This is a genomic window from Pseudomonas sp. TE31087, assembly GCF_057284075.1.
Map to the genome: position 1 here is coordinate 440001 of NZ_JBXVNN010000001.1, position 54750 is coordinate 494750.

59 protein-coding genes, 1 tRNA gene, 2 rRNA genes and 2 pseudogenes (1 of these 64 cut by a window edge) are annotated in these 54750 nt (G+C 64.1%); 37 read left to right on the forward strand and 27 right to left on the reverse strand.

Annotated features, from left to right (window positions below; genetic code table 11):
• Positions 1-4 precede the first annotated feature (4 nt).
• From ACZ899_RS01930 to rrf, 3 genes are all read left to right on the forward strand, one after another.
• Positions 5-80, forward strand: a tRNA-Ala gene (locus ACZ899_RS01930).
• A gap of 245 nt (positions 81-325) precedes the next feature.
• Positions 326-3219 (forward strand): 23S ribosomal RNA (locus ACZ899_RS01935).
• 136 nt (positions 3220-3355) lie between these two features.
• Positions 3356-3471 (forward strand): 5S ribosomal RNA (gene rrf, locus ACZ899_RS01940).
• A 314-nt stretch (positions 3472-3785) separates the two neighbouring features.
• Here the strand turns inward: rrf and ACZ899_RS01945 are convergent.
• Complete coding sequence (locus tag ACZ899_RS01945; RefSeq protein WP_234562945.1) at positions 3786-4649, reverse strand: universal stress protein; 864 nt, start codon at positions 4647-4649, stop codon at positions 3786-3788.
• Between the two features lie 156 nt (positions 4650-4805).
• Between ACZ899_RS01945 and ACZ899_RS01950 the strand changes: the two genes are divergently transcribed.
• Complete coding sequence (locus ACZ899_RS01950) at positions 4806-5423, forward strand: MiaE family protein (protein ID WP_050704889.1); 618 nt, start codon at positions 4806-4808, stop codon at positions 5421-5423.
• Between the two features lies 1 nt (position 5424).
• On the opposite strand, the gene ACZ899_RS01955 is transcribed toward ACZ899_RS01950, so the two are convergent.
• Positions 5425-5745: an ElaB/YgaM/YqjD family protein gene (locus tag ACZ899_RS01955; protein ID WP_050704890.1), complete on the reverse strand. Its 321-nt coding sequence runs from the start codon at positions 5743-5745 to the stop codon at positions 5425-5427.
• A gap of 132 nt (positions 5746-5877) precedes the next feature.
• Here ACZ899_RS01955 and ACZ899_RS01960 point away from each other — a divergent pair, with 132 nt between their 5' ends.
• Positions 5878-6141: a hypothetical protein gene (locus ACZ899_RS01960; RefSeq protein ID WP_050704891.1), complete on the forward strand. Its 264-nt coding sequence runs from the start codon at positions 5878-5880 to the stop codon at positions 6139-6141.
• A gap of 66 nt (positions 6142-6207) precedes the next feature.
• Positions 6208-7150 (forward strand): annotated as a pseudogene (locus ACZ899_RS01965) (carbon-nitrogen hydrolase family protein).
• A 25-nt stretch (positions 7151-7175) separates the two neighbouring features.
• Here ACZ899_RS01965 and ACZ899_RS01970 read toward each other — a convergent pair.
• Both ACZ899_RS01970 and ACZ899_RS01975 read right to left on the reverse strand, forming a co-directional pair.
• A complete protein-coding gene (locus ACZ899_RS01970) occupies positions 7176-7646 on the reverse strand; it encodes an LEA/WHy family protein (protein WP_203652624.1) in 471 nt (156 codons plus the stop codon).
• 123 nt (positions 7647-7769) lie between these two features.
• A complete protein-coding gene (locus ACZ899_RS01975; protein ID WP_234562943.1) occupies positions 7770-8660 on the reverse strand; it encodes a LysR family transcriptional regulator in 891 nt (296 codons plus the stop codon).
• Positions 8661-8762: 102 nt separating this feature from the next.
• On the opposite strand from ACZ899_RS01975, the gene ACZ899_RS01980 reads away from it, so the two are divergent.
• The 6 genes from ACZ899_RS01980 to ACZ899_RS02005 all read left to right on the forward strand — a co-directional run bounded on the left by ACZ899_RS01980 (position 8763) and on the right by ACZ899_RS02005 (position 14426).
• Positions 8763-9842: an extracellular solute-binding protein gene (locus ACZ899_RS01980; protein ID WP_232856989.1), complete on the forward strand. Its 1080-nt coding sequence runs from the start codon at positions 8763-8765 to the stop codon at positions 9840-9842.
• Between the two features lie 23 nt (positions 9843-9865).
• Positions 9866-10831 carry an agmatinase gene (speB, locus tag ACZ899_RS01985; protein ID WP_234562942.1) on the forward strand — a complete coding sequence of 322 codons (966 nt, stop codon included), beginning with the start codon at positions 9866-9868 and terminating at the stop codon, positions 10829-10831.
• 332 nt (positions 10832-11163) lie between these two features.
• Positions 11164-11484 carry a hypothetical protein gene (locus ACZ899_RS01990; protein WP_186735038.1) on the forward strand — a complete coding sequence of 107 codons (321 nt, stop codon included), beginning with the start codon at positions 11164-11166 and terminating at the stop codon, positions 11482-11484.
• Positions 11485-11505: 21 nt separating this feature from the next.
• Complete coding sequence (locus ACZ899_RS01995) at positions 11506-12654, forward strand: PQQ-dependent sugar dehydrogenase (protein WP_234562941.1); 1149 nt, start codon at positions 11506-11508, stop codon at positions 12652-12654.
• A 75-nt stretch (positions 12655-12729) separates the two neighbouring features.
• Positions 12730-13830, forward strand: coding sequence for a cell division protein ZapE (gene zapE / locus ACZ899_RS02000; RefSeq protein WP_234562940.1), 1101 nt, complete (start codon positions 12730-12732; stop codon positions 13828-13830).
• Positions 13831-13841: 11 nt separating this feature from the next.
• Complete coding sequence (locus ACZ899_RS02005) at positions 13842-14426, forward strand: DinB family protein (RefSeq protein ID WP_232856993.1); 585 nt, start codon at positions 13842-13844, stop codon at positions 14424-14426.
• 7 nt (positions 14427-14433) lie between these two features.
• Here the strand turns inward: ACZ899_RS02005 and ACZ899_RS02010 are convergent, their stop codons facing one another.
• A complete protein-coding gene (locus ACZ899_RS02010) occupies positions 14434-14802 on the reverse strand; it encodes a CesT family type III secretion system chaperone (protein ID WP_232856995.1) in 369 nt (122 codons plus the stop codon).
• A 308-nt stretch (positions 14803-15110) separates the two neighbouring features.
• Here ACZ899_RS02010 and ACZ899_RS02015 point away from each other — a divergent pair, with 308 nt between their 5' ends.
• Genes ACZ899_RS02015 through ACZ899_RS02075 form a run of 13 tightly spaced genes read left to right on the forward strand, consistent with a single transcriptional unit; the run spans position 15111 to position 22248 of the window.
• Complete coding sequence (locus ACZ899_RS02015) at positions 15111-15884, forward strand: helix-turn-helix transcriptional regulator (RefSeq protein WP_442800109.1); 774 nt, start codon at positions 15111-15113, stop codon at positions 15882-15884.
• 34 nt (positions 15885-15918) lie between these two features.
• Positions 15919-16341, forward strand: a complete 423-nt coding sequence (locus ACZ899_RS02020; protein WP_234562939.1) for a CesT family type III secretion system chaperone — start codon at positions 15919-15921, stop codon at positions 16339-16341.
• On the forward strand, positions 16329-17849 hold the full coding sequence (gene sctC / locus ACZ899_RS02025; RefSeq protein WP_326491864.1) for a type III secretion system outer membrane ring subunit SctC: 1521 nt from the start codon (positions 16329-16331) through the stop codon (positions 17847-17849). Before ACZ899_RS02020 ends, sctC begins: the two co-directional genes overlap by 13 nt.
• A gap of 1 nt (position 17850) precedes the next feature.
• On the forward strand, positions 17851-18753 hold the full coding sequence (locus tag ACZ899_RS02030; protein WP_326491863.1) for an FHA domain-containing protein: 903 nt from the start codon (positions 17851-17853) through the stop codon (positions 18751-18753).
• Positions 18743-18940, forward strand: a complete 198-nt coding sequence (locus tag ACZ899_RS02035) for an EscE/YscE/SsaE family type III secretion system needle protein co-chaperone (protein WP_232856998.1) — start codon at positions 18743-18745, stop codon at positions 18938-18940. The genes ACZ899_RS02030 and ACZ899_RS02035 overlap by 11 nt, the downstream gene beginning before the upstream one ends.
• A gap of 1 nt (position 18941) precedes the next feature.
• A complete protein-coding gene (locus tag ACZ899_RS02040) occupies positions 18942-19202 on the forward strand; it encodes an EscF/YscF/HrpA family type III secretion system needle major subunit (RefSeq protein WP_232856999.1) in 261 nt (86 codons plus the stop codon).
• Between the two features lie 2 nt (positions 19203-19204).
• The gene (locus ACZ899_RS02045; protein ID WP_232857000.1) at positions 19205-19555 is read left to right on the forward strand and encodes a YscG family type III secretion system chaperone; all 351 of its coding nucleotides are present in this window, start codon (positions 19205-19207) and stop codon (positions 19553-19555) included.
• Positions 19552-19773, forward strand: a complete 222-nt coding sequence (locus ACZ899_RS02050) for a hypothetical protein (protein ID WP_232857001.1) — start codon at positions 19552-19554, stop codon at positions 19771-19773. The genes ACZ899_RS02045 and ACZ899_RS02050 overlap by 4 nt, the downstream gene beginning before the upstream one ends.
• Positions 19770-20108, forward strand: coding sequence for a type III secretion system inner rod subunit SctI (gene sctI / locus ACZ899_RS02055; protein WP_203651978.1), 339 nt, complete (start codon positions 19770-19772; stop codon positions 20106-20108). Before ACZ899_RS02050 ends, sctI begins: the two co-directional genes overlap by 4 nt.
• Before the next feature lie 28 nt (positions 20109-20136).
• A complete protein-coding gene (gene sctJ, locus ACZ899_RS02060) occupies positions 20137-20850 on the forward strand; it encodes a type III secretion system inner membrane ring lipoprotein SctJ (protein WP_234562938.1) in 714 nt (237 codons plus the stop codon).
• Positions 20847-21461 (forward strand): SctK family type III secretion system sorting platform protein, encoded by a 615-nt coding sequence (locus ACZ899_RS02065; protein ID WP_234562937.1) that lies wholly within the window; start codon positions 20847-20849, stop codon positions 21459-21461. The genes sctJ and ACZ899_RS02065 overlap by 4 nt, the downstream gene beginning before the upstream one ends.
• Positions 21440-22075, forward strand: coding sequence for an HrpE/YscL family type III secretion apparatus protein (locus ACZ899_RS02070; RefSeq protein WP_232857004.1), 636 nt, complete (start codon positions 21440-21442; stop codon positions 22073-22075). Before ACZ899_RS02065 ends, ACZ899_RS02070 begins: the two co-directional genes overlap by 22 nt.
• Positions 22072-22248 carry a hypothetical protein gene (locus ACZ899_RS02075; RefSeq protein ID WP_234562936.1) on the forward strand — a complete coding sequence of 59 codons (177 nt, stop codon included), beginning with the start codon at positions 22072-22074 and terminating at the stop codon, positions 22246-22248. Before ACZ899_RS02070 ends, ACZ899_RS02075 begins: the two co-directional genes overlap by 4 nt.
• Before the next feature lie 469 nt (positions 22249-22717).
• Here the strand turns inward: ACZ899_RS02075 and sctU are convergent, their stop codons facing one another.
• From sctU to sctN, 8 genes are read right to left on the reverse strand one after another with little or no spacing between them, the layout of a single operon-like run.
• Positions 22718-23773: a type III secretion system export apparatus subunit SctU gene (sctU, locus tag ACZ899_RS02080; RefSeq protein WP_234562351.1), complete on the reverse strand. Its 1056-nt coding sequence runs from the start codon at positions 23771-23773 to the stop codon at positions 22718-22720.
• Positions 23770-24558 (reverse strand): type III secretion system export apparatus subunit SctT, encoded by a 789-nt coding sequence (sctT, locus tag ACZ899_RS02085; RefSeq protein ID WP_234562352.1) that lies wholly within the window; start codon positions 24556-24558, stop codon positions 23770-23772. Before sctT ends, sctU begins: the two co-directional genes overlap by 4 nt.
• A complete protein-coding gene (gene sctS, locus ACZ899_RS02090) occupies positions 24555-24821 on the reverse strand; it encodes a type III secretion system export apparatus subunit SctS (RefSeq protein WP_232857008.1) in 267 nt (88 codons plus the stop codon). The genes sctT and sctS overlap by 4 nt, the downstream gene beginning before the upstream one ends.
• Before the next feature lies 1 nt (position 24822).
• Positions 24823-25476, reverse strand: coding sequence for a type III secretion system export apparatus subunit SctR (gene sctR / locus ACZ899_RS02095; protein WP_234562353.1), 654 nt, complete (start codon positions 25474-25476; stop codon positions 24823-24825).
• Positions 25473-26396: a type III secretion system cytoplasmic ring protein SctQ gene (sctQ, locus tag ACZ899_RS02100; RefSeq protein ID WP_232857010.1), complete on the reverse strand. Its 924-nt coding sequence runs from the start codon at positions 26394-26396 to the stop codon at positions 25473-25475. Before sctQ ends, sctR begins: the two co-directional genes overlap by 4 nt.
• Positions 26393-27235 (reverse strand): type III secretion system needle length determinant, encoded by an 843-nt coding sequence (locus ACZ899_RS02105; RefSeq protein ID WP_234562354.1) that lies wholly within the window; start codon positions 27233-27235, stop codon positions 26393-26395. Before ACZ899_RS02105 ends, sctQ begins: the two co-directional genes overlap by 4 nt.
• Complete coding sequence (sctO, locus tag ACZ899_RS02110; protein WP_234562355.1) at positions 27229-27699, reverse strand: type III secretion system stalk subunit SctO; 471 nt, start codon at positions 27697-27699, stop codon at positions 27229-27231. The genes ACZ899_RS02105 and sctO overlap by 7 nt, the downstream gene beginning before the upstream one ends.
• Positions 27690-29018 (reverse strand): type III secretion system ATPase SctN, encoded by a 1329-nt coding sequence (gene sctN / locus ACZ899_RS02115; RefSeq protein WP_234562356.1) that lies wholly within the window; start codon positions 29016-29018, stop codon positions 27690-27692. The genes sctO and sctN overlap by 10 nt, the downstream gene beginning before the upstream one ends.
• Before the next feature lie 211 nt (positions 29019-29229).
• Here sctN and ACZ899_RS02120 point away from each other — a divergent pair, with 211 nt between their 5' ends.
• The 11 genes and pseudogenes from ACZ899_RS02120 to ACZ899_RS02170 all read left to right on the forward strand — a co-directional run bounded on the left by ACZ899_RS02120 (position 29230) and on the right by ACZ899_RS02170 (position 38431).
• Positions 29230-30072: an HrpJ domain-containing protein gene (locus ACZ899_RS02120; RefSeq protein WP_234562357.1), complete on the forward strand. Its 843-nt coding sequence runs from the start codon at positions 29230-29232 to the stop codon at positions 30070-30072.
• A complete protein-coding gene (locus ACZ899_RS02125) occupies positions 30053-30337 on the forward strand; it encodes a TyeA family type III secretion system gatekeeper subunit (RefSeq protein ID WP_203651998.1) in 285 nt (94 codons plus the stop codon). The genes ACZ899_RS02120 and ACZ899_RS02125 overlap by 20 nt, the downstream gene beginning before the upstream one ends.
• Positions 30338-30339: 2 nt before the next feature.
• On the forward strand, positions 30340-30711 hold the full coding sequence (locus tag ACZ899_RS02130; RefSeq protein ID WP_232857014.1) for a type III secretion system chaperone family protein: 372 nt from the start codon (positions 30340-30342) through the stop codon (positions 30709-30711).
• The gene (sctX, locus tag ACZ899_RS02135; RefSeq protein ID WP_203652001.1) at positions 30708-31073 is read left to right on the forward strand and encodes a type III secretion apparatus assembly protein SctX; all 366 of its coding nucleotides are present in this window, start codon (positions 30708-30710) and stop codon (positions 31071-31073) included. Before ACZ899_RS02130 ends, sctX begins: the two co-directional genes overlap by 4 nt.
• Before the next feature lie 4 nt (positions 31074-31077).
• Entirely contained in the window at positions 31078-31407 is a 330-nt protein-coding gene (gene sctY / locus ACZ899_RS02140) for a type III secretion apparatus assembly chaperone SctY (protein ID WP_234562358.1), read from the forward strand.
• Positions 31404-33504 (forward strand): annotated as a pseudogene (sctV, locus tag ACZ899_RS02145) (type III secretion system export apparatus subunit SctV). Before sctY ends, sctV begins: the two are co-directional and overlap by 4 nt.
• Before the next feature lie 146 nt (positions 33505-33650).
• On the forward strand, positions 33651-34610 hold the full coding sequence (locus tag ACZ899_RS02150; RefSeq protein WP_485627233.1) for a virulence-associated V antigen: 960 nt from the start codon (positions 33651-33653) through the stop codon (positions 34608-34610).
• An 8-nt stretch (positions 34611-34618) separates the two neighbouring features.
• Entirely contained in the window at positions 34619-35125 is a 507-nt protein-coding gene (locus ACZ899_RS02155; protein WP_203652014.1) for a SycD/LcrH family type III secretion system chaperone, read from the forward strand.
• On the forward strand, positions 35115-36275 hold the full coding sequence (gene sctE / locus ACZ899_RS02160) for a type III secretion system translocon subunit SseC family protein (protein ID WP_234562360.1): 1161 nt from the start codon (positions 35115-35117) through the stop codon (positions 36273-36275). The genes ACZ899_RS02155 and sctE overlap by 11 nt, the downstream gene beginning before the upstream one ends.
• A 14-nt stretch (positions 36276-36289) precedes the next feature.
• Complete coding sequence (locus tag ACZ899_RS02165; protein WP_234562361.1) at positions 36290-37111, forward strand: hypothetical protein; 822 nt, start codon at positions 36290-36292, stop codon at positions 37109-37111.
• Positions 37112-37222: 111 nt separating this feature from the next.
• Positions 37223-38431, forward strand: coding sequence for a hypothetical protein (locus tag ACZ899_RS02170; RefSeq protein ID WP_234562362.1), 1209 nt, complete (start codon positions 37223-37225; stop codon positions 38429-38431).
• 55 nt (positions 38432-38486) lie between these two features.
• Here ACZ899_RS02170 and ACZ899_RS02175 read toward each other — a convergent pair whose 3' ends face one another.
• The 5 genes from ACZ899_RS02175 to trhP all read right to left on the reverse strand — a co-directional run bounded on the left by ACZ899_RS02175 (position 38487) and on the right by trhP (position 43542).
• Positions 38487-38924 (reverse strand): YqaA family protein, encoded by a 438-nt coding sequence (locus ACZ899_RS02175; protein ID WP_234562363.1) that lies wholly within the window; start codon positions 38922-38924, stop codon positions 38487-38489.
• A complete protein-coding gene (locus tag ACZ899_RS02180) occupies positions 38924-39352 on the reverse strand; it encodes a DUF411 domain-containing protein (protein ID WP_203652022.1) in 429 nt (142 codons plus the stop codon). Before ACZ899_RS02180 ends, ACZ899_RS02175 begins: the two co-directional genes overlap by 1 nt.
• A gap of 74 nt (positions 39353-39426) precedes the next feature.
• On the reverse strand, positions 39427-40332 hold the full coding sequence (locus ACZ899_RS02185) for a copper resistance protein B (RefSeq protein ID WP_234562364.1): 906 nt from the start codon (positions 40330-40332) through the stop codon (positions 39427-39429).
• Complete coding sequence (locus tag ACZ899_RS02190) at positions 40325-42061, reverse strand: copper resistance system multicopper oxidase (RefSeq protein WP_234562365.1); 1737 nt, start codon at positions 42059-42061, stop codon at positions 40325-40327. Before ACZ899_RS02190 ends, ACZ899_RS02185 begins: the two co-directional genes overlap by 8 nt.
• Before the next feature lie 146 nt (positions 42062-42207).
• Complete coding sequence (gene trhP, locus ACZ899_RS02195; RefSeq protein ID WP_234562366.1) at positions 42208-43542, reverse strand: prephenate-dependent tRNA uridine(34) hydroxylase TrhP; 1335 nt, start codon at positions 43540-43542, stop codon at positions 42208-42210.
• Between the two features lie 124 nt (positions 43543-43666).
• Between trhP and ACZ899_RS02200 the strand changes: the two genes are divergently transcribed.
• Positions 43667-44731: an AI-2E family transporter gene (locus ACZ899_RS02200; protein ID WP_234562367.1), complete on the forward strand. Its 1065-nt coding sequence runs from the start codon at positions 43667-43669 to the stop codon at positions 44729-44731.
• Positions 44732-44830: 99 nt separating this feature from the next.
• Here ACZ899_RS02200 and ACZ899_RS02205 read toward each other — a convergent pair whose 3' ends face one another.
• The 9 genes from ACZ899_RS02205 to nuoG form a co-directional block, all read right to left on the reverse strand.
• Positions 44831-46882, reverse strand: a complete 2052-nt coding sequence (locus ACZ899_RS02205) for a TonB-dependent receptor family protein (protein WP_234562368.1) — start codon at positions 46880-46882, stop codon at positions 44831-44833.
• A gap of 440 nt (positions 46883-47322) precedes the next feature.
• Positions 47323-48792, reverse strand: a complete 1470-nt coding sequence (gene nuoN, locus ACZ899_RS02210) for an NADH-quinone oxidoreductase subunit NuoN (protein WP_102685131.1) — start codon at positions 48790-48792, stop codon at positions 47323-47325.
• Between the two features lie 7 nt (positions 48793-48799).
• A complete protein-coding gene (gene nuoM / locus ACZ899_RS02215) occupies positions 48800-50332 on the reverse strand; it encodes an NADH-quinone oxidoreductase subunit M (protein WP_110733457.1) in 1533 nt (510 codons plus the stop codon).
• Positions 50333-50372: 40 nt separating this feature from the next.
• The gene (gene nuoL / locus ACZ899_RS02220) at positions 50373-52226 is read right to left on the reverse strand and encodes an NADH-quinone oxidoreductase subunit L (protein WP_062573488.1); all 1854 of its coding nucleotides are present in this window, start codon (positions 52224-52226) and stop codon (positions 50373-50375) included.
• The gene (gene nuoK, locus ACZ899_RS02225; RefSeq protein WP_008096201.1) at positions 52223-52531 is read right to left on the reverse strand and encodes an NADH-quinone oxidoreductase subunit NuoK; all 309 of its coding nucleotides are present in this window, start codon (positions 52529-52531) and stop codon (positions 52223-52225) included. Before nuoK ends, nuoL begins: the two co-directional genes overlap by 4 nt.
• Before the next feature lie 3 nt (positions 52532-52534).
• Positions 52535-53035 carry an NADH-quinone oxidoreductase subunit J gene (gene nuoJ, locus ACZ899_RS02230; RefSeq protein WP_110733459.1) on the reverse strand — a complete coding sequence of 167 codons (501 nt, stop codon included), beginning with the start codon at positions 53033-53035 and terminating at the stop codon, positions 52535-52537.
• 10 nt (positions 53036-53045) lie between these two features.
• The gene (nuoI, locus tag ACZ899_RS02235; protein WP_003251442.1) at positions 53046-53594 is read right to left on the reverse strand and encodes an NADH-quinone oxidoreductase subunit NuoI; all 549 of its coding nucleotides are present in this window, start codon (positions 53592-53594) and stop codon (positions 53046-53048) included.
• A gap of 11 nt (positions 53595-53605) precedes the next feature.
• Entirely contained in the window at positions 53606-54613 is a 1008-nt protein-coding gene (nuoH, locus tag ACZ899_RS02240; RefSeq protein ID WP_050706494.1) for an NADH-quinone oxidoreductase subunit NuoH, read from the reverse strand.
• Positions 54610-54750, reverse strand: the 3' portion of a protein-coding gene (gene nuoG, locus ACZ899_RS02245; RefSeq protein WP_234562369.1) for an NADH-quinone oxidoreductase subunit NuoG. Its footprint extends 2574 nt past the window's final position; only the last 141 of its 2715 coding nucleotides appear in the window; its start codon lies beyond the right edge, outside the window; its stop codon occupies positions 54610-54612. Before nuoG ends, nuoH begins: the two co-directional genes overlap by 4 nt.

Sequence of the window (54750 nt, forward strand, 5' to 3'; positions counted from 1 at the left end):
AAATGGGGCCATAGCTCAGCTGGGAGAGCGCCTGCCTTGCACGCAGGAGGTCAGCGGTTCGATCCCGCTTGGCTCCACCACTCTTTCAGGTTTCGCAGCACTGCTCAGAACTTAGAAATGAACATTCCGGTGTGAATGTTGATTTCTGACTTTTGTCAGATCGTTCTTTAAAAATTCGGATATGTGATAGATAGACTGAACACCAGTTTCACTGCTGGTGGATCAGGCTAAGGTAAAATTTGTGAGTTCTGCTCAGCAATGAGCGAAATGCGAATTTTCGGCGAATGTCGTCTTCACAGTATAACCAGATTGCTTGGGGTTATATGGTCAAGTGAAGAAGCGCATACGGTGGATGCCTTGGCAGTCAGAGGCGATGAAAGACGTGGTAGCCTGCGATAAGCTTTGGGGAGTCGGCAAACAGACTGTGATCCAGAGATCTCTGAATGGGGGAACCCAGCCAGCATAAGCTGGTTATCTTGTACTGAATACATAGGTGCAAGAGGCGAACCAGGGGAACTGAAACATCTAAGTACCCTGAGGAAAAGAAATCAACCGAGATTCCCTTAGTAGTGGCGAGCGAACGGGGACCAGCCCTTAAGCTGGTTTGAGATTAGTGGAACGCTCTGGAAAGTGCGGCCATAGTGGGTGATAGCCCCGTACACGAAAATCTCTTGCCAGTGAAATCGAGTAGGACGGAGCACGAGAAACTTTGTCTGAACATGGGGGGACCATCCTCCAAGGCTAAATACTACTGACTGACCGATAGTGAACCAGTACCGTGAGGGAAAGGCGAAAAGAACCCCGGAGAGGGGAGTGAAATAGAACCTGAAACCGTATGCGTACAAGCAGTGGGAGCCTACTTTGTTAGGTGACTGCGTACCTTTTGTATAATGGGTCAGCGACTTATATTCAGTGGCGAGCTTAACCGAATAGGGGAGGCGTAGCGAAAGCGAGTCTTAATAGGGCGCTTTAGTCGCTGGGTATAGACCCGAAACCGGGCGATCTATCCATGGGCAGGTTGAAGGTTAGGTAACACTGACTGGAGGACCGAACCGACTACCGTTGAAAAGTTAGCGGATGACCTGTGGATCGGAGTGAAAGGCTAATCAAGCTCGGAGATAGCTGGTTCTCCTCGAAAGCTATTTAGGTAGCGCCTCATGTATCACTGTAGGGGGTAGAGCACTGTTTCGGCTAGGGGGTCATCCCGACTTACCAAACCGATGCAAACTCCGAATACCTACAAGTGCCGAGCATGGGAGACACACGGCGGGTGCTAACGTCCGTCGTGAAAAGGGAAACAACCCAGACCGTCAGCTAAGGTCCCAAAGTCATGGTTAAGTGGGAAACGATGTGGGAAGGCTTAGACAGCTAGGAGGTTGGCTTAGAAGCAGCCACCCTTTAAAGAAAGCGTAATAGCTCACTAGTCGAGTCGGCCTGCGCGGAAGATGTAACGGGGCTCAAACCATGCACCGAAGCTACGGGTATCACCTTTTGGTGATGCGGTAGAGGAGCGTTCTGTAAGCCTGTGAAGGTGAGTTGAGAAGCTTGCTGGAGGTATCAGAAGTGCGAATGCTGACATGAGTAACGACAATGCGAGTGAAAAACTCGCACGCCGAAAGACCAAGGTTTCCTGCGCAACGTTAATCGACGCAGGGTTAGTCGGTCCCTAAGGCGAGGCTGAAAAGCGTAGTCGATGGAAAACAGGTTAATATTCCTGTACTTCCAGTTATTGCGATGGAGGGACGGAGAAGGCTAGGCCAGCTTGGCGTTGGTTGTCCAAGTTTAAGGTGGTAGGCTGAGATCTTAGGCAAATCCGGGATCTCAAGGCCGAGAGCTGATGACGAGCGCTCTTTAGAGCGCGAAGTGGTTGATGCCATGCTTCCAAGAAAAGCTCCTAAGCTTCAGATAACTGGGAACCGTACCCCAAACCGACACAGGTGGTTAGGTAGAGAATACCAAGGCGCTTGAGAGAACTCGGGTGAAGGAACTAGGCAAAATGGCACCGTAACTTCGGGAGAAGGTGCGCCGGTGAGGGTGAAGCACTTGCTGCGTAAGCCCACGCCGGTCGAAGATACCAGGCCGCTGCGACTGTTTATTAAAAACACAGCACTCTGCAAACACGAAAGTGGACGTATAGGGTGTGACGCCTGCCCGGTGCCGGAAGGTTAATTGATGGGGTTAGCGCAAGCGAAGCTCTTGATCGAAGCCCCGGTAAACGGCGGCCGTAACTATAACGGTCCTAAGGTAGCGAAATTCCTTGTCGGGTAAGTTCCGACCTGCACGAATGGCGTAACGATGGCGGCGCTGTCTCCACCCGAGACTCAGTGAAATTGAAATCGCTGTGAAGATGCAGTGTATCCGCGGCTAGACGGAAAGACCCCGTGAACCTTTACTATAGCTTTGCACTGGACTTTGAGCTTGCTTGTGTAGGATAGGTGGGAGGCTTTGAAGTGGGGACGCCAGTTCTCATGGAGCCATCCTTGAAATACCACCCTGGCAACCTTGAGGTTCTAACTCGGGTCCGTTATCCGGATCGAGGACAGTGTATGGTGGGTAGTTTGACTGGGGCGGTCTCCTCCCAAAGAGTAACGGAGGAGTACGAAGGTGCGCTCAGACCGGTCGGAAATCGGTCGTAGAGTATAAAGGCAAAAGCGCGCTTGACTGCGAGACACACACGTCGAGCAGGTACGAAAGTAGGTCTTAGTGATCCGGTGGTTCTGTATGGAAGGGCCATCGCTCAACGGATAAAAGGTACTCCGGGGATAACAGGCTGATACCGCCCAAGAGTTCATATCGACGGCGGTGTTTGGCACCTCGATGTCGGCTCATCACATCCTGGGGCTGAAGCCGGTCCCAAGGGTATGGCTGTTCGCCATTTAAAGTGGTACGCGAGCTGGGTTTAGAACGTCGTGAGACAGTTCGGTCCCTATCTGCCGTGGACGTTTGAGATTTGAGAGGGGCTGCTCCTAGTACGAGAGGACCGGAGTGGACGAACCTCTGGTGTTCCGGTTGTCACGCCAGTGGCATTGCCGGGTAGCTATGTTCGGAAGAGATAACCGCTGAAAGCATCTAAGCGGGAAACTTGCCTCAAGATGAGATCTCACTGGAGCCTTGAGCTCCCTGAAGGGCCGTCGAAGACTACGACGTTGATAGGTTGGGTGTGTAAGCGCTGTGAGGCGTTGAGCTAACCAATACTAATTGCCCGTGAGGCTTGACCATATAACACCCAAGCAATTTGCGCCGAGGCCAAATTGTGGTGGTGAAGACGAAAGAACCGAAAGTTCGCGACGAACCACGAAGATCACATATCCGAATTGGCTGGAGTATCCATCTGGATGTTCTGGCAACAGAATTTCTTGACGACCATAGAGCATTGGAACCACCTGATCCCATCCCGAACTCAGCAGTGAAACGATGCATCGCCGATGGTAGTGTGGGGTTTCCCCATGTGAGAGTAGGTCATCGTCAAGATTCATTTCGCAAAACCCCTATCTGCGCGAGCAGGTAGGGGTTTTGTCTTTTCCACGTCCGCAAATCAACGCCACCTCTGCTGTGAAATACACAACGTGGGAGCGGGCTTGCCCCGCGATGAGGCCAGCCCGGATAACATCACTGCCTGCCAGGGCCCTATCGCGGGGCCAGCCCGCTCCCACGGTGGTCCTCTACAGAGGCTGTGCACCAACCGGGGCCGCTTCGCAGCCCTTTCGCGACACAAGGCCGCTCCTACAGGGGATCGCTGCGTATGACAGCAGTGGCCAACAAAGCGTCTCAGGGTTTATAGCGCTTCAGCCGCGAGCCAGTTCGGCAAGATGCGCTGTCACTTCCTCGCTCTTGAGCACCAGTACATCACCTTCCAGGGCGTCGAGCACCACTTCAGCGGTATTACCAATCAAGGCCCCCGAAATGCCTGTCCGCGCCACGGTACCGATGATGGTCACCACAGCGTCGTACTTCTTCTCGGTAAAGGGAATCAGTACATCAGCCGGCCCCTCCGCCACGTGCAGGCGCTCCTCGCTGATGTCGAACTCTGCCTGGAAGGCCTTGCAGGCATCGCGATACCGCTGCTCGATGGTCTCAGTAAGCTGGTAAACCGGGTCGGACGCCGACAGCATGGGCGAGGGGTGTGCGCTGATCACATGAAGCTCACCTTTGGCCAGGCTGGCAATGGCATAGCCATGGTCGATGATGCTCGTATGCAGCCTGCGGTGGTCCTCATCCTGGTTGCCTACATCCACCGCTGCCAGGATCACCCCACCCGTCCACGGTCGCTCACTCTTGACCATCAGCACCGCACATGGGCACTGACGCAGCAGTTTCCAGTCGCTGGGCGTGAGCAGTGCCTTGCGCAGCGGGTTATCCGGCCGATGTTCCTTGATGACCAGCTCGCAACCTTCGGCCTGCTGCACACTGATGATGGATTCATGCAGGGTGTCGTGCCAGGCCTGCTCATAGGTGACACTGTCATACCCATCGTCATGCAGCTGGCTGCTGAGCAAGCTGAGCAGCGCGTCATGATCCTGCTTCTTGTCGCACATCAGCAGGTGCAGGCGCGCGCCGGTCACCCCGGCGATCAGCTTGGCCCGAGTCAAGGCACGGCTGTGGGCGTGCTCGGGGTCGAGGACGACAAGAATGCTGCGTACGGCTTGCATGGGCGTGAACTCCCTTCAGAATGGCGGCCAATGCCTGACTATAGACGGCGCTGCTCCCGCTGCCGCTTGATATGTATCAAGCATAGTCACTGGCACTCGGCACGGTCGCCGGTATAATCGCCGGTCCTGCCGATGTCCTGTGTGATTGTGAGTGCCATGTCCCTGATTCCCGAAATCGACGCCTTCCTCGGTTGCCGTACCCCTGATGCCTGGATCGAGGCGGCGCTGGCCGACCAGGAGACCCTGCTGATCGATCACAAGAACTGCGAGTTCAAGGCGGCCAGCACCGCGCTGAGCCTGATCGCCAAGTACAACACCCACCTCGACCTGATCAACATGATGTCGCGTCTGGCCCGCGAGGAACTGGTGCACCACGAACAGGTGCTGCGCCTGATGAAGCGCCGCGGCGTGCCGCTGCGTCCGGTTTCGGCCGGGCGCTATGCCTCGGGCTTGCGCCGGCTGGTGCGCGCCCATGAGCCGGTCAAGCTGGTGGATACCCTGGTGGTGGGGGCTTTCATCGAGGCGCGCAGCTGCGAGCGTTTCGCCGCCCTGGTGCCGCATCTGGACGAAGAACTCGGCACCTTCTACCACGGCCTGCTCAAGAGCGAGGCTCGGCACTACCAGGGCTATCTGAAGCTGGCTCACCAGTACGGTGACGAAGCGGATATCGCCCGGGTGGTGGAGCAGGTGCGCGAGGCGGAGGCCGGGCTGATTACCTCACCCGACCAGGAGCTGCGCTTCCACAGCGGGATTCCGATGGCGCAAGCGGCCTGAGCTATTGCCGGCGGCCGAGCAGCAACCCGACCACCAGGCCAAAGCCCGCCGAGATCGCCACGGTCTGCCAGGGGTGGCCCCCGATGTATTCCTGGGTCGCCTCGACCGCGGGCTGCGCCTTACGGCCCAGCCGACCGGTGGCGTCGCGGGCCTGCCGCAGTTTCAGGCCGAGCTGCGCGCGCAGGCCTTCTGCTTCCTCTCCCACCAGCGACGCACTGTCGCTGAGCAGTTTCTCGGACTCCTCGATCAAGGCCTGCAGCTCACTGAACACCTGATCCTTGATCTGGTCGTTGTCGGCTTGCGTGGCGGTTTTCCTGGCCATGTACACATCCTCGTGAAGGGTTGGGCGTTGAACAGTGGATGCCACGGCGCCGGGAAAGTTGCAGCGGCGTACCGATGGCGCGTCGCTACAGTGTAAGATAGCGCCCATTTTCCAGCGGCAGGTAATACCCCCATGAGTTTCAATCTGGCCAACATGAGCTTCCAGGAACGGGCGCAGATCGAGGCAGAGAAGGCCCGTTTGTTCGAGTACTGGCAGAACAACCTGGGCAAGGCCAAGGGCGAGGCCGCACGGCTGATCGCGGAGAAGCCGCGGCGCAAGGGCAAGTGGGCCGAATGGGTACGCGCCGAGCTCGACGGCATGTCGCCGGTGGAATTCAACCAGCTGGTACGCAGTGAAGTGAACAAGATGATGGCCGCCGCCAGCGCCAACCGCTGAGTCAGGCGGACACTCCCGGTACGGCGGCGCGCACCATTCGGCTTTCTTCTGACAGGAGTCCCCAAGATGCCAAGATCCATCGTTGCCGCCCTGCAGATCGGCTCGCTGCCTGCAGGCAAGGCCGCCACCCTGGAACAGATCCTCGGCTACGAGCAGGCCATCGGCGAGGCCGGCGCCAGCCTGGTGGTGATGCCCGAGGCGTTGCTCGGCGGCTACCCGAAAGGCGAGGGCTTCGGTACCCAGCTCGGCTATCGCCTGCCCGAAGGGCGTGAAGCCTTCGCCCGCTATTTTGCCAACGCCATCGATGTACCGGGTGCCGAGACCGAGGCGCTGGCCGGACTGTCGGCGCGCACCGGGGCGAGCCTGGTGCTTGGCGTGATCGAGCGCAGCGGCAATACCCTGTACTGCACCGTGCTGTTCTTCGAGCCTGAAGGCGGCCTGGTGGCCAAGCACCGCAAGCTGATGCCCACCGGCACCGAGCGGCTGATCTGGGGCAAGGGCGACGGCTCCACGCTGCCGGTCGTGGAGAGCCGCGCCGGGCGCATCGGCGCGGCGATATGCTGGGAGAACTACATGCCCCTGCTGCGCACTGCCATGTACGCCAAGGGCGTGCAGCTGTGGTGCGCGCCGACGGTGGATGAGCGCGAGCTGTGGCAGGTCAGCATGCGCCATATCGCCGCCGAAGGACGCTGTTTCGTCATCAGTGCCTGCCAGGTGCAGGACTCACCGGCGGCGCTGGGCCTTGAGGTGGCCAACTGGCCGGCAGACCGGCCGTTGATCAACGGTGGCAGCGTGATCGTCGGCCCCCTCGGCGAGGTACTCGCTGGGCCCCTGGTAGGTGAGCGAGGGTTGCTTTGTGCCCGAGGTCGACACCGATGAGTTGGTGCGTGCACGTTACGACTTCGATGTGGTCGGCCACTATGCACGGCCGGATGTGTTCGAACTCAGCGTGGATGAACGTCCACGCCCCGGTGTGCGCTTTGTCGGTTCCGCCGCTGCTGGCGAGTGATCGTTCGCTTACCTGAACAACAGGTTTACCAGCCGGCACTTGTGGCGGCGGGCAGGTCCAGCTTGCCTTTGTCGGTGAAGCGCATTGTCCCGAGCGTGCCGCCCGCCAGCTTGCCGCGCAATACATAGGGCAGGCCTTGCAGGGACTCCACCCGGCTCAGGCCATAGGCCTGGCGCAAGAAGGCGAAGGCGGTGATGCTCACCGGCACCACGATCACCGCCTCGTCGTAGCGACCGATATGCCCGCGTTGATCACTCACTCCGGCGGCCAGGGGCTGGTCGTTGACTTCCAGGTTGAGGGCGATGCCGTTGAAGTCCACCGGGGTTTCGTTGGGGTTCTGCACGCGGATCTTCACCGCCATGCGCAGCTCCAGGTCCTGGCCGGGCAAAGGATCGATGCCGATCACGCTGATGTTCAGCGGGTCACGGCCCTGGAACAGGGCGCAGGCACTCAGGCCAAGGGTCAGCAGCAGGATCAGGCAGGCGCGGGCATACATGGTGATAGGGCCTCGGGACACGGGCGAGTCCTCAGTGTGGCAAATGCGTGGCGCCGCTATCAAGGAATGTGCGGCTCCTGTGGGAGCGGGATTGCCCGCGATGGGCCGCAAAGCGGCCCCAATTCAAACGAATACACTGCGAAGATCTTCCATGAACGCCTGCTGCGCTTCACCGGGCTCCTGCCCACGGTGCCGCGCCAAGGTGAACGGCACCACGAAATCCAGTGTCGGGTCCAGTGCCCGCAACAGTCCCTGGGCTTGCCAGGGCGCGGCGCAGTGGCAGGGCAGGTAGCCGATATGGCGTCCCGACAGGATCAACGTCAGCGCGCTGTCGATCTGTTCCGCCACCGCCAGGCTGCGTCGGCTCTGGAAGGGTTCGCCCTGCTTGAGAAAGCGGTAGGGATGGCAGACCTGGTCGGCCTCCAGCAATTGCTCGCGACTGACCTGGACCTGGTCGAACAGCTCATGCCCCTGGCCACAGTAGAGTCGCTGGCGTTCTTCGAACAATGGCAGGTAATCGAATGCCGCCTGGTTGCCGGAGAAGTAACTGATGGCGCAGTCCAGGCGCTGTTCCAGCAACAGCCGTTCGAGCTCGGCGGGTGGCGCGCTGGTCAGTTCCAGGCGCACCTGCTCGTCGCGTTGGCGAAAACGGGCGATGGCCTGGGCCAGGCGCAGGGTGACGTCGCGGTCCTGGTTTTCGGCCAGGCCGATACGCAGAGTGCCAAGCAAGCACCCGGCCACACCGTTGGCCTGCTGGCGGAACTGCTCGATCTGCAGCAACAGGCCGCGGGTCGCCTGGAGCAGCAGCTCGCCTTTCTCGGTCAGCCTGAAGCCGCCCTTGCCTCGACTGCACAGGCGATAGCCCAGGCGGGTCTCCAGCCTGGCCATCTGCTGGCTGATGCTGGGCTGGCTGAGCCCCAGCACGCCCTGGGCGGCGCTGAAGCCGCCGGCCTCGACTACAGTGACGAACAGCCGCAGCAGGTGCAGGTCCGGGTCGTGCAATTGTCCGAGCATCACATTGATCCTGGTGAATGTCAGCTTCGCAAAGTTGCCATTTTTACAATGTAACCCGGCAGGCATGCTGGCGGCATCCACCCCCACGCCGAGGTGCCCGCCATGCGTCGAACGTTGTGCCTGCTTTCATTGCTGATCGCCCTGCCGCTGCAGGCCGAGGAGAAGGTCGTCAACCTGTACAGCTGGGCCGACTATGTCGCCCCGCAAACCCTGGCGCGGTTCGAGCAGGAGACCGGCTACAAGGTCCGCTACGACACCTTCGACACCACCGAGGTGCTGGAGACCAAGCTGCTCACCGGCGGCAGCGGCTACGACGTGGTGGTGCCGTCGGCCACGGTGCTGGCCCGGGCGCTCAAGGCCGGCGCCCTGCAGCCGCTCGAGGCGCAGGCGATGCCCGGCTACGCCAACCTCGACCCGGACCTGCTGGCCAAGCTGGCCGAGGCCGACCCCGGCAACCGCCATGCCGTGCCATACACCTGGGGCACGCTGGGGCTGGGGGTGAATGTCGAGGCCGTGCGCCAGCGCCTGGGCGATGTGCCGCTGGACAGCCTCGACCTGTTGTTCAAGCCCGAATACGCCAGCCGCCTGAAGGACTGCGGGATCGCCATGCCGGACTCGCCCCAGGAGGTGATCGGCCTGACCCTCAACTACCTGGGCAAGGACCCGTACAGCCAGAGCAAGGCCGACCTGGACGCCGCCCAGGCACTGTTGCAGCAGTTGCAGCCGTCGATCAGCTACGTGGCCAACGGCCGCCAGATCAACGACCTGGCCAACGGCAGCGTGTGCCTGGCGCTGACCTACAACGGCGACGCGGCCATGGCCGCCGACCAGGCCCGCCGCGCCGGCAAGCCGTTCGAGCTGATCTACCGCATCCCCCGCGAGGGCACGCTGGTCTGGCAGGACAACCTGGTGATTCCCAAGGACGCGCCGCATCCCGAGGCGGCCCGTGCCTTCATCGCCTTCATGCTGCGCCCCGAATCGGTGGCGGCCCTGACCAACACGCTGTTCTTCGCCAACGCCAACCAGGCCGCGACGCCGCTGGTGGATGCGGCGATCCGCAATGACCCGGACATCTACCCGCCGGCCGAGGTGCGCCAGCGCCTGTTCGCCGACCGCAGCATGGCGCTGTCCGACCTGCGCCAGCGCAACCGCCTGTGGACCACCTTCCGCAGCCGCCAGTGAACAACAACGACAGGAGACAGACCGTGGACCTCGCCCAGGACAACGACCAGGCCATGACCCGTGACAGCCTCTACGGCACCGCCGCCGAGAGCACCTATGCTGGTATCACCAGTTTTTCCCGGCGCCGCTATAGCCGCGACCTGCGCGGTGTCGACGTGGTGGTCAGCGGTGTGCCGTTCGACACCGCCACCAGTAACCGCCCCGGCGCGCGCTTCGGCCCGCGGGCGATCCGCAACGCCTCGGTGCAGCAAGCCTGGGCCCGACACTGGCCGTGGACGTTCGACCCGTTCGATCACCTGGCGGTGATCGACTACGGCGACTGCGCGTTCGACAGCGGCACGCCCGCGTCGGTGCCGGACAGCATCGAGGCGCACGCCGAGCACATCCTCGAGGCCGGCTGCGCCATGCTTACCCTGGGCGGCGACCACTTCATCAGCTACCCGCTGCTCAAGGCCCATGCCCGCCGGCATGGCCCCCTGGCGCTGGTGCACTTCGACGCCCACAGCGACACCTGGCCGGATGAGGAGGGCAAGCGCATAGACCACGGCACCATGTTCTGGCACGCGGCGCGCGAAGGCCTGGTGGATCCGGCGCACTCGGTGCAGATCGGCCTGCGCACCACCAATGACGACAGCCAGGGGTTCGTCATCCTCGATGCCCGCCAGGTACATCGTTCGGGCACCGAGGCGATCATCGCCGCGATCCGTCAGCGGGTGGGGGAGCGGCCGGTGTACCTGACCTTCGACATCGACTGCCTGGACCCGGCCTTCGCGCCCGGTACCGGCACGCCGGTATGCGGGGGGCTGAGCACGCTGCAGGCGCTGGAGATCCTCGGCGGCTTGCGCGGGATCAACCTGGTGGGCATGGACCTGGTGGAGGTGGCGCCGGCCTATGACCATGCCGATATCACCGCGCTGGCCGGGGCGACGCTGGCGATGGAGATGCTGTGCCTGTACGCGGCGCGGCACAAGGTGGATATAGCAAGGTAGCGCAGGGGCCGCTTTGCGGCCCTTTCCGGCCGGTCCGACGCCTCGGCAAGGCCGCTCTCATGGAACAAAACATAAATCTTTGATTTGACTGGAGCCGCGTGGGAGCGGGCTTGCCCCGCGATGTGGCGTTTGGCACCGGCTTCGCCGGTGATCCGGGCGGTGCGGCGTTCCGACCAGCCCGCTCCCACGCTGGAACCCTGTTCCCTACGCGACAGCGCAGCCCAGGGGGCCATACTGAAACATCAGGACCCACATTCATCCTTTTGCGTCGAACCCTGCGCGCTTTAGGCTATCCAACCCTGGAGCGCGCCTTTTCGTACCGGAGGTGAAGCATGAACCCCACCCTGCCAATCCTGGGCCTCGGCCTGTTGCTGGCCATGCCGCTCCAGGCGGCGCCCCTGCCGGCGCCGTTGCTCGCCGCCAACGACAGCAACAATCCGTACAACAGCCCGATCATGCGTGCCAACCCCAACAGCCGCCAGGGCAGCGTGCCCGCCACGCCGCCGGTGCGCGGCCCGTCCACGCAGCCCAACCCGCGCCCGCCGACCCTCGACAACCGGGGTATCGGCAATGGCGACAACCTGCGCCGCGAGCAGCAGACCCCGAACCTGGAACCCACCCGGCCACCACGCGATTCGCTGCGCGTGCCGTGAGCCCCTTCGAAGGAATCGAGCATGACGCCACGTACCTGGTTGACCACCCTGGCCGCCGCCGGCCTGTTTCCGCTGTTGGCCCAGGCGGCCGCCGAGCAGGAATTTCCCAGTGAAGCGGGGCAACTGACCGTCAGCACTGTCGCCGACGGCCTGCGCAACCCCTGGGCCCTGGCCTTCCTGCCGGGTGGCAAGGACATGCTGGTGAGTGAACGCCCCGGCAACCTGCGCATTGTCAGTGCAGAGGGCAAGGTCGGCCCGCCATTGTCCGGCGTGCCCAAGGTGTGGGCCGAAGGCCAGGGTGGCCTGCTCGACGTGGTGCTGTCGCCGGACTTCGACAAGGACCGAACGGTCTATCTGTCGTTCGCCGAAGAAGGCCCCGACGGCAAGGCGGGGACTGCGGTCGGCCGTGGCCAGCTGTCCCAGGACCGCGCGCGATTGGAGAATTTCACGGTGATTTTCCGTCAGCAGCCCAAGCTCTCCGAAGGCAATCATTTCGGTTCGCGGCTGGTGTTCGACCGCGACGGTTACCTGTTCATCGCCTTGGGCGAGAACAACCAGCGGCCCACCGCCCAGGACCTGGACAAGCTGCAGGGCAAGATCGTGCGCATCCTGCCCGATGGTGAGGTACCCAAGGACAACCCCTTCGTCGGCCGCGACAATGTGCGCCCGGAGATCTGGTCGTTCGGCCACCGCAACCAGCAGGGCGCGGCATTGAACCCCTGGACCGGCCAGCTGTGGACCCACGAGCACGGCCCCCGTGGCGGCGACGAGATCAACATTCCACGGCCCGGCAAGAACTACGGTTGGCCGATCGCCACCCATGGCATCAATTACTCGATGCTGCCGATCCCGGAAGCCAAGGGCAAGCATGTCGATGGCATGGTCGACCCGCATCATGTGTGGGAGAAGTCGCCGGGCATCAGCGGCATGGCGTTCTATGGCAGCCCGACCTTCAAGGCGTGGGAGCACAACCTGTTCATTGGCGCGTTGGCGACCCAGGAGTTGATTCGTTTACAGCTCGATGGTGACAAGATCGTGCATGAAGAGCGCTTGTTGGGCGATCTCAAGGCGCGGATCCGCGATGTGCGGGTGGGGCCGGATGGTTATGTGTATGTGCTGACCGATGCCAAGGACGGGGCATTGTTGAAGGTGGGCTTGAAGGACGGATGATGGCTGAGGGGGCTTATCGCGGGGCACGCCCGCTCCCACGCACGATAGGGGCGAAAGTGTCGTACCATGGCCGGCATGACGCCAGAATCCCTCTACCTCCAGGCCCTCACTGAACGCGGCTACTTTCCCGACCCGGACCAGGCGGCCGCCGTCACCGCATTGCAGGCCTGCTTCGATGCCCTGGGCCAGGACAAGTCGACCCAGGGCCTGTACCTCTGGGGCCCGGTGGGCCGTGGCAAGACCTGGTTGATGGACCTGTTTCACCGTTCGTTGTCGCTACCTGCCCGGCGCCAGCACTTCCATCACTTCATGGCCTGGGTCCACCAGCGCCTGTTCCAGCTCAACGGCACCGCCGACCCGCTCAAGGCCCTGGCCCGCGAGTTGGCTGGCGAGATTCGCGTGCTGTGTTTCGACGAGCTGTTCGTCAGCGATATCGGTGACGCGATCATCCTCGGCCGGTTGTTCCAGGTGCTGTTCGACCAGGGTGTGGTGGTCGTCGCCACCTCCAATCAGCCCCCCGACCAACTGTACCGCGACGGCTTCAACCGCGAGCGCTTCCTGCCGGCCATCGCCGCCATCGAGCAGCATATGCGTGTGCTGTCGGTGGCCGGCGAGCAGGACCATCGCCTGCACCCGGGGGCACGGTTGCAACGCTACTGGGTGGCACCAGCGGGAGGTGGCGGGGCGTTGTCGACGGTGTTCGACCAGTTGAGCCCGGATGACCCCGGCAGCGCGCAGGCCGTGCAGATCGGCTCGCGCCACGTTCAGGTCGTGCGCCACAGCCCGCGGGCGCTCTGGTGCCGATTTGCCGATCTGTGCGAGCAGCCCCTGGCCGCCATGGACTTCATGGCGTTGTGCGACCGTTACCCGGCCATTCTGCTGAGTGATGTGCCGGCCCTGGGCGGCGTGCAGCAGGCCGGGCGTATCGCCCGTGGCACTGAAGATGGCGCGGCCCGTGTCGAGGCCGGAGACCGCGAACTGCCGACGTTGGCGCCCAAGGATGACAGCGTGCGGCGTTTCATCGCGCTGGTCGACGAGTGCTACGACCGGCGGGTCGCGTTGTACCTGGAGGCCGAGGTCCCGCTGGAAGCGCTCTACACTCAAGGGTATCTGGCGTTCCCGTACCAACGGACCCTGAGCCGGCTACGGGAGATGCAACTGCAACGCTTCGCCTGAAGGAGCCGACCATGGAGCCGCTGTCGCATCATCTGCTGACCCAGGCCTACAACAACGGCTGGGCCAACCATCGCCTGTACAAGGCCTGCCTGCAACTGACCCAGGACGAGTTCGTCGCCCCCCGTTGCAGCTTCTTCCCCTCGATCAAGGCCACCCTCAACCACCTGTTGACGGTGGACTGGTTCTACCTGGACGCGCTGGAGTGCGAGCAGCGCGGGGCAACGCCCGACCCGGACGGCGAGCGCTTCTTCGTGCCCGAGCAGCCTTTCGCTACCTGTACCGACCTGCAAGCCCAGCAGGCCCAGGCCGACCAGCGGCTGATCGCTTACTGCCGGCAATTGCGCGATGACCAACTCGGGCGCTATGTCAGCATCGTGCGGCCGGAGCGGATGCAGCATGAGCCGCGCCTGCGCTTGCTGTCGCACCTGTTCGAGCACCAGATCCACCACCGCGGCCAGGTGCACGCGATGCTCAGCGACACGGCGGTCAGGCCTCCGCAACTGGACGAATTCTTCTGCGAAGAGGAGGCCTCGCTGCGCGCCGAGGACTTTGCCGCCCTGGGGTGGAGCGAAGCGCAGATCTGGGCGCAGCGCTGAACGCCATTCAGGGTGTTTCGCCGTCGGCCAGATCATGGGCGGCCTGAACCAGCTGTTCCAGTTGGTGATGCACCATGGCGCGGTCCATCTGCATCAGGGATTGGCGGTTCCATAGCACCTGGCAGCCCGTGATCGGGTCGAGGCCGAGCACGGGCTTGCAGGCGTCCTGGCAGAACAGGTTCTGCTGGCCCCAGCGTACGTCGTCGATGGCGGGTAGTTCGATGAACATCAGCAACTGGTCGGCGGGGTGCTCGGTCACGTTGCACACATGGGTGCCTACCCGCAGGCTGATCACCGGCTCGAAGGCCACTGGGGGATCCAGCTTCAAGGCCGCGTACAGCTGGGTCAACGCATAGTCATAGTTTGTGCCTGGCATGGCGAGTTCTCGTTGGAGGGGACCGCCACGGTAACGACCACGCTGCTTGCCCGACTATCGGAGGCTGTCGTCGTTTTTTAGCTGCTGGCTGTCGCTCACTTTCTGCCGTGCGCCAGGTTCAGCGAACTTCCTACAGATGGTGGCGAAATGCCTCCGCCCATTCCAGGACAATCCCTGCGTTCAAGCAGGGGAGGGCATCGTAGCCTATGGCCATGTCTACACCCGTTGAGCTTCGACGTGGTGTGTAAAGGGGTCTACGGGAAGTACGGCCTGGTGCGAGAGGGATTTCTCCAGTTGAGGACTGGTGTGTGCAAGGGCGGCAGTTGGATGTTGTCGGGGCGGGTTTTGCGTCCCAGGGGCAGGAAGGCTTCTACGCGATCATGGCAGGCGAGCTGGCCGTGCGCGAAAAAGACAATGTCATCGATCTACAGGCCGGCGAGCTGCTGTTCGTCAAGCGTGGCACCTACCTGGTGGCGACCCGATGGCAGGCGTGCCAGGTGCTGTGGCTGCCGCTGGACGTGAATTTCGTGCAGGCGTTCATGCAGCGCCACGGCCAGGAACTGAGCCATCTCGAGCGCTGCGGCGAGCCCGGTGTGAATACCTTGCGGCTTCACCCCTGCACCGCGGCGCAGGAATGCGTGACCCGCCTGGCGGGGCTCGAAGGCGAGGGGACCTCGTCGATGCTGGCAATGCTGCGCCTGGAGGAGTTGCTGTTGCTGCTGGTGTTCGGGGCGCAGGGCCGGGCATTGCTGGCAGCCCTGCGGCAGCAGGGCAATCGCCATGTCGATCGCCTGCACGCCTTCATGGAGCAGCACTACCTGCGCGAGTGGCGCCTGGACCAGTACGCCGAGGCCTTCGGGCTGGGCCTGACGGCATTCAAGAGCCTGTTCTGCTCCTTCTACAACTGCTCGCCGCGGGCCTGGATCACCGAGCGCCGGATTGTCCACGCGCATCATCTGCTGCTGAACACGCGCATGAGCATTGTCGACATCGCCATGGAAAGCGGCTTTTCCAGCCAGTCGTATTTCAGCCAGAGCTATCGCCGGCGTTTCGGTTGCACGCCCAGCGACGCCCGTCGCTAGACGCCAACCCCTACCTCGCATGGACAAGACCCGTATGAACAGACTTTCCACGCAGCTGGCCCGCCGGCTGGGCATGGCGCCATGGCTGGCCGATGATGCTGGCGGCTACCACCTGTGCATTGATGGCCATGGCCTGCGGCTCGAACCGCGTGGCGCACGGCTGGTGGTTCGCAGCTCGCTATCGTCGGTGGTTGGTCAAGGCGCCAGTCTCGACCAACAGGTCCTGCGCCGCCTCTCGGGCATGCTCGTTGCGTGGGCTGCGCAGTGCCCGCAGCGGTTGGCACTGACACCTGAGGGAGAACTGCTGCTTGAGGCCTGGATAGACCTGTCAAAGGGCGATGTGGATGCCCTTGAGCATGTGCTCGGGGTTCAGCTCGCCCTGCTGAATGTCCTGTGCGCGTTCCGTCGCGGCCCGACACCCCTGATTGCCCGTGGAGCAAGCGTATGGCTGCCATGAGATCGCTTGCCACCGGTCTGGCAGCCCTGCTGGCCAGTCTTGTCGCCCAGGGCGAGCCGCTGGATTGGGCGGACGAGCCGTTCCACTACATCGCCCAGGGCGAGAGCCTGCGCGATGTGCTGACCAATTTTGCCACCAACTATCAAGGTTCGGTGGTGGTCAGCGACAAGGTCAGGGACCAGGTTAGCGCCACCTTCGAGCAGCCGGACCCGCAGGCGTTTCTCGAGCAGGTCGCGGTGCTCTACAACCTGGCCTGGTACTACGACGGCGCGGTGCTGCATGTCGACAAGTCGAGCGAAGTGCAGACCCGCCTGATCCACCTGGACAGGGTACGCGAGCCGCAACTACGTGCGGCGCTCCAGGAGGGTGGTGGCTGGACCTCGCGCTTTGCCTGGCGTGCCACGTCGGGTGGACGGCTGGTGTATGCGTCGGGACCGCCCCGCTATCTGGACCGGGTCGAGCAGACCGTCAAAGCCCTGGAGCAGCAGGCCAGCCTGCAGGATGAACTGGGTGGCAGCCTGAGCGTCGAGGTGATCCCACTCCGGCATGCGGTGGCCGTGGACCGCGAGATCGACTATCGCGACCAGAAGGTGGCGGTGCCCGGCGTGGCCACGCTCCTTTCCCGGGTGCTGGCCGATGCCAATGTGGTGGCGGTCGACGGCCAGTCCGTGGGAGAGGGCGCGCCCGTGCGTGCCGGCCGGGCCGTGGTCCAGGCCGAACCGTCGCTCAATTCCATCATCGTGCGTGATCACGCCGAGCGCCTGCCCATGTACCGGCGCCTGGTCATGGCGCTGGACCGGCCAGCGGCGCGGATAGAGGTAGGCCTGACGATCCTCGATATCAACGCCGAACACCTGGATGAGCTGGGCGTGGAATGGCAGTTCGGAGTCGGTAAGCATCAACTGATGGACATCCGAACCCAAGCGGGATTGGCGCAAACCACGTTGGCTGGCAGCCTGGTCGATAGTCGGGGATTGAACCGGCTGCTGGCCAAGATCACCCTGATGCAGGGCGAGGGTCATGCCCAGGTGGTATCACGCCCGACCTTGCTGACCCAGGAAAACACCCTGGCAGTGATCGATCATAGCGAAACCTACTATGTGCGGGTGATGGGCGAGCGGGTGGCCGAGCTCAAGGCCATTACCTACGGCACCTTGCTGAAGATGACGCCGCGCCTGATCCGCAGCACGGACCGGCCGGAAATCAGCCTGAGCCTGCATATCGAGGATGGCAGCCAGAAACCCAACAGCACCGGGCCCGATGGCATTCCGACCGTCAGCCGCACGGTCATCGACACGTTGGCCCGGGTAGACCTTGGGCAGAGTCTGATGATCGGCGGCATCCATCGCGACGAAACGAGCGAAAGCATCCGCAAGGTCCCGTTGCTGGGTGACATTCCCTTCCTGGGCGCCTTGTTCCGCTATCAGTCGAGCAACACCCGTCGTTCGGTGCGCCTGTTCCTGATCGAGCCGAGGCTGATTGACCCCGGGCTTGGCGAGCGTGCCTGATATGACCTGGAAACTGCGGATCTACAGCGGTTTGAATGCCGGCGCCGAGGTGTCCCTGATGCCTGGGCGGGTGGTCATCGGCGCCGATCCGGCCCAGGCCGACCTGGTGCTGGCGGATACGGGCATTGCCGCCATTCACCTGGTGCTGATGGTCGAGGCCGGTGGCGTACGCTTGCTGGAGTGGGGTTCGAGCGAAGCACCCACCCAGGATGGACGAGAGGTGGCAGCGCAGGCCGAACTCCAGGCATTGGCGACTCAATGTTGCGGTCCGCTGCAGTGGGCCTTCTGCAATCAAGACGACCTGTTCGCCGAGTGGCTTCCCGCGCAGCGTTCTCGGTCAGGCTTGCGCCACGGCTGGTTCATGGTGCCGGGTGCCGGGTTGCTTTTGCTGCTCGTGTTGCTCACGCGATTGTTGATTGCCGACGCTGAGGCACAGGACACGCCAACAGCAGTGGTAGCGCCCGTCGAGCAACCGCCCCAGCCCCAGGAGCAAGCCCGGACGCGGCTGGCGCAACTGCTGCGCGAATGGCGCCTGGAGGACACCTTGAGCGTGACCGACCAGGGACACACCCTGGTGCTGCGCGGGGCGCTGCGCGAGCGCCAGCTCCAGGACTACCAGAACCTGCAGCGACAGTACCGCGAGGCATTCGGCGACCACCCATCATTGCGCTTGGTCGACGAGGGCAGGGCACCTGCGCCCGCGAAACTCGATTTCCCTGTTCGAGGCGTCTCACTGGGGCGGTTGCCCTACGTGACGCTGAGCGACAACCGCCGTTACCCAGTGGGGGCACTGATGCCCTCCGGCATTCGCATCCTGGCGATCGATCGGCAGGCGATCACGCTGAGCAAGGGTGGCCGGGACTACGTGATCAACCTGAAGGAGAGACCGGCAGATGATGGATGAACTCATGTGGGAGGTGCGTGATCCGCGTAAGCAAGCGCGAATGTTCTCGGTGCTGGAGCACGCACGGCAGGCCTGTGCCAGGCAGTTGTCGGAGCCGCTGCCACCTTCCGAGTTCCAGGAATTGCACCAACAACTGGCGGCCCTTGAAGCAGCCTTGAAAATACTCGAGAAACTGGAGGAACACTGAAATGACGAACATCAGCAGCGGCTTCTACGACGGTACCAGCAACACCATGGACATGGTGCACAAGGGGATGGTCGAGCAGGTACAAAAGGCCAACAAGGATGTTCTCGATTCGCTCGAGAAGCTCAACAAGAAAAGTGACGATCCTGCGTTGCTGGCCGACATGCGCCATCGTACGAACATCTGGTCGAACGTGTTCCAGGTCGATGCGACCCTGGGTCAGACCTTCAAGAACACTCTCAGCAGCATCCTGCAGAAGTTCTGAGCATGAACCATTCCGTGAACAATCTGATGGCCCGCCTGGGCCTGCTGGGTGTCGAGCATCGTCACCATGACGAGGCGTTGTGCATCGCGCAATGGCTGGCCCGGGAACCGGCAACCATGGAGGCCGCCTGTGCGATACGCATTGCCAGCCTGATGGGGCAGGGGCGTTGCGAGGAAGCCCTGGCAGAGGGCAACCAGGCACCCTGGCCATCCCTCGAGCCGTGGCTGGCGCTGTGCGAGCGTCAGTTGGGCTACATGGCCGTGCTCGAGCGGCGTCTCGAGGGCATGGCGCAGAGCGGTGATCCTGACCTGGTCCGCTTTGCCCAGGGCATGCGCGCCCAGGTGGTGGCATGAGTCCGCTGGCCTCGGCGCTTGTGTCTGGTGCGCAAGGTGCACTGATCGCGTTGCCCACGCACAGTGATCAAGACGCAGCCGAGTTCCAGGCAAGCCTTGTTGAACATCAAACCCGCGAACAGGTGTCCTCGGAACTGACGCAGCAAACGAGGCTGCAAGTGCTCGCCATGGCGATGGACCTGCTGAATGATTCCTTCACGGTGGAGGGCGACTCATGAATGGCATTACCGAGGTAACCCGGGTTGTCACCGACCTGCAGTCCCTGTCAGCACCGGCTGCCGATTCCCGGCAGGTGGCCGAGTTCGAGCAAGCGCTTTCCGGTGCCGCCGACAGCCCTGGCGATGGACTGCTGCACCAGATAGGGCAGCTCCACCAGCAGCATACCGAAGCCCGGCAGGGCGCGCAGGCCAGCCTGGTCTCGCGCACGGGGGACCCCGTGGCACTGATGGACGCCCATTGGTCGCTGATCCGCAGCAACCTGCAGGTAGAGTTGATCGCCAAGGGTGTCGGGCGCACCACGCAGAACATCGAAACCCTCATGAAAGCCCAGTAGGTGTCCTGTGAAAAGATCATGGCAGTGCATGCTGCTTCTGGCAGTGCTGACACTGGGCGGGTGCAGGGTCGAGCTTTACCTTGGCCTCGCCCAGCGCGAGGCCAACGAAATGCTCGCGGTGCTGGACACCGAGGGCATCGCAGCGGTGAAGGCCCAGGACAAGGACGGCAAGGTGAAGATCCTGATCGACGAGGCCGATATCGGCCACGCGGTGGCGGCGCTCAAGCGTCAGGGCTATCCGCGGGAGATGTTCTCCACAGTCAATGACGTGTTTCCCCGGGACAGCCTGATCTCCTCGCCCTTGGAGGAACAGGCGCGGCTGACCTATGTGAAGTCCCAGGAGCTGTCGCGGACCCTGTCGGAGATCGATGGCGTGCTGGTGGCGCGGGTGCATGTGGTGTTGCCGGAGCCCCGTGACGGCCTGCGTACGCAAGCTGGTGCGGCGTCGGCGTCGATCTTCATCAAGCACGCGGCGGATGCGGCGCTGGACCTGTACATCGGGCAGATGAAGCAGCTGTTGAGCAACAGTATCGAAGGCCTGGACTACGAGCGGATCAGTGTGGTGCTGGTGCCGTCGAACCAGGCGCGTCAACCGCTGGCTGGCCTGCGCCATGTCACGCTGTTGTCGGTGCAGGTTCTGGAAGGCTCGCGCTGGCGCCTTGTGGCGCTGCTGGGCGTGCTGCTCGGGGTGCTGGTGCTGAGCAACCTGGCGCAGTACCTGTGGTGGCGTCAGAGAGCATGACCGAGTTCCAGTTTCGCTACTGCCCGGCGCACTACTTGCACTTGACCCATTGTCCCGAAGTGCTGGATCGGATGGCTCAGGCCTTGCCGTACTGGCGGGAGAGTCGCGAGGTCAACGGCTGGCTGATGTCGGTGCTGGAGCTGTGCGAGCCGTTCGACCTGCCAGAACGACTCGGTAGGCTGGCCCTGTTTTCCCAGCCGGCGTTGGCGCGGGTGTTGGCAAGTTTGGGTGGCCTGCTGCATGGCCAGGCCATCCGCCAAGTACTCGACCGGTCAGGTCAGGCGCGGTTGCGGGCGGCACTCGACCCACAGGGCCTGCGCTATTGCCTGGAAAAGTGGTGTCTCGTCATTGGCCCTTGGCCTGTGGGCTGGCAACAGGCGCTGCCAGCCGGTGACCTGGACGCGTACCTGCCTGGTTGTGGCTTGGCGTTCTGGCTGCAGGCATGCGGTGAGGTCGATTCGGGGTTCGCTCGGCGTCTGAGCCTGCGCCTGCCCGCCGTGACTGCAATGCCGACTTGGCCGATGGGCGATGAACAACGCGTCCTGGCACGCACCCTTTGCCTGAAAGTGGCCCGAGACAGGAGCCCGGAATGTTGCCATTTATTGAGTTGAATGAGGCCCGGCCGATGATCGACCCGAGCCTGAACGTATTGCGCAGCGCTGACTATCAGCAGTACCTCGATGCCAGCGTACTGACCGAAAACGCACGTCAGCGTGCCCGGGATATCGATGCCCGGGCCGATGCGGTGCTCGAGGAGCATCAGCGGCTCGGGCGGGAGGTCGGGCTGGAAATGGCCGCCATCGAACAGGTGGCGTTGCTGCATGGGACACGCTTGCGCTGCGATGCCTTCTATCGCCAGGTCGACCAGCAGATGAGCGAGGTGGTGCGCCAGGCCGTGTGCAAGGTGCTGGGGGAGTACCCTGATATCGAGCTGACACTGGCCGCGACCCGTCAGGCGCTGGCGCAGGTTCAGCCAATGGAAGCGTTGTTGCTGCACGTAGGGCCCGATCAGTTGCCTGAGGTTCGCCAGCGTTTGGATGAAGTGCTCGCGCTATATCCCGAGGTCGGGCCTGTCGAGGTATGCGCCGATGCCAGGCTAGCGCGAGGCGGCTGTCGCCTGGAGACCGCAGGCTGCGTGATCGATGCCAGTATCGAAGGGCAGTTGGCCGCGTTGCAGCGGGCGCTGACGCAACGGCACCTTGACGATGAGGCTGGAACGCCATGAACGAAGCCGTGTTGGCCGCAGCCGCGCGGGCGATCCGTGATGATCAGGAGCGCGATGCGTTGCTCCAGGTGTTCTGGACACAGCTTCGCCAGCCTGCAGGAAATCCGGCGAGAGATGGCGCAGATACCTTGCCTGTGCGCCGGCCACTGCCGCAGCGTGGGATCCTGGTCTAGCTCTCCCATCTCCATTGTCCTGGACCTGTGGGAGCGGGTTTACCCGCGAACACCAGCGAAGCTGGTGCCAACCACCGCGGCGCTTGCTTCGCGGGTAAACCCGCTCTCATGGAACAAAACATAATTCTTTGATTTGACTGGGGCAACGTGGGAGCGGGCTTGCCCCGCGATGCGGCGTTTGGCACCGGCTTCGCCGGTGATCGCGGGGCAAGCCCGCTCCCACGCTGGAACCTTGTTCCCTGCGCGACAGCGCAGCCCGGAAGGCTGTGTGATCTCCTACAGGCATAGCGCGTGGCTTGAGGGCCGCGCGGTCGCTGTGGGAGCGGCTTCAGCCGCGAACACCGGCGCAGCCGGTGCCAGGCACCGCGTCGCCTGCTTCGCGGGTAAACCCGCTCCCACAGGGATCGCGCCAGATTCTAAAAATTGAGCAAGACAGTTGCTCCCACAGGGACCTTGGTTTGCCTGTGGTTTACGTTATCTTTGCCATCTCCTCCTGCACCTGCAACCAGCGAATCACCTCGGCCACTGGCTGGATCAACTCGCCGGGAATGTACTGCTCCACCCGGCTGTCGGCGAACAGCGCCCGGGCCAGGGGAATACGTTCGAGCACCGGTACTCCTTCTTCCTCGGCAATCCGCCGCACCAACAGGGCCTGCTCGTCGGTGTACTTGAGGGTGACCAGCGGCAAGGGTGTTTCCCCGGGTTTGTAGCGCAGGCCCACGGCGATATGGGTCGGGTTGGCGACGATGACCGACGAGCGCCTGACCTCCGCGCGCAACGTGCCGTTGTGCATTTCGCGATGGCGCTTGCGGCGCTCGCGCTTGAGCTCGGGGGCGCCCTCCATCTCCTTGTGCTCGCGCTTGACCTCTTCCTTGCTCATGCGCAATTGCTTGAGATGCTGCCAGCGCTCCAGGCCGTAGTCGGCTGCCGAGATCGCCAGGAAACCCACGGCACAGACCCCGATCAGTTTGCCCATCAGGCTGCCCAGCAACGGCAGGATGCACTCGATGCCGCACGATGCCACCCGCAGCAGCGTGCGCAGGTGGTCGCTGAGCAGGCCAAGCACCAGCGCGCCGAGCAGCAGTACCTTGAGCGACGACTTGAGGAAATCGAACACGTTCCTGACCGAGAAGATTCGTTTCACCCCCTCCAGTGGACTGACTTTCTTCAGGTCGGGTGAGAGCGACTGGCCGCTGAACACGAAGCCGGTCTGCAGCAGGTTGCCGGCGATGGCGGCGAGCACGGCCGTCAGCAGGAACGGCAGGGTGAGCCATAGCAACTCATGCAGCAGTTGCTCGAGCATCAGCTCCAGCGCTTGGCGAAAGGGCAGGTGGAGCAGGGGGGCGGGGAGCATCATCAGCTCACGCAGATGCCCGAGAAAGTAGTCGGGAAAAGCCATGGGCAACGCAACCAGGCTCAGGATCAGCACCGTGGAGACCAGCTCCTTGCTCTTGGCCACCTGACCGTTGCGGCGCGCATCGCGCAATTTTGCCCGTGTGGGCTGTTCAGTTTTCTCGCTGCTCATGGTTGCTCCAGCAACGGAGCGAGCAGACTTGCCTTGGCCAGCGCGATGGACACCTGATCCTCGGCCAGTGTCATCAGCAGGACCAGGTACGGCACAAGTAGCGTGCTGCAGACCAGGCTCTTGATCGGCATGGACAGGATGAACACGTTCAGCGACGGCGCGAAGCGGCTGACCAGGGCCAGGCCGAGTTCGGCGAGGAACATGGCGATCAGCAAGGGTGCTGCGAACAGCACGCACAGGGCCAGCAGGTAATCGAACTGGGCCAGGAAGAAGGTGTTCCACTGGCTGCCGATGTGCGGGTAGAAGCTTGCCACCGGCCAGCTGGTGTAACTGCCCAGCAGTGCCCCCAGCAACCCCAGGAAGGCGCCGCCGGTGAAGAACAGGGTAAGGAGCGTCTGCGCCAGCAAGGTGCCGGAGGGGCTGGTCTGGCTGCCCAGCAGCGGGTTGAGGGTGGAGGCCAGGGTGGCGCCGCGCTGGTTGTCGATGAGAAAACCGCAGGCCTCCAGGGCCCAGAACGGGATGACCACCATGAACCCCAGCAGCAGGCCGAGCAGCACTTCCTTGCCGATCAGCAGCCCCAGCTGCAACCCGTCCAGCTCGGCGGGCAGGGTACCGGCCACGCAGGGGTAGATGAACAGCGCCAGCGAGCAGGCCACGCCATTGCGCACCAGCGCGCCGCCCAGTACCTGCTTGCCGAGGATCGGCAGCAGGAGAAAGCAGCCGAACAAGCGGGGCAGGATCAGGCTGAAGCCCAGCAGCATCTGTTCAAGTGTCTGGACCGTCATCGCACCGAGGGAATCCGGTTGAGCACCAGGTCGGTGTAGCGATATAGCTCGCTGCCCATCCAGTCGGCGGTGACGAACAGGGTGACGACCACCGCCACCAGTTTGGCGACGAAGCCCAGGGTCTGTTCCTGCACCTGGGTCAACGCCTGCACCAGGGATACCAGGGTGCCCACCAGCGCGGCCATCAATACTGTCGGCAGGGAAAGGACCAGCACCAGCCACAGCGACTGGCTGGCGAAGTGCAACACTTCGGTACTGTGCATGTCAGCCTCCGTAGCTCAGCACCAGGCCATGGGAGAGTCGTCCCCAGCCGTCGAGCAGGACGAACAGCAGCAGCTTGAAGGGCAGTGAAATGGTCACCGGCGAGACCATCATCATGCCCATGGCCAGGAGGATGTTGGAGATGATCAGGTCGATGGCGATGAAGGGCAGGCAGATCAGGAAGCCGATCTCAAAGGCCCGGCTCAGTTCGCTGATGGTGAACGCCGGCAGCAGCACCAGCAGGCTGTTGCCATCGATCCGCTCGGCGTAGTGGCTGGGCCATAGCTGGCGGGCGCTGTCGAGGAAGAAGGCGCGTTCGCGCTCGTTGACCTGGCCATCGAGGAAGGCGCGAAACGGCGCCATGCCTTCGTCGAGAAAACGTTCGACCGAGCGGGCATCGCCGAGGGTCGTTTCTTGGGCGTTCAGGTAGTCGTAGGTAGCCATGCCCACCGGGGCCATGACGTAGATACTGAGAATGATCGCCAGGCCGTACAGGGCCATGTTCGGCGGAATCTGCTGGACACCCAGGGCATTGCGCAGCAACGAGAAGACCACGGCCATCTTCAGGAACGAGGTGGCCATGACCGCGATGAAGGGCACCAGCGACAGCAGCGCCAGGCCGAGGATCAGGCTCAGTTCGTTCGGCAGCTGGATCATGTCGGTTGCTGTTCCAGCAGGCGGTTGATCCGCACCCCGAGGCGGCCGTCGATCTGCACCAGCAGACCGGTGCCGACACAGCGCTGGTTGGCGAGGATACGCACCTGGGCATCCAGCGGGCTGTGCAGTTCGATCAGCGCTCCAGGTTGCAGGGTCGACAGCGTGTGCAGGTCGAGGGTCTGGCGACCGACTTCGAAACTGACCGGTATTGGTAGTTGCTCCAGTGTTTCCAGGGCGGTGTCGGTCACAGGGGGGGTGTCGTGCATGCGGACTAGCTCCAGGTGTGTGTCGTCGAGTTGCAGTTCGGCCCAGGGGTGGCCATCGAGCACGCCCAACAGTCGCGGGGAGCTTGGCGTACCTGCGGGCAGCAGCAGGATGTCGCCCGTGCCGAGGTCGCGCAGCTCGTGCAACGTCAGTTCGAGGGGTCGCCACTGCAGCGAGAGGTTCAGCAGGATGTTCAGGCGTTCGCGCAGTGGACGCCGTGGCAAGACCGTCAGCAGGCGCTCGCTGTCGCCTTGCACCCAGCAGGGCAGCAGGCCTTGCGTGCTGCTCAGCGTCACTTGCAGACCGGGTGTGCGGTCGATGGTTTCTGCTGGCTCGATGCCCAGGCATTGCAGGCCGGGCAGGCGAGGAGTGTCCCGTTGCAGCACCGCCAACTGCAGTGCGCTGGGGAGGCTGGCAAAGTCGGCGGCCTGCAACTGCGGTGCAAGCCATTGCGCCAGCTGCTGCCGACGACACAGCAGGCGAGTCGGTACGCCGAGCCAATCGATCTGCACGGCCAGATCCAGGTCATCGCCTGGAACGCTGACACTCAGCGAGACCTGCCCTTGATCGTCGGCATAATGGGGTTGGCGATGGCTCAGTAACTGCTGCAAGCGCAGTTCCTGGGTGTGGGCGGCAGGCAAGTTCAATGTACTCATGGTTCAGGCCAGCCTTCGTCCTCTATATGGCGCTTGTTGCGTGAGCCTTGCTGGCTGTCGCCATTTGCGCCGAAGCCGAGGCTGACCGATTGCGCGGGATCGAGCCGTTGCAGACGCTCAAGCAGGTCCGTACCGGCTACCTGCAATTGCCGCAGGGCGGCTGGCGCCGCCTGGATCTCCACCTGCAGGCCAGCGCTCACGGGGTTCATGCGTACTTCGACATGGCCCAGCTGAGGTAACTGCACCTGCAACAGGGCCTGTTCGCGGGTACCCGTCCTGTTGGCGAACAGTTGCAATTGCAGGCGCTCCACAAGCGTCTGCAGATCCTGGATGGGGGCCGCGACAGTTGCCGGCAAGGCCCTGTCGATCAGGGGGCGCTCGCCCGATGAGGCAGGGGGCGCAAGGATTGGCTCGATATCACTGGGTAGCAGACGATCCGGCACGTTGTCGGTACTGTCGCGGACGGTTTGCAGGCCCGCATCGGCACGGTTTGCCTCGGTCAATGAGGTCGGCTCGACCTCATCAAGTATCGCTGGCATGGGCTCCGGAAGGGGGCGTTCGATGACGTTCTCGATCAGCGCAGGTCGTTCTGCTGCGCAGGCGGGTGGGCACTTTGCGATCAAGGCAGCCATGCTCAGGACCACTTGGGTGACAGGGCGTTCAGGGCTGGCCTCGTCCTGGGCAGGTCGAAGGCCTGTATCCTGCGGCGCGCTGCGCTTGAACCGTGGAATTTCCAGCAGGTGTTCGAACAACAGTCGCTGCTCGTTGCAAGGCCCACGTTCAGGCGGGTCAGGCAATGGGTTGTCCGCCAGCGCAGGAACAGGCTGGGTGTTCAGCATGGCGAGCCTCCCTGGCCATGGCACTCCTCCACTTCGAGCTCCTGGCTGTGCTCTGTGCGCCGAGCGGCTTGCCGGGATGCCTGCTCGTGCAGTTGCTTGAAGCTGTCCAGCTGTTGTCTGGCCTGGGCAAGTTTCGCTTGCGCCTGCTGGCGTGCGGTGTGCTGGCGCGCCAGTGCATTCTCGCAGGCCACGACTTGTCCACGCAGGCTCGCTTCCCGCTCGCCGAGCAGGCCGACCTGGCGACGCCACTGTTCCAGGTCATGGCGCTTGGTCAGGCGCCCCACCTGCGCATCGAACAGGCGCTGCTCCTCTTCGCGGGACCAGCACCGATACGTCAGGTGCGCCTCGAGCAATTTTGCCTTGTCCGCCTGTGCCGCCTGCAGGCGGGCCTGCTGATTGCGCGCTTCGTGCTCGGCCCGTTGCAGTCGGCGTTGCTTTATGGATAACAGGGTGGTCAAGGGCACCGGGCGATCTCCAGCAGTTGTTCGAGGCTCTGCTGCAGCGAACTGTGTTCGTGCGGTGCCTGGCACAGCCAGGCACGAATGGCATCGCGCTTGTCGATGGCCAGGTCCACGGCAGGGTCCTGGCCTCGGGTGTATTCGCCGACTCGCAGCAGCAGTTCGACGTCTTCATAGCGCGCCATCCACTGGCGCAACTGGCTGGCGGCGGCACGGTGGGCAGGGCTGACCACCTGGTGCATGACCCGGCTGACCGAGCGCAGCACGTCGATGGCCGGGTAGTGGTTGGCCGCCCCCAGCGCCTGTGACAGCACGATATGGCCATCGAGGATCGAGCGGGTTTCCTCGGCGATCGGTTCGTTCAGGTCGTCGCCCTCCACCAGCACGGTGTAGAGCGCGGTGATCGAGCCCTTGTCCGAGTGCCCGGCGCGCTCGAGCAGGCGTGGCAACTGGGCGAACACCGAGGGCGGAAAGCCGCGTCGGGTCGGCGGTTCACCCGCGGCCAGGCCGATCTCGCGTTGGGCCCTGGCGAAGCGGGTCAGCGAGTCCATCAGCAACAGGACCTTGCAACCCTGGTCGCGGAAATACTCGGCCACGGTGGTGGCGACGAAGCCCGCCCGGGCCCGCTCCATCGCCGGGCGGTCGGAGGTCGAAACCACCAGCACCGCGCGGCGCAGCCCGTGTTCGCCAAGCTCGTGATGAATGAACTCGCGCACCTCGCGACCGCGCTCGCCGATCAGCGCAAGGACGATCACGTCGGCCTTCGCGTTGCGCATCAACGAGGCCAGCAGCGTGCTCTTGCCGCCGCCGGCAGGGGCGAAGATGCCGACGCGTTGCCCTTCGGCGCAGGTGAGCAGGCCATCGATGCAACGGATGCCCAGGCTCAAGGGGGTGTCGACCAGCTTGCGGCTCAAGGGCGCCGGCGCATCCCGGTGCACCGGGTACCAGGCCTGTGGTGTGGCCGGCATGCTGCCGTCGAGCGGGGTGCCGAAGCCGTCAAGCACTGTTCCCAGCAAATGATCCCCCACGCCCACGCGGTGCATGCTCCCGGTGGGGCAGACCTCGGTGCGCGTGCAAAGGCCCTGCATGTCGCCCAGCGGGGCGAGCAACGCCTGGTCCTGTTGCAGGCCGATGACCTCGGCCAGCAGCGCCTGCTCATGGTTGGGCCTGCGCAGTCGGCATAGCTCGCCGACCTGCACGCCGGGCGCCAGCGCACGGATCAGGGTGCCGGTGACCTGGGTGACCTTGCCGTTGACCTGGACCAGGGTGGCGCCGTTCACGGCAGACTTCAGGGTCTGGGGAATCTGCAGCAGCGATGGCGACATGGGAACGATGTGGGTGCGTGAATGAAGGGGACCATTCTAGGAAGCCTGCCCGGGGATGGATTTCACTGTGAGTCGCATGTTTTTAGATTCCGGTCGCTACGTGTTGCGCGCGCCGGCAGGCTAAAAAGAAGCGCCCGACGATGACAGTACGGCTGCTGGCTTGCCTCTAGCATGCCGCTCATTCATTCATTTATTTCGAAGTGAGGTGGGGATGAGCGAAGGCATCGGCTTTGCCCGGGTTGACCCGATGGTGGCCATGGGGGGCGGCTGGGAGGCGCAGGCAACCGTCCAGGCGCGGCAGGTGACCCCGATGGGGCAGCAGGCCGAGATGGCGGAGGAGCTGTCGATGGCATTCTCGTCGCTGGCCAATGCCCGGCTCAGTGCCCGCAGTCGCGTCACCGATGCGCGCCTGCATGGGCAGCAGGCGGGCCAGGCGGCCGAGGAGATGCTGGCCAAGGTGCCGGACGTCCAGCGCCGCGCCCTGGATGAACTGGTGGCCTGGTTGCGTCAGCATCCTCATCTGACACCGGGGGAGCTGGAGGCACGCCTGGATGGCTTCTCCGGCGAAGCCTGCCATCGCTACCTGGCCCTGGCCTATGCCCGTGATGCATTGGGCAAGGCGGCTGATACCCGCGACTTGCTCGGCAAGCTGGACCAAGCCATGGCAAGCATGGCGCAGACGCAAGGCCAGGCGATCGAACTGGGGATCGAGATCGGTCCGCTGGCACAGGCGACCCAGGAGCAGGGTGTCGCCGAGGTGGCCGCGCTGCGCGAGGTTTATTGCGACTTCCTGTGCGGTTATCGCGGGCTCCGGCACGCCTGGGACGACTTGCGCGCACGCTTCGGCGATGCGGCCATCGGCGATATCGCCCAGTTCATGCTCAACGGCCTGGCCAGTCATATCAGCGGGCCGTCCTCGCACCTGGACAGCAACCAGCTGCAGCAGGTCATCAGCGACATGAAGCTGGTGCAGGCCCTCAAGAAACTGGAAAGCGACACGGCCGCGCTGTTCCGCCAGCTTGCCGGAGAGCCCAGTGGCGTACGGGCCTTCTGATCTGGTCAGCGACCTGTTGGCGCTGCTCGACAAGCGCTGGATCACCGAACAGGACATCCTGCGCCTGCTCGCCGCGCTGCCGCTGGCCCCTGGCGCTCAACGTGTCCATTGCCTGCGTGAACTGCGGCGGATCTTTCGCCTGCTGCCCTTGCAGGTGTTCAGCGAAGAGGTCCAGCGCGAGCACCTGCTGGCGATCTGTCAGTTGACCATGGACCAGCTCATCGACGACGAAGAAGCGTCGCTGCATGGCGGGCGGGAGGCGTGAGCATGGACTTGTGTACTGAAGCCATGGTCCGGTTCTGTCGCGATCAGGGAGTGATTCTGGCGCATCCGCAGGAGACCTTTCAGCGTCTGGAACTTGCGGATATCGGTGTCGTGCAGTTTGAGCGACAGGCAGGGCAGTTGACACTCTGGCTGACCTTTCCCGTGCATGGAGCACTGTTTGAACGTGCCCTGTCGAGTGCGCTCAGGCAGGTCCATGATCATCAGGCGCCTGGCCAACTGCTGCGTTGCGGCCTGCTGCCTGACGACCGCCTGGTGTTGCTGGTCAGCCTTGATGAGCACCGGGTGACCGAGCAGGTACTGCATGAGGCTTGCCGGCTGCTGTCGCGGGTGCGTGTCGAAGTGCTCACGGCATGAGCGTGATCGAGCGAGCCGGGCAGCTCCCTGACCTGTGGTTGCCGTCATTGGCAGCCGACACTGCGTTGCCACGGCCGGCTGGCGAACCGCTGCCGATGCCGGGGCAACCCGTGCAGGCTCATCTGCGTGAACTGTACCCGCGGCATCGGATGGAACGCCTGCGTCTGTCCTACGCCAGCCCCGAACAGGAACTGCATGCCCTGTACGACCCGCAGCGCTTCGCCACGACGCTGGACGCCCTGGCGGAGCAACTCCTCAACACCCAGGCCCGCGAGAACCGCCAGGCGGCAGCGCTGCTGCAGGCATTGCTGGCCGACCGGCATACGCTGGCGTGCTACGCCAACCTTCTGCTCAAGGTATGAATAGATGCAATTGACGATTGAACAGCGTGATGTCCTGCAGCTGTTGGCCTGGCTGCACCTGCGATGTGGCCGGCCCGAGGGCGCGCATACGTTGCTGGAGGTGCTGTTGCGGGTTGATCCCGATCACATCGCCGGGCGCCGCGCCTCGGTAGTGGCTGCATTGGAACTGGGCGACTGGGCGCGTGCCGAGCAGCAGTGCCTGGCGCTGCGTGATGCCGGTGAGCAGCGGGCCCCCCTGTGGCTGTGCCTGAGCCAGGCGCAGCAGATGGCGGGCCGGTTGGAGCAGGCCCAGGCCACCTTCGCCGAGTACCTGCGACGCAAGGCCCACCCATGAACACCTTGACCCGGGTGCTTGGCCATATCGGCGCGCGCAAGGACCTGATGCTGGCCGTGATGCTGCTGGCGGTGGTGTTCATGATGATCCTGCCGTTGCCACCGCTGTTGCTGGACCTGCTGATCGCCCTGAACATGACCATCGCCGTGGTGCTGCTGATGATGTCGGTGTATGTCGTATCGCCGCTGCATTTCTCGGTGTTTCCCTCGGTGCTGCTGGTCACCACGCTGTTTCGCCTGGCACTGTCGATCAGCACCACGCGGATGATCCTGCTGGAGGCCGACGCCGGGCAGATCGTGCAGACCTTCGGCGACTTCGTGGTCGGCGGCAACCTGGTGGTGGGCTGCATCCTGTTCCTGATCATCACCATCGTGCAGTTCCTGGTCATCACCAAGGGCGCCGAGCGGGTGGCGGAGGTCAGCGCGCGGTTTTCCCTCGATGCCATGCCGGGCAAGCAGATGAGCATCGATGGCGATCTGCGCGCCGGGGTCATCGACGTCAACGAGGCCCGCGAGCGCCGTGGCGAGGTGGAGAAGGCCAGCCAGATGTATGGAGCCATGGACGGGGCGATGAAGTTCGTCAAGGGCGACGCCATCGCCGGGCTGGTGATCATCGTGGTCAACCTGCTGGCGGGCCTGGCCATCGGCGTGATGCAGAAGGGCATGAGCGCGGCTGACGCCTTGCAGCTCTACGCGGTGCTTACCGTGGGCGATGGCATGGTCAGCCAGGTGCCGGCGCTGCTGATCGCCATCACAGCCGGCATCATCGTCACCCGCGATGGCGAAGGGGCGCGCGACCTTGGGGCGAATATCGGCAACCAGGTAATGGCGCAACCCAAGGCCCTGATGATCGGCGGCGCATTGCTGGTGTTGTTCGGGCTTGTTCCAGGCTTTCCGACGGTCACTTTCCTTACCCTGGCACTGCTGGTCGGGGGCGGTGGCTGGTGGGCGATCCGCCAACGGCGCATCGCGGAGGAGGGCCGGCTGCACACTGGTGGCCTGCCGGCGTTGCTGGCCAATGGCGCTGGCGCCCCCACGCTCAAGCCTTCCGGCAAGGCGAAGACGGCCGCTGACGCGCAAGCGTTCGCCTTGACGGTGCCCTTGCTCATCGATGTGGACAGTGGCCTGCAAGCCGCCTTGGAGGCTGCCTCGCTGAACGACGAGCTGGCGCGGGTCCGCCAGGCGCTGTATCTGGATCATGGCGTGCCGTTTCCCGGTATCCGCCTGCGTTTCAGCAGCGTGCTCGGCCCCGGCGAGTACCGCATCCTGTTGCAGGAAGTGCCGGTGGCGCGTGGCAGGCTGATGCCGGAACGGCTGCTGGTCCAGGAAAAGCCCAGCCAGCTGGCGCTTGTCGGCGTGCCCTACGAGGAAGGCGAAGCCCTGCTGCCAGGACGGGCAGCGCTGTGGGTGGAGCAGGCCCAGCGCGAGCGTCTGGAGCGCGCCGGATGCGCCTTCCTGGCGATTGACCAGGTGCTTGCCTGGCACCTGTCGCAGGTTTTGTGCGAATACGCCGGGGACTTCATCGGTATCCAGGAGACCCGCTACCTGCTGGAGCAGATGGAGCAGGGCTATGGGGAGCTGGTCAAGGAGGTGCAGGCGCATCCTGCCGTTGCAGCGCATCACCGAGGTGTTCCAGCGGCTGGTGGGCGAGGGTATCTCGATCCGCAACATGCGCTCGATCCTCGAAGCCTTGGTGGAGTGGGGGCAGAAAGAGAAGGACGTGGTGCAGCTGGCCGAATACGTGCGCAGCAGCCTCAAGCGCTATATCTGCTACAAGTACGCCAGCGGGCACAACCTGCTGCCGGCCTACCTGCTGGATCCGGCGGTCGAGGAGATGATCCGCAACGGCATCCGCCAGACCAGTGCCGGCAGCTACCTGGCCCTGGAGCCTGCGCAGAGCGACACCTTTCTCGCCCAGGTGAAAGCCGTGGTGGGCGACTTGCAGGATGCCCAGGCAAGGCCGGTGCTGGTGGTGTCGATGGATATCCGCCGCTATGTGCGCAAGCTGGTCGAGGGCATCTATTTCGACTTGCCGGTGCTGTCCTTCCAGGAACTCACCACGCAGATCAACATCCAGCCATTGGGGCGCATCGGCTGACGCCAGCCTGGCGTCAGAAAGCGTACCCACAAACTACAAAATCGCGGCCGGGTCTGACGGAGCGGCCGCTTGCACCTCAATAGACTTCATCGGCATGTACCCCGGCCTTGTGCCAGGAAGGGTACCTGACCAACCGGATGCAGATGATGAGCAGTTCTATTGAAGCAAGTAGTCGCCCTGTCCCTTTGCCGTACGTAGACCGTGTCGCGCCACCGGACACCTGGCGGGATATCAAACGGCTGGAGGCGATCCAGGATCAGCACGGGATCGTGGCCGTGGACGACCAAGGCCAGCCGCTGAGCGCGGAGCGCCGGTCGCAGGCCATCGAGACGTTGCTGGGGGCCGAGGGGCAGGCGCGTCTGGCACAGAGCCGTCCCTATTTCGAGAGCCTGTTGGCGCAACCGTTGCCCGAGCAGCATGTCGACGCGCTGTACCGATTGCTCGAGGCTTATGCCGGCTGGTTGCCGGGAGCGCCCTTGCAGCTGCAGAACCTGGGCGAGCGCCTGTGCATGGACGAGCTGGTGATGGCGGCGATGGGCCTGCGCATGCGCAAGCAGAAGGCCGAGCGCACCGAGCTCAGCGAGCAGCTCAAGTGCCTTACGGCGGAGCTGAAGATCTTCAGTGTGATCCAGTCGAAGGTCAACATGGTGATGGCCGACAAGGGCACCTTCAAGCTGGAAGACGATGGTTTCAACCTCTTCGACCGCAAGCTTTACGACCTCGATGCGGACAGTTGGGAGAAGAGCTCCGAGCGCCGATTGCTCTCGAGCCTGGATACGTTCCAGTCGGACGGGATCGTCACGGTGCGGCATTTCCTCGAGGGCGCGCAATCTGCCTCTGCGTCGAGTGAAAACGGCGGCCGCCTGCAAAAGGTCAGTGGGCCGATGAGCGACCTGAAAGCGCAGTACGCCTGGGACAAGGACAACAACCCGTTGGCCAATTTCTCCCAGGCCCTGAGCGACCGCACCCGCATCGTCAACGACAAGGTGACCGAACAGACCACCCTGCTCAACGACGTGGGCTCGCGCTACACCACCTCCACCGAGGTGATGATGAAGTTCGTCGAGACCTGGTTCTCGATGCTGTCCAGGATTCTGCAGAACTGAGGTAGGTGATGACGGCAGTACAACAGATGGCCGGCCACGATGCCGATGCCAACAACGTTGATGCGATCGAGCGCTTCTTTGGCGATGGCGGCACCTTCGCCATGCTGCGGGGGGTATGCGCGGCGCAACTGGAAACGCTTTACGCCCAGGCGTTCAACTTCTACCAGGCGGGACGGCTGGACGATGCGCTCACGCTGTTCAAGGGGCTGGCGGCACTCGACCATTATGACCCCCGGGCGTTTCTCGGCGTGGCAGGCGCGTACCAGGCGCTTGAGCGCTACCAGGACGCATTGCCGGCTTATGCCTATGGCGCGATGCTCGCGCCGCAGGACCCGCGTTTCAGCTTCCATGGCGCGCAATGCCACCAGTACCTGGGCGACCTGGCAGCGGCGCGCAGCGGCTACGAGCAGGCGCTGATCCTGGCGGTAGACAGCGAGCATGCCGGCCTGGCAGGTCAGGCGCAGGTACTGCTCGAGGCCCTGCAGCAGAAGGAGGGCGCACGTCATGCGAATTGAGCTTCTATCTGTGGCGCAGCCGCTCCTGATACCGGCTGAAATCGAATCGGAAATGCTGCTGCCGGGCACGGCGATCCAGTTGCCCGGCGAGACCGGTACAGCGTCCAGCGTCGCAACGATCAAGCAGGACATGAGTGTCCGATTGGACCCTCCAGCGCCGCTGGCGAAGGGGCTGCATCAGGGGTTGGCATTCGACAAGCTGATCGACGCTGAAGGCCTCATGCAACCAGTGCTGGTCGCGGTACCTGATGTCGGTGCATTGATACTCGGCCAACTCGCCGGGGATATCTCCGACGCTGAACTGGATGTCCGCCTCACTGAACTGCTGAGCCAGTTGGGTGCGCGCCAGACCGAGCTGAACCTGCAGCAGGTACGTCAGCTCACCGAGCAAAACCGCCAGCAGATGGCGATCAATGCGCAGAAGATGGAGGAGGTGGCTCAGCGACATCAGGACGCCGGCACGGCGAACGTGTTCGCCAAGGTCTTCGGCTGGGCCGCAGCCATCGTGTCCATCGTGGTGGGGACCGTCATGGTCGCCACTGGCCTTGGCGCCGTCGCGGGCGCCTTGATGATCGCGGGTGGCGTCATGGGCGTGGTGTCCATGTCGTTGAACCAGGCGGCCGAGGACGGGCATATCTCCAAGGCGGTGATGAAGTACCTCGGGCCGGTGCTGATGGCGGTCGAGGTTGCCCTGGCGCTGGCCTCGGTGGTGCTGACCTGCGGCGGCAGCCTTGCGGTGGTCGCCGCCAGGGTGGCCGGCAAGGTGAGTGGCAAGGTCGCGCAGACGGTCCTTTCAGTGGGCCAGAAGATCCAGGGCGTCGCCTCCACCGGGGTCACCTCGACCGCCAGCGCGGGCACCCAGGCCAAGCTGCAGATGACCCTGACCGGCGCCAGCATGGCCACCACCACGCTGTCCAGCGCCGGGCAGGCGGCCAGTTCGGTGATGCAGGGGTTGGCACTGCGCAGCGAGGCGCAACTGGCGGAAATGCGCCTGCTGCTGGACCAGGGACACTGTTTTCTCGAGCAGTTGGCCAAGGCGCTTGAACAACTGCTCGCGGGGAAGGCGCAACGCTTCGAGCAACTACTGGAACTGTTGAACAACCGCAGCAAAGCCTGCACCGATATCGCTTGCCGAAACGTCATTGCCTGATCAAGGAGTCAATCATGAATCTGTCCATTTCCACTGTCGATCATTCGTCCCACGTGGATGCCCAACTGCCGGTCACCGAGGGGCAGAAGGCCGGGCTGCCGCTATGGGCGATGCTGGCCATGCCCTGCGCGGCGACGCGCGCGGTATTTGCCGAGAAGCAAGGGCGGGTAAGCCTGGATACACCGCAGGCCACGCCCTGCAGCCAGGACCTGGAGAGCCTGCTGGCGATTCTCCGCGCCGCCATGCAGGTGCGTGACGGCAACGCCCAGGGACGCAGGACCCAGGCCGAAGTCAGCGTGCTGGCGAGCAAGGAGCAGATCGGCTGGATGAGAACCGCCAGCAATGCGCTGTTCGCCTCGGCTGCCGTCAGTGGTGCATTGGGCGCGTTCACCCTGACCAGCGGCACCACCGGCATGTTCAAGAACCTGGGGGATGCGCGCACGATCAAGGGCCTGGAACAAGCCAGCCATGCTGCCGAGTTTGCCAAGTCCGGTGAGGTTGCGATGGCCTCGAAAAAACTGATTGCCGAGAACCGTATCGAGGTCAAGCACCTGCAGAACGCCATCGACACCCGCAATACCACGCTGCATACGCTCAATGGCGTGGCCCAGAGCGGCGCAGCCTTCGGCACTGGCATCGCCCATGCCATCAAGTCGCTGCAGGATGTCTGGGCAAAAGAGCAGGAGCTCGAGGCGGCGGTTGCCGGCAACCAGAAGGAGCTGTTCCAGCGCTGTACCGATGACCTGGCGAAGATGATCGATCAGTTGCGTCAACTGATCCAGGAAATCCTGCGCAACGACAATCAGGGGATCAGGGCTGCGGGCATCATGGCCTGAGCACGTCAGCTTTCCTGCAAGGATGTTGCAAGCCGTAAGGATCCAGGTTCTTGCGGGTGTGAGAGTGGTCTTTTCCCAAGTTAAACGATGCTGCAAGAAGAGGTTTGTACAATGATCGAATCGGTTTCAACCAGTTGGGTGTGTGCCGCCCAGTTGCATCCAGTCAACGAGAGCAGTGACTGCGCACAGGTGAAAACCAGCGAGTCAGCGCAGCGCCTGGCGCGTCACGAGGAGCCGCAGAAGCATGGCATCCTGATGCGCCTGTTCATCGCGATTGCCGAGTTCCTCGGCTTTCGTCCCGGTGTGGCGACGGGCGGCGCGCAGGCCACGGCTTCGGCGCCGGACATGATGCGTTCATTAAACGAGCAGATGGCCAAAGGGCTGCCGGATGTCATGAGGTCGCAGGCCAGCGGGATACTGGCGAAGCAGGAGAATCTGCCAACCGAGCAGTTCATGGCCAGTTACACGGAGCAGCTCACGGGCAGCAATATCATGCGTAACGCCAACTGCCTGTTGTCGAATGTCGTCAAGCTGGGCGAGCTTGTGCCAGAGCTGAAGGTTGGGACGAGCATCACCGAGGTCGATATCGTCGGTGGCTACTCTTTGCAAGAGGCCCAGTTTCCGGACAATATCAAACTGATGCAGAACGATCCGATGGCTGCCGCCAAGGTGCTCGATGCGGTGATTTTCCTGGCTTCGAAGTTTGCCGAGTTTCCGGATCCCGAGCAGGTAGGACCTGAAGCGGTGGTGGCGTTTGTCAGAGAGGTCGATGCCGAGTTCATCGACCTGTTCGGCCAGAAGTCCGATGCGCTGGCGCCAGTTGTCGTGGCGCAAGCACACGACGATGCCGCTTCGGTGGTAGCCGGCACTTTGGCCGAAGCGAGCCCTGCACAGCCTGTGGAGCCTGAAGCGAGTTACGGTGGGGCGACCATCGGACAGCCTGATCCGCTAACATCGTTGAAGGACGTCAAGCTCGGATTTGTCAAGATCGACGATGAGGTCGCTCTGCCAACGCGTAATGACTTCAACGCGACCATGAATTCGCTGCAACGGCCGACCAGTCCGCTTTCTCAGTCATTTGAGCACCTGGAGCGTCTTGCCGATCATGGCAGTGCCGCCGAAAAGGCAATCGCTTCAATGGTGCTGGACCACACGGCGATAGGGCAGACCCACTCCTACGGCGACCTCTTCGGGCAGCGTAAGCTGGAACCCGATCTGTTGCAGGCCCACTCTGCGCTCTCGTTCGTGGACACACTGCAGAAGAAGCTGGACATGGCAGGGCGTCTGCTCGGCAACCTGCAGGCTGCCGACGCGGCTTGAGCTTGAGACTGGCTGGGGCCTCAGGGCCCCGGCCAGCCTTTCGAATCTCTTCAGGTCACCCGCTGTGAAACCAGCCCAGGGTGATCATTGCCACCACGATATAGCGCCCGCCCTTGGCCAGGGTGACCAGCAGCACGAAACGCCAGAACGGCTCGCGCATGATCCCGGCGATCAAGGTCAGCGGGTCGCCGATCACCGGCATCCAGCTCAGCAGCAGCGACCACTGGCCCCAGCGCTGGTAGCGGCGCTGGGCGCGTTCCAGCTGGCTGGCGCTGAACGGGAACCAGCGGCGTTCGCGCAGGTGCTCGATGGCCCGGCCCAGCAGCCAGTTGACGATGGAACCGAGCACGTTACCGAGCGTGGCCACCAGCAGCAGGGTCGCCCAGGCGCCCGGTTCGCGCAGCAGCAGCCCGACCAGCACGGCCTCGGACTGCAGCGGCAACAGGGTGGCGGCGCCGAAGGCGCTGAGGAACAGCGCCCCGAGGCTGAGCATCAGTAGTTGGCGACCACGGTATCCTGGCCATCCCGGGTCACGCCGATGACCTGGTAGGCGTCCTTGTGGTCACCCATTTCCATGCCCGGCGAACCCATCGGCATGCCCGGCACCGCGATACCCTTGAGGTCGTTGCGTTTGGCCAGCAGACGCACCTGCTCGGCCGGGACATGGCCTTCGACGAACTTGCCGTCGATCACCCCGGTGTGGCACGACGCCAGGCGTGGCTCGACGCCCAGGCGCTGCTTGACCGCGCTCATGTTCGGCTCGACGTGGTCGTTGACGGTGAAGCCGTTATCGCTCAGGTGCTTGATCCACTCCTTGCAGCAACCGCAGTTGGGGTCGCGGTAGACATCGATGGTCTCGGCGGCCTGGGCCAGGCCGGTGACGGCCAGCAGGCCGAGGGTGAGCAGGTGTTTGCGCAGCATGGTGGAGCTCCTGTGAAACAAAACACATCTGGTTGATCTGCACGGACCCGCTCCCGCAGGGGCGACGTCAGGCCTTAAAAGCGCAGGCGAACCCCGGCCACCAGCCGGGTCTGGCCGATGTCCTCGCCATCCTCCCTGGCCTGCTCGGCGCGGTTGCCGTGCAGGCGGTTGAAGCTGACCCCGACATAGGGCGCGAACGCGCGGGTGATCTCATAACGCAGGCGCAGGCCCACTTCGCTTTCGGCCAGCCCCGAGCCCTGTTCGCGCCCGGCGTCGTTGCGACCAAAGAAGTTGGCCTCGACGGTCGGTTCGAGGACCCAGCGATTGGTCAGCAGCATAGCGTAACCGGCCTCCAGGCGCAGCGCGGTCTGCTGCCGCTCGCCGGCGTAGGCGGTGGCTTCCAGCTCCAGGCCGTAGAGCGGCGTGCCCTGGATGCCGACGGCGGCCCAGCCCTGGCCGCTGGCGGGCTTGAAGTCCTGGCGCACGCCACCGACCAGTTCCCACCAGGGGCTGATGGCATGGCCCCAGAGGGCCTGCAGCTCGGCCTTGTGGGTCTTGCCTTGTTCCCGCTCACCCTCGGTGCGCAGCCACAGGCGGTCGATATCGCCGCCGACCCAGGCAGTGGCGTTCCAGTTCAGGGCGCCGCTGCTTTCGAAGTTCTGGTACTCCAGTTGGTCGACGATCACTGCCCAGTTGGTCGCCCGGTCGTGCACTTGATGCCCCGGCAACGGCGGGAAGGCGGCGCGGCGATCGGCATCGGTGATCACCGGCAGCGGTGTGCGCGGTTGGCCGGGGGCCGCCGCCGCGTGGTTCATCTGGCTGTGGTCCATGGGCATGCTGGTGTGGTTCATCTGGCCGTGGTCCATCGGCATGGCGCCATGGTTCATGTGGTCCATGCCCGCGGCCAGGGCCCGTTCACTGGCCAGCAAGGCCATCAGCGCGACACCGGTGACGATGTGGCGGTTGCGGTTCTCATTCATCGACCCGTACCTCGCGGAACATGCCGGTCTCCATGTGGTAGAGCAGGTGGCAGTGATAGGCCCAGCGGCCCAGGGCATCGGCGGTTACGCGGTAGCTGCGCCGGCTGCCGGGGGGCATGTCGATGGTGTGCTTGCGCACCAGGAAGCGCCCTTGTTCATCCTCCAGGTCACTCCACATGCCGTGCAGGTGGATGGGGTGGGTCATCATGGTGTCGTTGACCAGGGTGATGCGCACCCGTTCGCCGTATTTCAGGCGCAGCGGCTCGGCATCGCTGAACTTGATGCCGTCGAACGACCAGGCGAAGCGTTCCATGTGGCCTGTCAGGTGCAGCTCGATGTCCCGCGACGGTTCGCGTCCGTCCGGGTCGGAGTAGGGGCTGCGCAGGTCGGCGTAGGTCAGCACCCGGCGGCCGTTGTCGCGCAGGCCGATGCCGGGATCGGCCAGGTTGGCCCGGGGGGCCATGGTCTGCATGTCCACCAGCGGGTTGTCGGTTTCGCTGGCGGGGTGGCCTTGCATCATGGCCATGCCGGCCATGTTCGAGTGGTCCATGCCCGCCATATTGCCGTGGTCCATCGCTGGCATGTTCGAATGGTCCATCCCCCCCATGCCGCCGTGCCCCATGTCGTCCATGGTCAGCACCGGACGCGGGTCCGGCTCGGGCACGGGGGCCTGCAGACCCGCCGCGCGGGCCAGGGTGCCACGGGCGAAGCCGGTGCGGTCCATGCTCTGGGCGAACAGCGTGTAGGCGGGCAGGTTGCCCACGGTGACCAGCACGTCATAGGTCTCGGCCACGGCGATGCGCAGCTCGTCCACGGTCACCGGGGTCACCGGCAGGCCGTCGGCGGCGATCACCGTGAGCTTCAGGCCCGGAATGCGGAAGTCGAAGTAGGTCATCGCCGAGGCATTGATCAGGCGCAGGCGTACGGTCTCGCCGGGCTGGAACAGGCAGGTGAAGTTGCCGTCCGGGGGCTGGCCGTTGAGCAGGTAGGTGTAGCTGGCGGCGCTGATGTCGGCCAGGTCGGTGGGGCTCATGCGCATCTTCGCCCAGGCCCAGCGATTGTCGACGGCCTTGCCCCAGCCGTTCTCAGCAACATCATCGACGAAGTCGCCGACCGTGCGCTTGTGGTAGTTGAAGGCGTCTGACTGCTTCTTCAGGGTGGCCATCAGGGCTTCCGGCGCCTGGTCCGACCAGTCGCTGAACAACAGCACATGGTCGCGTTGGTACTTGTGCGGCTCGGGTTCGCGGGGCTCGATGACGATGGCGCCGTACACGCCGGCCTGCTCCTGCAGTCCGGAGTGGCTGTGGTACCAGTAGGTGCCGCTCTGGCGCAGGGTGAACTGATAGAGGTAGTCGCCGCCGGGCTCGATGCCGGCGAAGCTCAGGCCCGGCACGCCGTCCATGTTGGCCGGCAGGATGATGCCGTGCCAGTGGATCGAGGTGGGCTGGTCCAGGCGGTTGCGCACGCGCAGGGTCACGGTGTCGCCCTCGCGCCAGCGCAGCTGCGGGCCGGGCAGGCTGGCGTTGATGGTCTGCGCGGTGCGTGGGCGGCCGGTGATGTTGACCGGGGTCTGGCCGATGAACAGGTCGAACTGCTGGCCGCTCAGGTCATGCAGCGGCAGACGGCCCTCGGCGGCCTGGGCCAGCGGGCGCCAGAGGCCGAGGCCGGCCAGGGCGCTGGCGGCACCCAGGCCCTTGACGAAGGTGCGGCGGGTTGGAGTCGGTGGCATGGCATGTTCTCGGTGCTGGCAAGGTCCATCCGATCGCGGGGCAAGCCCGCTCCCACGGTGGGAGCGGGCTTGCCCCGCGATCGGGAATGACACCGATGGTCGTCGCCAGCGCCTGTCAGCCACCTGAGGCGCGGATTACAGATTTGTCAGGCAACGGCCTCGCCACTCTCCAGGTCGCGCATCAGCAGGCCGAACTCCAGCGACACCTGCTCGGGAATCGGCAGGTACACCACATGGCCGTCGCCCGGCGCCACCCCGATGGCCTGCTGCTGGCGGTCGCACAGGCGGTGCAGGTCGAAGTGGTAGTTGCCGCGCGGGGTCATCAGCTCCAGGTGATCGCCCACCGCGAAGCGGTTCTTTACCTTCACTTCGGCCAGGCCGTCCACGCGCACACCGGTCAGTTCGCCGACGAACTGCTGGCGCTCGGACACCGAGTTGCCGCGCTGGTAGTTCTGGTACTCGTCGTGCACGTGGCGGCGCAGGAAGCCTTCGGTGTAGCCGCGCTGGGCGAGGGACTCGAGGTTGCTCATCAGGCTGCGGTCGAACGGCCGTCCGGCCACGGCGTCGTCGATGGCCTGGCGGTAGGACTGCACGGCGCGGGCACAGTAGAAGTGCGACTTGGTGCGGCCTTCGATCTTCAGCGAGTGCACGCCCATCCGGGCCAGGCGCTCGACGTGCTGGATCGCGCGCAGGTCCTTGGCGTTCATGATGTAGGTGCCGTGCTCGTCCTCGAAGGCGGGCATCTCTTCGCCGGGGCGGTTGGACTCCTGGAGCAGGAACACCTGTTCGGTCGGTGCGCCGAGGCCCAGGGTCGGCTCGCATTCACGAACGATGTCGCCCGTGGCGTTTTCGCTGGCCGGGGTGGCCTGGTACTTCCAGCGGCAGGCATTGGTGCAGGTGCCCTGGTTGGCGTCGCGCTTGTTCATGTAGCCCGACAGCAGGCAGCGCCCGGAATAGGCCATGCACAACGCGCCGTGCACGAAGACTTCCAGCTCCATTTCAGGCACCTGCTGGCGGATCTCTTCGATCTCTTCCAGCGACAGCTCCCGCGACAGGATCACCCGGGTCAGCCCCATGCCTTGCCAGAACTGCACGCTGGCCCAGTTCACCGTGTTGGCCTGCACCGACAGGTGGATGGGCATCTGCGGGAAGTGCTGGCGCACCAGCATGATCAGCCCCGGGTCGGACATGATCAGCGCATCCGGGCCCATCTCGATCACCGGCGCCAGGTCCTTGAGGAAGGTCTTGAGCTTGGCGTTGTGCGGGGCGATGTTGACCACCACGTAGAAACGCTTGCCCTGGGCCTGTGCCTCCTGGATGCCCAGGGCCAGGTTGGCATGGTCGAACTCGTTGTTGCGCACCCGCAGGCTGTAGCGCGGCTGGCCGGCGTAGACCGCGTCGGCGCCGTAGGCGAAGGCGTAGCGCATGGTCTTGAGGGTGCCGGCGGGGGCGAGCAGTTCGGGCTTGGCGGGAGAGGTCATGGTGCGCACCGGGGGCAAAAGGCGCGGATGCTAAGGCGCCCGTCATTGGCGGGTATTGATCTGGATCAACGGCACTTTTGCCGATGCACGGGGCACTAAAGGATTGAACCCTCGAGGAATGCCGATGAACGAAGCCGTATTGCAGAACAAAGCCCTGACCGTGCTGCTGGCACTGGTGACCATCGCCTTCATCTGGATCCTGCTGCCGTACTCCGGCGCGATTTTCTGGGCGGTGATCCTCGGCATTCTTTTCTCACCGCTGCAACGCCATCTGCTGCTGCGCCTGGGCGGGCGGCGCAACCTGGCCACGGCGTCGACACTGGCCACCTGCCTGTTGGTCGCCGTCTTGCCGGTGATCATCATCGGCGCCCTGCTGGTGCAGGAGGGGGCTGCGCTGTACCAGCGTATCGAGAGCGGCCAGCTGGACATCGCCGGCTACATCGAGCGCGGCAAGGACATGCTGCCGGCCTATGTCCAGCATTTCCTCGACCGAATGGGCATGGGCAACCTCGATGGCCTGCGCGACAAGATCACCAAGTGGGCCACCCAGGGCAGCCAGTTCCTCGCCGGCCAGGCGTTCAGCTTCGGCCAGGGTACCTTCGAGTTCCTGGTGAGCTTCGGCATCATGCTCTACCTGCTGTTCTTCTTCCTGCGCGAGGGCGCGGAGGTGGCGCGCAAGGTGCGCCAGGCGGTGCCGCTGCCCGAGCAGCAGAAGCGCCGCCTGCAGTTGAAGTTCAAGCGCGTGGTGCGGGCCACGGTCAAGGGCAACCTGCTGGTGGCGATCACCCAGGGGGCGCTGGGCGGGCTGATCTTCTGGGCGCTGGGCATTCCCAGCGTGCTGGTGTGGGCGGTGCTGATGGCGTTCCTGTCGTTGCTCCCAGCGGTGGGCGCGGGGATTGTCTGGGGGCCGGTGGCATTGTACTTCCTGCTGACCGGGGCGATCTGGCAGGGAATTGTGCTGACCGCGTTCGGCGTGCTGGTGATCGGGTTGGTGGACAACCTGTTGCGGCCGATCCTGGTGGGCAAGGATACGCGGATGCCGGATTACCTGGTGCTGGTGTCGACCCTCGGTGGGCTGGCGGTGTTCGGGCTCAACGGGTTCGTGATCGGGCCGTTGATCGCGGCGTTGTTCATCTCCAGCTGGGCGATCTTTGCCTCGACCAAGCCGCAGGTGCAACTGCCATCCTGAAAGGGCCATTCGCGGGTAAACCCGCTCCCACAGGGCACTGCACGAAACCTGTGGGAGCGGGTTTACCCGCGAATGGGCTGCATCGTAGCCCCAAGCTGTTTATCGGAAACTGTAGGAAACCCCCGCATACACCCCGAACCCTTCCCCCGGCGTCGAGCGGGCGATGTCCTGCCCGGCATCGTTGTACCCCGGCGTCACCGTCGCCGCATACCGCTTGTTGGTCAGGTTGCGCAGGTCGAGCCAGGTCTGCCAGTCCCGTTTCGGCGAATCCCAGCCCAGGCGCGCGCCGAGCAGGGCGTAGGCATCGGCGTGGTAGCTGTTGGCGTAGTCCACCTGCACCTTGGAGGCCATCTGCGTGTTCACCCCGGCGTAGAAACCGCTCGGCCAGTCGTAGCGCAGTTCGGCCTGGTAGTAGTGCATGGGGATGCCAGGCAGGCGGTTGTCGCCGAACTTGTCGTCGTCGCGGTAGTGGAAGTCGCTGAAGGTGTAGGCCTGGCGCAGGCTGAGCTTGCCGGTGCCGGGTTGCTCCCAGAGCAGGCTGTCCAGGCCGGCCTCGATGCCCTGGTGCACGGTGGGGCTGGCGTTGAACTCCTTGAACGGCAAGCCTTGCACGACTTCCACGTTCAACAGCTCGTGGCGTACCTGGGCGTAGTACCAGGCCAGGTCCCAGCGCCCCAGTGCCGAGTCGCCGCGGGCACCCAGCTCGAGGGTGGTGGCGGTCTGGTTCTGCATCTTCATGGGCTGGTTGGCGACCGGCGCACTCCAGACCAGCGACCACGGGTGCGGCGGCTCCACCGAGCGACTGAGGTTGCCGTAGACCTGCAGGTCAGGGCGAATGTCGTAACGCAGGCCCAGGCGTGGGGCGTAGTCCCAGTCATGCTGGCTGACCTTGCCGCCACTGGTCGGGTAGGTGACGTCGCTTTCGCGGCGGGTATAGATCATCGCCAGGCCCGTGCTCAGCCACAGGTTCGGGATCAGCTCCAGATCGTTGCCCGCATGCAGCACGGTATCCGAGCCCTGGTAGCTGAAATCGCGGCTGCGGGCGCCGAAGTTGTCGCCGCCGGGGCGAGCGAACTGCGAGGCGCCGCTGTTGGGCAGGTGCTTGGTGGTACGCCAGCCGAGGGTGGTCTTGCTCTCATGGCCGGACAGGGTGTCGCGACGCAAGTAGTTCAGCGTGCCGCTGACATCGGTGTAGGCGACCTTAAGGCGCATCGGGCCTTCGCGCAGGTCCATGGGGTAGTCGTGATAGACCAGCCCCGCCTCCAGGCGTGAATCGTCATCCAGGAAGAAGGTGGTCTTGTTGCCCACCCAGGTGCTGCCCGGTTGCGGGCGGCTGTCGTCGCGGGCCAGGTACGCCGGATTGGCGGCACGGGGATGGTGCTTGATCTGGTCCTTGGTCAGGCGCCCGGCCAGGTCGTTCTCGGTTTCCCGGTAGCGCAGGTAGAAGCGCGTCTCCAGGTTCGGGTTGAAGCGGTAGCCGATGTTGGCGGCGATGCCCTTGGCGCTGCCGCTGCTGTGATCCTGGTAGCCGTCGTACTCGGCATCGGTCAGGGCCACGTAGTAGTCGAGGTTGCCCAGCACCTGCCCGGAGCTCATGTGCCGGCGCTGGTAGCCACGGCTGCCGACTTCGTAGCGCACCTGCAAGGGCGCGGCATCGTAGCCGGTGTGGGTCACGTAGTTGATCGCGCCGCCCAGGGCCAGCGAGCCCTGGTCGAAGCCGTTGGCGCCGCGCAGCACTTCGGCGCGGCTCAACCACAGCGGTTCGAACAGCTCGTAGGGCGTGCCGCCCGGGCCGGTCAGCGGCAGGCCGTCGAACATTGTGTACACGCCCGAGCCGTGGGCGCCCGGCGCGCGGTTGATGCCCGAACCACGGATCGACAGCTTGATGCCATCGTTGCCCGCCGACTGGGCGAATACGCCAGGCTGGTAGGCCAGCACGTCCTGGTTGCTGGCCACCCGACCCTGGCCGACCTTGTCCATGTCCACCAGGTTGCTGGCGCCGGGGATCTCGCGCAGGTGCTCGGCGGCGGCTTCCAGTTCGGATTGCTGCCGGTCCTGGATCAGCACCTGGTCGAGTTCGACGCGATTGGCAGCCTGGGCGGTGCCAGCGACAAGCAGGGCCAGCAGGGAGTAGGGGAGGGTGGGGCGCATGGGGACGGGGTTCCAGATCGGGGGCGGGAGTCTGACGCTGCAAAGGGCAGACGAAGCACAGTGGTCGATCTGTAATACCGCAGTGGCTTCTTCGCGGGTAAATCGCAGCGGCGCACCGCCGCTCCCACAGGCATAGCGCGTGGCTTGAGGGCCGCGCGGTCGCTGTGGGAGCGGCTTCAGCCGCGAACACCGGCGCAGCCGGTGCCAGGCACCGCGTCGCCTGCTTCGCGGGTAAACCCGCTCCCACAGGGATCGCGCCAGATTCTAAAAATTGAGCAAGACAGTTGCTCCCACAGGTAAAGCGCTGACCGTTGGAAATGGTGGTGATCCTGTGGGAGCGGCGGTGCGCCGCTGCGATTTACCCGCGAAGAAGCCAGTGATTTCCTTCAGGCAAAAAGAAACCCCGCCGAGGCGGGGCTACTTTCACATCGTGCAGCCGATCAACCGATCAGTTGCAGACCCGCCTGCTGCACCATCTCCAGCAACGGCTGCGGGTACACGCCCAGCACGAAGGCGAGGATGGCAATGGCCAGCAGCATCACGCCGCCGGTGCGCTGTTCCCACTTCAGCGGGGCGTCGTGGCGACGCAGGTTCGGCTCGACCAGGTACAGGGTGACCATGACGCGCAGGTAGTAGTACACGCCGATGGCGCTGCCGATCACCAGGGCGCCGACCAGCCACCACAGGTGCGACTCGACGCCGGTGGCGATGATGTAGAACTTGCCGATGAAGCCCGCGGTCAACGGGATACCGGCCAGCGAGAGCATCATCACGGTCAGCACGGCGGTCAGGTACGGACGGCGCCAGAACAGGCCGCGGTACTCGTACAGGGCGTCGGCGTCACGGCCGGCGTACGGCGAGGACATCAGGGTGATCACGCCGAAGGCGCCGAGGCTGGTGATCACGTAGGTGACCAGGTACACGCCCATGGCTTCCAGGGCCAGGCCCTTGCTGGCGACCAGGGCGATGACCAGGTAGCCGAAGTGGGCGATGGACGAGTAACCGAGCAGACGCTTGAGGTTGCTCTGGGTCAGCGCCAGCAGGTTGCCGATGATGATCGAGGCAACCGCGATCACCGCCAGCACGGTGCTCAGCACGCCGCTGCTGGCGGCGGGGGAGAGCATGAACAGGCGTACCACGACGGCGAACACCGCGACCTTGCTGGCGGTGGCCAGGAACGCGGCGACCGGCGCCGGGGCGCCTTCGTACACGTCCGGGGTCCACAGGTGGAACGGCACCAGCGACAGCTTGAAGGCCAGGCCCACCAGCATCATGCCCAGACCCAACTGCGCCAGCAGGCTCGGCATGCTGGTGGCGGCCAGGGCCTTGCCCAGCTGGTCGAAGGTCAGCGCGCCGGCATCGGCGTACAGCAGCGCCATGCCGAACAGCAGGAAGGCGGAACCGGCGGCCGACAGCACCATGTACTTGATGCCGGCTTCCAGCGAGCGCTTGTTGAAGAAGGCGTACGCCACCAGGCCGTAGACCGGCACCGACAGCAGCTCCAGGCCGATGAACAGGCCCGCCAGGTGGTTGGCGCTGACCAGCACCAGGCCACCCAGTGCCGACATCAGCAGCAGCAGGTACAGCTCTTCACGGTTGCCCGGGAAGCCCTTGGAACCCTCGCCCAGATAGGCGTGGGCAAGGGTGACGCAGGCCAGGGTGGCCACCAGGATGATCGCCATGTACAGGCAGGCGAACTTGTCGATGGTCACAAGCGAGGTGACCGCCAGCGGCGCGACTTTAAGTGCCGGCAGGATCGACAGCAGGGCCAGGTTCAGGCCCACGGTGGACAGCAGGAAGGTCTGCGAGTGGTTGCGCTTCCAGGCGATCGCCAGCATCACCACCACCGTGGTGATGGTGGTGATCAGCATCGGCGCCAATGCGATGAAGTGTTGAGTGGTGAATTCCATAGCGCTCTTACCGGGCCGAAGCGAGTTGAGTGAAAGCGGAACCGAGCCACTGCTGCACACCGCTCATGGTGGCGGCAGAGGTGTCCAGGAACGGCTGCGGATACACGCCCAGCAGGATCAGCAGGCCCGCCAGGCCCAGCACCATGATCAGCTCGCGACCGTCCATGCCGGCCAGCACGGTGTCGGCCTTGGCCGGACCGAAGTAGGCGCGGTGGATCATGATCAGCGAGTACACCGAACCGAAGACCAGGCCGGTGGTGGCGATCACGGTGATCCATGGGACGTGGGCGAAGCTGCCGATCAGGATCAGGAACTCGCCGACGAAGTTGCCGGTGCCCGGCAGGCCCAGCGACGCGGCGGCGAAGAACAGGCTGATGGCCGGAAGATACGCGATGCGGTGCCACAGGCCACCCATCTCGCGCATGTCACGGGTGTGCAGGCGCTCGTACAGCTGGCCGGCCAGGATGAACAGCGCGGCGGCCGACAGGCCGTGGGCCAGCATCTGGATCACCGCGCCCTGCAGGGCCTGCTGGCTGCCGGAGTAGATGCCGATCAGCACGAAGCCCATGTGCGAGACGCTGGAGAAGGCCACCAGGCGCTTGATGTCGGTTTGCGCGAAGGCCAGGAAGGCACCGTAGAAGATACCGATCAGGCCCAGGGTCATGGCGATCGGCGCGAACTCGGCCGAGGCGTTCGGGAACAGCGGCAGGGCGAAGCGCAGCAGGCCGTAGGCCGCGGTCTTCAGCAGGATGCCCGCGAGGTCCACGGAACCTGCGGTCGGTGCCTGGGCGTGAGCATCAGGCAGCCAGGAGTGGAACGGCACCACCGGCAGCTTCACCGCGAAGGCGATGAAGAAGCCCAGCATCAGGATGTACTCGACGCCGGCTGGCAGCTCGGCCTTGAGCAGGTCGCTGTAGTTGAAGGTGATCACGCCGGTGCTGTTGTAGTTGACCAGCACCAGGCCGAGGATCGCCACCAGCATGATCAGGCCGCTGGCCTGGGTGAAGATGAAGAACTTGGTCGCCGCGTAGATCCGGGTCTTCTTGCCGTCGGAGGAGCTGTGACCCCAGAGCGCGATGAGGAAGTACATCGGCACCAGCATCATTTCCCAGAAGAAGAAGAACAGGAACAGGTCCAGGGCCAGGAACACACCGACCACGCCGCCGAGGATCCACATCAGGTTGAGGTGGAAGAAGCCGACGTGGCGCTGGATCTCTTTCCACGAGCAGAGCACCGACAGCACACCGAGCAGGCCGGTGAGCAGGATCATCAGCAGCGACAGGCCGTCGAGGGCCAGGTGGATGCTGATGCCGAAGCGCTTGATCCACTCGACTTTGTACTCGAGGGCCCAGGCGGGCTCCGCGCCAGGGGCGGGAGCCAGGGTGTAGTTGCCGTTCGCCCACAGCCACAGGCCGATGCCAAGCAGCAGGGACATGGTCAGCAGCGCGATCCAGCGCGGCAGGGTGGAGCCGAAGCGCTCACCCAGCCAGCACAGGAAGCCGCCGATGAAGGGGATCAGGATCAGCCAAGGCAAAATCATGACGGGTTGGTTTCCTTTGGCAAAGTCGCAAGATTCATAGTCATACCGCGGCCACTACCACGGCACCGAGCACCAGCACGGCGCCGACGGCGATCGAGGCGGTGTACCAGCGCAGCTGGCCGGTCTCGGTCTTGCTCATGGCGACGTGACCGCCGCGAGCCAGGCGAGGGATGAGGCCGATGCTGCGGTCAACCGGGTCCTTGCGCAGGATGTGGCTGATCAGCAGGTAAGGTTTGACGAAGAGCTTGTCGTAGATCCAGTCGAAGCCCCAGGCGGCGAACCACCAGGCCGACAGGACGCGACCGATACCGCTGTTGGCGACCGCAGTGACGAAGCGGCGCTTGCCCAGGAACAGCAGGGCCGACAGCAGGATACCGGCGATGGCGATGGCGCCCGAGGCGATCTCCAGCGAGTGCTTGGCTTCGCCACCGGCGTGGCCGGCGCTTTCAGGCAGCACGCCTGCCAGCGGCGGGTGGATCCAGGCGCCGATGAAGGTCGACAGCACGATCAGCACGCCCAGCGGCAGCCAGTGGCTGATGCCGTGGCCGGCGTGGGCTTCGGTCTTGGCTTCGCCGTGGAAGGCGATGAAGATCAGGCGGAAGGTGTACAGCGAGGTCATGAACGCGCCCACCAGGCCGGCGTACAGCAGGCCGGTGTTGCCGCTGGCGAAGGCTTCCCAGAGGATCTCGTCCTTGGAGTAGAAGCCCACGGTCAGGATCGGCAGGGCGGCCAGGGCGGCGCCACCGACCACGAAGCTGGCGTAGGCCAGCGGCAGTTTCTTCCACAGGCCGCCCATCTTGAAGATGTTCTGCTCGTGGTGGCAGGCGACGATCACCGCACCGGAGGCAAGGAACAGCAGGGCCTTGAAGAAGGCGTGGGTCATCAGGTGGAAGATCGCCGCGTCCCAGGCGCCGACGCCCAGGGCCAGGAACATGTAGCCGATCTGGCTCATGGTCGAGTAGGCGAGGATACGCTTGATGTCGGTCTGTACCAGGGCGGCGAAGCCGGCCAGGACCAGGGTCACGCCACCGACCACGCCGACCAGGTGCAGGACGTCCGGCGCCAGCAGGAACAGGCCGTTGGTACGGGCGATCAGGTACACGCCCGCGGTCACCATGGTGGCCGCGTGGATCAGCGCCGAAACCGGGGTCGGGCCCGCCATCGCGTCGGCCAGCCAGGTCTGCAGCGGCAGCTGGGCCGATTTACCGACCGCGCCACCCAGCAGCATCAGGGTCGCCAGGACCATCCAGGTGTCACCGGCCTGGAACTTCTGCGGTGCCAGCACCAGCAGTTCCTGCACGTTCAGGGTACCCAGCTGGACGAACAGGATGAACAGGCCGATGGCCATGAACACGTCGCCGATGCGGGTGACGATGAACGCCTTGAGTGCCGCGTTACCGTTGTTGCGGTTGCTGTAGTAGAAACCGATCAACAGGTACGAGCACAGGCCCACGCCTTCCCAGCCGAAGTAGATGAACAGCAGGTTGTCGCCCAGCACCAGGAACAGCATGCTGGCGATGAACAGGTTGGTGTACGAGAAGAAGCGCGAGTAACCGGCTTCGCCACGCATGTACCAGGAGGCGAACAGGTGGATCAGGAAGCCGACGCCGGTGACCACGCCCAGCATGGTGACCGACAGGCCGTCCACGTACAGGGTGAAGTTCGGCGCGAAGCCGTCCACCGACATCCACTGCCACAGCAGCTGGCTGTAAGCACCGCCCTCAGGCGGGGCGACGTTGAACTGCCAGATCACGTAGGCGGCGGTGGCCGCCGACAGACCGACCGAGCCGACGCCGACCAGCGCCGACAGGTTCTCGGACCAGCGGCCGCGCGAGAACGACAGCAGCAGGAAGCCGATCAGGGGGAATACGAACGTCAGGAAGATAAGGTTCATCCGCGCATCTCACTGGCAGCATCGATGTCGAGAGTGTGGAAGCGGCGATACAGCTGCAGCAGGATCGCCAGGCCAATGCTGGCCTCGGCGGCTGCCAGGCTGATCACCAGGATGAACATCACCTGGCCGTCGGGCTGGACCCAACGGGCACCGGCGACGATGAACGCCAGGGCAGAGGCGTTCATCATGACTTCCAGGCTCATGAGCACGAAGAGGATGTTGCGGCGGACCATCAGGCCAACCAGACCTAAGCAGAACAGGATGCCGGCGACCGCCAGACCATGCTCGAGAGGGATAGCACCCATGATTTACTCCTTCGCCTCGTTGCGGCCCAGGTGGAAGGCGGTGACGGCTGCCGCGAGCAGCAGCATCGAGGCCAGTTCGACCACCAGCAGGTACGGCCCGAACAGGCTGATGCCGACGTCCTTGGCGCTGACGGTGGTACCGCTGATGGCGGCGCCCGACGGGGTGACGAACAGCACGTACAGCAGCTCCAGCAGCAGCAGGGCGGCGAGGATCACCGGCCCCGCCCAGATGCCGGGCTTGAGCCAGCCGCGCTCCTGGGCAACCGAAGCCGGCCCGAGGTTGAGCATCATCACCACGAAGACGAACAGCACCATGATGGCGCCGGCGTAGGCGATCACTTCCAGGGCGCCGGCGAACGGCGCACCGAGGGAGAAGAAGATCATCGCCACGGAAATCAGCGAGATGATCAGGTAGAGCAGGGCGTGCACCGGGTTGGTGCCGGTCACCACGCGAAGCGTGGAGACGACGGCGACACCGGATGCGAAGTAGAAAGCGAATTCCATCTTTCTGTCCTTATGGGAGCAAGCTCTTCACGTTGATCGGCTCGGCTTCGTTCTGCGCAGAGCCTTTCGGCTTGCCAGCGATTGCCATGCCCGCAACACGGTAGAAGTTGTAGTCAGGGTTCTTGCCGGGGCCGGAGATCAGCAGATCTTCTTTCTCGTACACCAGGTCCTGACGCTTGAACTCGGCCATTTCGAAATCCGGAGTGAGCTGGATCGCGGTGGTCGGGCACGCCTCTTCGCACAGGCCGCAGAAGATGCAGCGCGAGAAGTTGATGCGGAAGAACTCGGGGTACCAACGGCCGTCCTCGGTCTCGGCCTTCTGCAGCGAGATGCAGCCGACCGGGCAGGCCACCGCGCAGAGGTTGCACGCCACGCAGCGCTCCTCGCCATCGGGGTCGCGGGTGAGGACGATGCGGCCGCGGTAGCGCGGCGGCAGGTACACGGGTTCTTCGGGGTACTGCAGGGTGTCGCGCTTGCGGAACCCGTGGGAGAACACCATGGCCAGGCTGCGCAGCTGTGTGCCGGTGCCCTTAACGATGTCGCCGATATACTTGAACATGGGTCAAATCCTCACTGGGCCGCGACGGCTGGCGTGTTGTAGAGCACGATCGCAGCGGTCACCAGCAAATTGATCAGGGTCAGCGGCAGGCAGAACTTCCAGCTGAAGTCCATCACCTGGTCATAGCGTGGGCGCGGGATCGAGGCGCGCAGCAGGATGAACAGCATGATGAAGAACGCGGTCTTCAGGGCGAACCACAGGAACGGTACTTGCGGCAGGATGCCGAACGGACCGTGCCAGCCACCGAAGAACAGGGTTACCAGCAGCGCCGAGATCAGGATGATGCCGATGTATTCACCGACGAAGAACATGCCCCATTTCATGCCGGCATATTCGATGTGGTAGCCGTCGGCCAGTTCCTGTTCCGCTTCCGGCTGGTCGAACGGGTGACGGTGAGTCACGGCGACGCCAGCGATGAAGAAGGTGCAGAAGCCGAAGAACTGCGGAATGATGAACCACAGGTTGTTGGCCTGGTATTCAACGATGTCGCGCATGTTGAACGAACCCACCTGCACCACCACGCCCATCAGCGCCAAGCCCAGGAACACTTCGTACGACACGGTCTGCGCCGAGGCCCGCAGGCTGCCCAGCAGGGCGTACTTGTTGTTCGACGACCAGCCGGCGAACAGCACGGCGTAGACCGACAGGCCGGCCATGGCGAAGAAGAACAGCAGGCCGATGTTCAGGTCGGCCACGCCCCAGCCCGGGGTGATCGGGATGATCGAGAAGCCGATCAGCAGGGCGCTCATGGCCACTACCGGCGCCAGGGTGAAGATCATCTTGTCGACGAAGGGCGGGTTCCAGTCCTCCTTGAAGAACATCTTCAGCATGTCGGCGGCGATCTGGAACATACCGAACGGGCCGACCCGGTTCGGACCGTAGCGGTCCTGCCACCAGCCCAGCAGGCGACGCTCGACGAAGCTGAGCAGCGCGCCGCAGACCACCACGGCCAGCAGCACCACGATGGCCTTGACGACCTGAATGATCACATCGATCACTTCGGGGGTGAACCAGCTCATTGTGCTGCCTCCTGCAGGCCTTCGACGGCTGCACCGAAGATGGCGGGCGGAATGCCGGCCAGGCCTTTGGGCAACGCAACCAGGCCAGCGCCCAGTTCTTCATTGATACGCAACGGCAGACGCAGCGACACGCCGGC

Coding starts and splice junctions, on each gene's coding strand:
- ACZ899_RS01945 (WP_234562945.1), bottom strand. CDS start 4,649: ATGCAAGCCGTACGCAGCATTCTTGTCGTCCTCGACCCCGAGCACGCC.
- ACZ899_RS01950 (WP_050704889.1), top strand. CDS start 4,806: ATGTCCCTGATTCCCGAAATCGACGCCTTCCTCGGTTGCCGTACCCCT.
- ACZ899_RS01955 (WP_050704890.1), bottom strand. CDS start 5,745: ATGGCCAGGAAAACCGCCACGCAAGCCGACAACGACCAGATCAAGGAT.
- ACZ899_RS01960 (WP_050704891.1), top strand. CDS start 5,878: ATGAGTTTCAATCTGGCCAACATGAGCTTCCAGGAACGGGCGCAGATC.
- ACZ899_RS01970 (WP_203652624.1), bottom strand. CDS start 7,646: ATGTATGCCCGCGCCTGCCTGATCCTGCTGCTGACCCTTGGCCTGAGT.
- ACZ899_RS01975 (WP_234562943.1), bottom strand. CDS start 8,660: ATGCTCGGACAATTGCACGACCCGGACCTGCACCTGCTGCGGCTGTTC.
- ACZ899_RS01980 (WP_232856989.1), top strand. CDS start 8,763: ATGCGTCGAACGTTGTGCCTGCTTTCATTGCTGATCGCCCTGCCGCTG.
- ACZ899_RS01990 (WP_186735038.1), top strand. CDS start 11,164: ATGAACCCCACCCTGCCAATCCTGGGCCTCGGCCTGTTGCTGGCCATG.
- ACZ899_RS01995 (WP_234562941.1), top strand. CDS start 11,506: ATGACGCCACGTACCTGGTTGACCACCCTGGCCGCCGCCGGCCTGTTT.
- zapE (WP_234562940.1), top strand. CDS start 12,730: ATGACGCCAGAATCCCTCTACCTCCAGGCCCTCACTGAACGCGGCTAC.
- ACZ899_RS02005 (WP_232856993.1), top strand. CDS start 13,842: ATGGAGCCGCTGTCGCATCATCTGCTGACCCAGGCCTACAACAACGGC.
- ACZ899_RS02010 (WP_232856995.1), bottom strand. CDS start 14,802: ATGCCAGGCACAAACTATGACTATGCGTTGACCCAGCTGTACGCGGCC.
- ACZ899_RS02020 (WP_234562939.1), top strand. CDS start 15,919: ATGAACAGACTTTCCACGCAGCTGGCCCGCCGGCTGGGCATGGCGCCA.
- sctC (WP_326491864.1), top strand. CDS start 16,329: ATGGCTGCCATGAGATCGCTTGCCACCGGTCTGGCAGCCCTGCTGGCC.
- ACZ899_RS02030 (WP_326491863.1), top strand. CDS start 17,851: ATGACCTGGAAACTGCGGATCTACAGCGGTTTGAATGCCGGCGCCGAG.
- ACZ899_RS02035 (WP_232856998.1), top strand. CDS start 18,743: ATGATGGATGAACTCATGTGGGAGGTGCGTGATCCGCGTAAGCAAGCG.
- ACZ899_RS02040 (WP_232856999.1), top strand. CDS start 18,942: ATGACGAACATCAGCAGCGGCTTCTACGACGGTACCAGCAACACCATG.
- ACZ899_RS02045 (WP_232857000.1), top strand. CDS start 19,205: ATGAACCATTCCGTGAACAATCTGATGGCCCGCCTGGGCCTGCTGGGT.
- ACZ899_RS02050 (WP_232857001.1), top strand. CDS start 19,552: ATGAGTCCGCTGGCCTCGGCGCTTGTGTCTGGTGCGCAAGGTGCACTG.
- sctI (WP_203651978.1), top strand. CDS start 19,770: ATGAATGGCATTACCGAGGTAACCCGGGTTGTCACCGACCTGCAGTCC.
- sctJ (WP_234562938.1), top strand. CDS start 20,137: ATGCTGCTTCTGGCAGTGCTGACACTGGGCGGGTGCAGGGTCGAGCTT.
- ACZ899_RS02065 (WP_234562937.1), top strand. CDS start 20,847: ATGACCGAGTTCCAGTTTCGCTACTGCCCGGCGCACTACTTGCACTTG.
- ACZ899_RS02070 (WP_232857004.1), top strand. CDS start 21,440: ATGTTGCCATTTATTGAGTTGAATGAGGCCCGGCCGATGATCGACCCG.
- ACZ899_RS02075 (WP_234562936.1), top strand. CDS start 22,072: ATGAACGAAGCCGTGTTGGCCGCAGCCGCGCGGGCGATCCGTGATGAT.
- sctU (WP_234562351.1), bottom strand. CDS start 23,773: ATGAGCAGCGAGAAAACTGAACAGCCCACACGGGCAAAATTGCGCGAT.
- sctT (WP_234562352.1), bottom strand. CDS start 24,558: ATGACGGTCCAGACACTTGAACAGATGCTGCTGGGCTTCAGCCTGATC.
- sctS (WP_232857008.1), bottom strand. CDS start 24,821: ATGCACAGTACCGAAGTGTTGCACTTCGCCAGCCAGTCGCTGTGGCTG.
- sctR (WP_234562353.1), bottom strand. CDS start 25,476: ATGATCCAGCTGCCGAACGAACTGAGCCTGATCCTCGGCCTGGCGCTG.
- sctQ (WP_232857010.1), bottom strand. CDS start 26,396: ATGAGTACATTGAACTTGCCTGCCGCCCACACCCAGGAACTGCGCTTG.
- ACZ899_RS02105 (WP_234562354.1), bottom strand. CDS start 27,235: ATGCTGAACACCCAGCCTGTTCCTGCGCTGGCGGACAACCCATTGCCT.
- sctN (WP_234562356.1), bottom strand. CDS start 29,018: ATGTCGCCATCGCTGCTGCAGATTCCCCAGACCCTGAAGTCTGCCGTG.
- ACZ899_RS02120 (WP_234562357.1), top strand. CDS start 29,230: ATGAGCGAAGGCATCGGCTTTGCCCGGGTTGACCCGATGGTGGCCATG.
- ACZ899_RS02130 (WP_232857014.1), top strand. CDS start 30,340: ATGGACTTGTGTACTGAAGCCATGGTCCGGTTCTGTCGCGATCAGGGA.
- sctX (WP_203652001.1), top strand. CDS start 30,708: ATGAGCGTGATCGAGCGAGCCGGGCAGCTCCCTGACCTGTGGTTGCCG.
- sctY (WP_234562358.1), top strand. CDS start 31,078: ATGCAATTGACGATTGAACAGCGTGATGTCCTGCAGCTGTTGGCCTGG.
- ACZ899_RS02150 (WP_485627233.1), top strand. CDS start 33,651: ATGAGCAGTTCTATTGAAGCAAGTAGTCGCCCTGTCCCTTTGCCGTAC.
- ACZ899_RS02155 (WP_203652014.1), top strand. CDS start 34,619: ATGACGGCAGTACAACAGATGGCCGGCCACGATGCCGATGCCAACAAC.
- sctE (WP_234562360.1), top strand. CDS start 35,115: ATGCGAATTGAGCTTCTATCTGTGGCGCAGCCGCTCCTGATACCGGCT.
- ACZ899_RS02165 (WP_234562361.1), top strand. CDS start 36,290: ATGAATCTGTCCATTTCCACTGTCGATCATTCGTCCCACGTGGATGCC.
- ACZ899_RS02170 (WP_234562362.1), top strand. CDS start 37,223: ATGATCGAATCGGTTTCAACCAGTTGGGTGTGTGCCGCCCAGTTGCAT.
- ACZ899_RS02175 (WP_234562363.1), bottom strand. CDS start 38,924: ATGCTCAGCCTCGGGGCGCTGTTCCTCAGCGCCTTCGGCGCCGCCACC.
- ACZ899_RS02180 (WP_203652022.1), bottom strand. CDS start 39,352: ATGCTGCGCAAACACCTGCTCACCCTCGGCCTGCTGGCCGTCACCGGC.
- ACZ899_RS02185 (WP_234562364.1), bottom strand. CDS start 40,332: ATGAATGAGAACCGCAACCGCCACATCGTCACCGGTGTCGCGCTGATG.
- ACZ899_RS02190 (WP_234562365.1), bottom strand. CDS start 42,061: ATGCCACCGACTCCAACCCGCCGCACCTTCGTCAAGGGCCTGGGTGCC.
- trhP (WP_234562366.1), bottom strand. CDS start 43,542: ATGACCTCTCCCGCCAAGCCCGAACTGCTCGCCCCCGCCGGCACCCTC.
- ACZ899_RS02200 (WP_234562367.1), top strand. CDS start 43,667: ATGAACGAAGCCGTATTGCAGAACAAAGCCCTGACCGTGCTGCTGGCA.
- ACZ899_RS02205 (WP_234562368.1), bottom strand. CDS start 46,882: ATGCGCCCCACCCTCCCCTACTCCCTGCTGGCCCTGCTTGTCGCTGGC.
- nuoN (WP_102685131.1), bottom strand. CDS start 48,792: ATGGAATTCACCACTCAACACTTCATCGCATTGGCGCCGATGCTGATC.
- nuoM (WP_110733457.1), bottom strand. CDS start 50,332: ATGATTTTGCCTTGGCTGATCCTGATCCCCTTCATCGGCGGCTTCCTG.
- nuoL (WP_062573488.1), bottom strand. CDS start 52,226: ATGAACCTTATCTTCCTGACGTTCGTATTCCCCCTGATCGGCTTCCTG.
- nuoK (WP_008096201.1), bottom strand. CDS start 52,531: ATGGGTGCTATCCCTCTCGAGCATGGTCTGGCGGTCGCCGGCATCCTG.
- nuoJ (WP_110733459.1), bottom strand. CDS start 53,035: ATGGAATTCGCTTTCTACTTCGCATCCGGTGTCGCCGTCGTCTCCACG.
- nuoI (WP_003251442.1), bottom strand. CDS start 53,594: ATGTTCAAGTATATCGGCGACATCGTTAAGGGCACCGGCACACAGCTG.
- nuoH (WP_050706494.1), bottom strand. CDS start 54,613: ATGAGCTGGTTCACCCCCGAAGTGATCGATGTGATCATTCAGGTCGTC.